The sequence below is a fragment of the Daejeonella sp. genome, from assembly GCF_030695525.1.
Classification (GTDB): Bacteria; Bacteroidota; Bacteroidia; order Sphingobacteriales; family Sphingobacteriaceae; genus Daejeonella.
Genome location: NZ_JAUYSS010000008.1, coordinates 1 through 57,671, shown reverse-complemented (window position 1 = coordinate 57,671; position 57,671 = coordinate 1). Strand labels below are relative to the sequence as shown.

Here is a 57,671-nt window from a genome sequence, read left to right as displayed (position 1 = left end):
CCAGATTGTATCTTATCCTATACTGGATCTGGACAATTTTTTTACTGATATCCACCTTTATCTGCGGACTCTTGAGGAAGCTGTGATAATGACACTAGCGGATTATGGAATACAAAGCGGCAGGTATGAAGGGTATACCGGAGTCTGGCTGGATGCTGATAATGAGCGTGCAAGAAAGATCTGCGCAATGGGCGTTAGGTGCAGTCGCTGGGTAACCATGCATGGACTTGCTTTTAATGTCAATACAGATCTGTCTTATTTTAGAAATATTGTTCCCTGTGGAATCGATGATAAGGATGTTACTTCATTGGAAAGGGAGCTGGGTTTTAAGCCGGATATTGAAGAAGTAAAGCAGAAATTGAAGCTGAATATTGGGAGCTTGTTTGAGATGGAAATCTTGGAGAATTGAGAATTGAGAATTGAAAGTGAAAAGTTCAGATCAGGATACTACATTCTCAATTAATTAATAATCCCTGAATCAGACAACTGATAACAGACAACTGGCAACAGATGATTCCTGTCTGTTCGAATCAATAAATACAAAAAAAGCTCCGAATTTTATCCGGAGCTTTTTTTGTGAAGGGAGAATGATATTACATCATTCCACCCATGCCGCCGCCACCCATTGGAGGCATACCAGCACCACCTTTTTCATCTTCAGGATCATCAGCAAGTACTACTTCAGTAGTTAATAACATCGCTGCAATTGAAGCTGCATTTTCCAATGCGATACGACCAACCTTAGTTGGATCAATAACACCGGCACCGATCAGATTTTCGTAAACATCAGTACGGGCATTGTATCCGAAATCAGCTTTACCTTCTTTCACCTTTTGAACTACGATAGAACCTTCAATACCTGCGTTTTGGCAGATCTGACGTAATGGCTCTTCGATAGCACGTCTGATGATTGCAATACCTGTGTTCTCATCTTCATTAGCTCCTTTAAGATCTTTTAAAGCCTCAACAGCACGGATGAAAGCAACACCACCACCGGCAACAATTCCTTCTTCAACAGCTGCACGGGTTGCATGTAAAGCATCATCAACTCTGTCTTTTTTCTCTTTCATTTCAACTTCCGTAGCTGCACCAACATAAAGTACGGCAACACCACCTGAAAGTTTAGCTAAACGTTCCTGCAATTTTTCTTTATCATAATCAGAGGTAGTTGTTTCAACCTGAGCTTTGATCTGGCTAACACGTGCTTTGATGTCAGCAGTTTTACCTGCTCCATTAATAACGATCGTATTATCTTTATCAACAACAACTTTTTCTGCCTGACCTAAGTAAGTTAGATCTGCATTCTCTAATTTATAACCTCTCTCTTCAGAAATAACTGTACCACCTGTAAGGATTGCGATATCTTCAAGCATTGCTTTACGACGATCACCGAATCCTGGTGCTTTAACAGCAGCCACTTTCAGTGAGCCTCGGATTTTGTTAACTACCAGGGTAGCTAATGCTTCACCGTCAAGATCTTCAGCAATAATTAATAATGGTTTTCCGGTTTGAACTTGTTTTTCAAGAACCGGAAGAAGTTCTTTCATTGAAGAAATCTTCTTGTCGTAGATCAGGATATAAGGATTATCCAGTTCAACTTCCATTTTATCAGCGTTGGTTACGAAGTATGGAGATAAGTATCCACGGTCGAACTGCATACCTTCGACTGTTTTCATTTCAGTTTCAGTACCTTTTGCTTCTTCAACAGTAATTACACCATCTTTTCCAACTTTCGCCATTGCATCAGCGATCAGGGTTCCAATTACTTCATCATTATTAGCTGAAATTGAGGCAACCTGCTTTATTTTTTTATTGTCTTCACCAACAGACTGTGACTGTTTTTTCAAATTAGCAACAACAGCAGTTACTGCTTTGTCAATACCACGTTTAAGATCCATTGGGTTTGCACCGGCAGCAACGTTTTTAATTCCGGCGGTTACTATTGCCTGAGCTAAAACTGTCGCAGTAGTAGTGCCATCTCCAGCCTGGTCAGCTGTTTTAGAGGCAACTTCTTTTACCATCTGTGCACCCATGTTCTCAAGGGCGTCTTTTAATTCAATTTCTTTGGCAACGGTAACACCATCTTTAGTGATTGCAGGTGAACCAAATTTCTTATCGATAATTACATTACGGCCCTTTGGTCCAAGAGTTACTTTTACTGCATTGGCAAGGATATCCACGCCTCTTTTCAGAGCATCGCGTGCTTCAACATTGTATTTAACTTGTTTTGACATTGTTTAAAGATTTTAGATGTTGGAGTTAATTCAAATTGATGTTTGTATCAAGCCTCCGGTTTTTAATTTAATTTGGATTCGAAGTATGAGGTCTGAGGTCCGATGTCTGAGGTCTGACTTCCGACTTCCGACTTCGTTATAATGTTGCAAAAATATCAGATTCACGCATGATCAGATATTCTTTTCCTTCATGTGTGATCTCTGTGCCAGCATACTTACCGTATAATACCACATCTCCTACTTTATAAGCCATAGGGATTAAATTGCCGGTTTGTTCTGCATATTTTCCAGGTCCAACAGCTACAACAGTACCTTTTTGAGGTTTTTCTTTTGCAGTATCAGGAATGTAAAGTCCGGAGGCCGTTTTTTCTTCAGCCGGTGCAGCTTCTATAACTACCCGGTCTGCGCTAGGTTTGATATTTAATGCCATATTGATATAATAAATTAAATTAATGGAATATTTGTACTGTTCTATTGACACGAATTATGCCAAATAGCTTAGGGGTACATTTCTTGTCAAATTTTCATTATTTGATTATCCTTCCCTCTTTATTGACAAAGAATCGGTGTCAAGCTGTCAGTAAAATGTCAGTTTATTTCAAAAAAAAAGCCACCCTTCAGGTGGCTCATTTTCGAATATGATCTTTTATTTTTTAGTGCTGTCGGTAGGTAAAGAAAGACCTGATGGTGCGGCAACCGGTGCAGCAGGTTTATTGATCTGGTTTTGAATATCATTCATTTCCTGATCTACTACTCCGCCACGGGGAACAACTACATTAACCATTAAGGCCAGAACCATTAGTGACACTGCAAGAACCCATGTGCCTTTCTCCAGAAAATCACCAGTTCGCTGTACGCCCATGATATTATTGGACCCTGAGAATCCGGAGGATAGACCACCTCCTTTAGGGTTTTGAATCAAAATGATCAGCACTAACAAAACACAAACAATGATAGCCAGGATAATAATTGTATATAACATATCTATTAATTTACTTTCTTTTCTAATTCACGAATTCGGTCGGCAAAGTACGTGCTTTTTTCCGGAACTTTCAAACTTAATTTTTTGTAGGTAGTAATTGCTTTTTCATATAACATCTGGTCAGCATAGATATGTGCCAGTGTTTCTGAAACCAGGTCATTTGGGTCTTCCGCGCTTTTCCTTGCCTTGTTCTCGGTATCCAGTTTTTGAGAGTCGGGAGGTTTGATCTGAGGTTCTTCCTTGATAAATTTCTCAAGGATAGAATCTTCCTTGCGTTTTACCTGAAAAGGAACAGTTCTCGGGGCATTTTTAACCTGCTCTAAAGGTGATTGCAAATGGAAAATATTCTCAATGATCTGACTGCTTAACTGATCGACAGAACCTATTTTAATATTCTGATTTGGATCTAACCTGAAATCGGAATATGGTTGATACGTGTCTGCATACTCCATCCGGGTTTTTTGCAACCACCATAAGAATGAATAGGGCATTTTATCGTCATTGTACCTTGATACTTCCTGATCAGGTTCTGCTACTGCTCTTTCAGTGCTGCCTGTTCCCCCAAGTGAGGGTTCTGCAGCAGGTGTAACAGCTTCTGCAGGAGCAGCTTTGACATCTTCAGCAGGCTTTATTTCAGATTCCCTTTCAGAACTAAAAACCGGCTCAGCCTTAGTTTCTTCCTTTACAGGATCTTCTAATGGTATAGCACTTTCATTAATTGTATTGAAGATATCACCCAATAAAGAGGTTTCTTCTACCGGATTATTATTCTCATTAGCATTTGCCTGCTCAGTTTCAGCTATTGTATCATCCGGTTCTCTTTCAATATGAGTTTTCTCTTCATCTATTGAATCATCTGCTTTTTCAGCAGGGATTTCAATACCAATCTCTTGGTTTGTAGTCTCTGAGACAGTTACTTCATCATTTTCTGGAGCACTGGCTATTTTAGCTCCCCATGAATCTTCATCAGCAGTTTGTTTTTCTGTCTCAGTTTCTGTTGGGACTTCAGTTTCGGGACCTGTTTCTATTTTCGCTGTCCAAAAGTCTTCCTCAAGCGATGATTTTTCTTTTTCAGGTTCTGCTGTTATATCTTTATCTAGCTCATTTTCTACCGTGGCAGACAAAGAATCTTCTTCTATTATCTTATTAACAGGCTCTTCTGAGATATTTTCTAAATCAAATTCCCCATCATCTGCCTTTAATTTTTCCTTAGTAAAGTCCCTTGTATTTTCAATACCATGTATCCCTTCGTCCTCCGAATCCTGTTCTGCAAATAATACAGATTCAATATATTTTAATTTTTCAGGCTCTTTTAGTTTTTCAGGTTCATTCAGGATTGTATAGAGGATTTTTCTTTCAGGAATTGATAATGCCGTATAAATCAATTGTTTCTGCAGGTTTTCGGAGCCTGAAAGTGATAATGAGCGGCTATAAAAAAGATTTAATACCTGACAATAGGGAAACTTTTCCAGGGCTTTCTCTAAAATTATTGAATCTCCGGCATCAATCACAGAAGGATCTGTAATACACTTTGCAAACAATTTAATGTAGGATTCCTGCTGGTTTGTCTGTTTCACTTTATGCTCAGTTTTTTGAAAGCTAAATATTTATTACCAATTGGCAAAAGCCTTGTTAAAAATATCCTCGGTGAGCTGTCGGATAATCAGGGCTAATAATTTTTGCTCCTGAGTTTGTATTGGACCCTGGTTCAGGCTAAATTCCTGAAATGCCTGAAATGATTGTTCAAAATTTAATTCAGGCTGCAGAGCATTAGTATATTTTACACTGACAGTTACTGTTACCCTGTTAAGGCCTGCCCGGTCATTTCCCTGGATAGCAACCGGCCGGATAGTATAATCAGTAATCCGCCCTTCAAAATTAGCATCCGCCTCCGACCTGACAATACTTAACCTGGATTGATTTCTTATCCTGTCTTTTAAACCCTCGGTAAACTGCTGACTCAGATAAGGTACTACCAATGGAGAGGTATTCTCAAAGAACTGAACTGAAAGTGTTTTCATCTCCTCTGGAATTGAAGCCCCTGATAAGGAATAGGTGCCGCAGGACTGGGAGAGCGTGAGCAGGCCGACAATTAAGGTGTTTCTGAATATTGAAAATATCTTCTGCATATTTTATAGTTCTAACTCCTTAATTTTACGATACAAGGTACGTTCTGAGATCCCAAGTTCATGGGCCGCTAATTTTCGTTTTCCTTTATGTTTCTTGAGTGCTTTCTTGATCAGGTCTGATTCTTTGTCAATCAATGACAAGGATTCTTCTACTTCTTCAGCATCATCCATCATATCATATGATTTATCATTATCGTGTTGATGTATCACAAGAGGATGCTGATCAGGGCTGGTTTTAGTACTACCGGGTATTTCGATATCCCTGTAAAGCTGATTGATTACCTTCTGGTTTGACTGAATGTTTGATGTATTACCCCCGTTTTGTATAATCTCTGCCACCAGTTTTTTTAGTTCCACCATATCTTTCTTCATATCGAAAAGCACTTTATAAAGAATATCCCGCTCAGAATAATCATCCTTGTTCTGGTTTGGAATACGCATAGGTAGGGTGCTTCCGGCCTCAGTAGGAATGTAATTCTGCAGGTTTTCTGCCGAAAGATTTCTGTCTTTTTCAAGAACAGCAATTTGCTCGGCGATATTTTTAAGCTGACGGACATTACCCGGCCAGCTATAATTCATTAAAACCTGCTGTGCACTTTGTTCAAGATGTACCGAAGGGCTTCTGTATTTATCTGTAAAGTCGGCAATAAACTTCCTGAACAGTAAATTTATGTCTTCTTTCCGCTCTCTTAATGCAGGGATTTTCAATGGTACGGTGTTCAAACGGTAATAAAGATCTTCCCTAAACTTTCCGGCACTTACTGCATCAAAAACATCCTTATTCGTAGCAGCGATCACACGCACATTTGTTTTCTGAACTTTAGAAGAACCAACACGGATATATTCGCCTGTTTCCAGTACCCGTAACAAGCGAGCCTGAGTCCCGATTGGTAGTTCTGCAACCTCATCCAGAAATATTGTTCCGCCGTCAACTACCTCAAAATATCCTTTACGGGCATCATGTGCCCCAGTGAATGATCCTTTTTCATGTCCAAACAGTTCTGAGTCGATGGTTCCTTCTGGTATCGCACCACAGTTAACTGCGATAAATGGCCCATGTTTACGGGCGCTCAATGCATGAATAATATGTGAAAAAACCTCTTTACCGCTTCCGCTTTCACCCGTAATCAACACAGAAATATCGGTTGGTGCTACCTGCCTGGCTATATCAATTGCCCGGTTAAGTAGAGGTGAATTACCAATGATACCAAATCTGTTTTTTATGTCCTGAACATCCATTATTGTAATTTGATGATTTGATGATTTGGAAATTTGATGATGCTATTTCATTTCCAAATCAATCTTTATTTTTTTAATTTGTTTTAACCGGCTGATTTTTAATCAATAGTATTGACATTTTCAAATCTCCAAATTTTCAAATCTCCACATCAGCCTTAATTCTCCCTATTAAAGTGGCCGGGGTACATCGTTCTATTCTGACATCTACATAGTCGCCAGCTTTATAAGCTTGATTTACCGGAAAAACTACTGTGATATTATGTTCGCTTTTGCCCGAAAAATCCTGATCTGATTTCTTGGAGAATCCGTCAATCAATACTTTATGAGTTTTGCCAATATGCTGCTGCAGTCGGTTCAAAGAGCATTCCTGCTGCTTTTTCAGGATCTCATTGAACCTTCGGGTTTTCACAGCTTCCGGAATGTCATCTTCAAAACGCTTGGCGGCAAGTGTGCCCGGGCGCTCTGAATAGGTGTACATATAGGCAAAATCAAATTGGGCATAGTCCATAAGGCTTAGCGTATCCTGATGCTCTTCTTCAGTTTCTGTACAAAATCCAATAATGATATCTGATGAAACTGCGCAATCAGGAATGAGATTTTTAATGGTATTAATCCGCTCAATATACCATTCTCTGGTATAGGTACGATTCATCAGTTCCAGCACCCGGGAGTTACCTGATTGTACCGGAAGATGAATATGATTACAGATATTTTCATACTTATTCATCGTTTGCAATACCTCATCGGTTATATCTTTTGGATGGGAAGTGGAGAATCGTACTCTTAAGAGCGGGTCGATTTGGGCAACACGTTCTAATAGTCCTGCAAAGTTTAGGGCCTCACCCCCAACCCCTCTCCGGAGGAGAGGGGAGAGGGAAATATCCGGCTCCTTTTCCTTTGGAGAGGGCTGGGGTGAGGCTTCCCATTTGTAAGAATCAACATTCTGACCCAGTAAGATCACTTCACGGTATCCAATTTTAAATAATTCACGGGCTTCCTGAACTATTGAATGAGGATCCCTGCTGCGTTCCCTACCCCGGGTAAAGGGAACCACACAAAATGAGCACATATTATCGCAACCGCGCATGATGGATACAAAGGCTGAGATGCCATTGCTGTTCAATCTTACCGGACTGATATCAGCATAAGTTTCCTCCCTGCTTAAAATAACATTTACGCCCCGTATTCCGTCATCTGATTTGGCGATCAGATTTGGCAAATCACGATAAGAGTCAGGTCCGATTACAAGGTCAACAAGTTTCTCTTCCTCCAGAAATTTCGATTTTAAACGCTCAGCCATACAGCCAAGTACACCAATGGTCATTCCCGGCCGTTTACTTTTCGCCGCTCCAAATTCACGCAGCCTGTTTCTTACCCGCTGTTCAGCATTGTCACGAATAGAGCAGGTATTTATAAAAATGACATCAGCTTCTTTATATTGAGATGTTGTTTCGAAGCCCATACCCTGCATGATTGATGCAACTATCTCACTGTCAGAAAAATTCATGGCACACCCGTAACTTTCTATGTAAAGTTTTCGTCCTGTATATTGTCCGGTGTTTTCCAGAATTAAGGCTTCACCCTGACGTGATTCATCATGCAATGTTGTTTCTGATGAATCTTTTAAGTTTATTGGCCGCTCAAACATTCTTTATTAAATTAGCTGCAAAAGTATGGTTTTTTCTGCAAAATGACAATTTGGCAGAGATTCTTTTTAATAGCAAACAATCTTTTTAAATTGTACTTACCAATCAGTTAATCTGTAAAAACGTTAATGATTAAGGTTAACTTAGCTTCTAACAGAGAATAGTTTATGGTTCTAAAAAGCAGTAAAGTTTTATTTCGAAGATGGATCATGTTGGTTTTAATGGTACCAATATTTCTGATAAGCGTTGCGGCGGTATATTTGAACTACTATTGGAAACCTATTTTAACACAAAGGATCAAAGAAGCAATTGACAGATCAACAGATGGTTTATACAGAATTGAATTTCAAAATATCCGGGTGAATTTTGTAACAGGAAGGTTGGATGTATCGAATATCCGCTTCATCCCCGATACCCTGGTGTACGAAAAGATGAAAGTTGACAGCATTGCGCCTAGGCATTTATATGAAGTGGAAATAGGCGAACTGATCTTAAAGAGAATACAGCCCTGGAAAATATATTCATCAGGCAAACTGGAAATAAGTGCAATAGAGATTGACAGGCCCACTTTGAAAGTTGTATTTTCTAAAACAAGAAATACAAAATCATCTACTGAGGAAGATTTGAGAACAGCTTACCAGCACCTTTCCCCATATCTCAATTCGGTAAAAATCGGAAATATCATTTTCAGAAATGCAGATTTCAAGTATGTCGATCATAGTGCAGAGGGCGGAAGTAGAATTACCGAACTAAAAGATCTGTACCTCAGAATCAGCGATCTTCTGATTGATTCGGCATCACAATTCGACCGTTCCCGTTTGTATTATACCAAAGATATTTATGCTGAACTGCTTGGTTACAAAACGATTACTGCTGATGGTAATTATAATCTTCAGTTCAGCGAGTTCAAAGCCTCTACAGCAGGTAGATATGCCTATATTAAAGGATTTCGCCTTCTGCCAAAATTCTCAGAGATGGAATTTTCAAGAAGATTTAAATTTCAGAAGAATCGGTATTCTGCACACTTTGAGGATATTTCATTAAATAATGTTGACTACAAGTTATTGAATCGCGACAGAAGGTTAATTGCTAGTTCTTTAACATTAAATAAAGGTAAGATGTCAGTTTTTTTGAACAGGGGAAGACCCGACTCACTTAGGGATAGAGGTGTTAATTTTCCTCAACTGGCATTAAGAAGATTTCAGCTCGATACTACCATAGATACTGTATTGTTGAAGGATTCACATGTCAATTATTCGGAGTACAATCCGGATTCAAGACGTAAGGGAACTCTTTCATTTGGAGGAATCAATGGAAGTATTGTGAATCTGACAAATGATTCCCTCAATCTGATTAAGAATAAATTCAGTGATGTAAAGCTGACCTCACTCTTAATGGATCGTGGCCGACTGGATATAGCAATGAAATTCAATCTGCCAGATCCTGCAGGAGCATTTCAGTTTTCCGGAAAACTAGGTAAACTTGATGCAGAGATGTTCAATTCTGCAATCAGACCTTTGTCGCTGATTGAAGTTAAATCGGGTTTTATAAATGAGATGAATTTTAACGGTCGGGGAAGTATTAAAGGTGTAAGAGGAAGTCTGACCTGTTATTACAATGATTTGAAAATTACTCTTTTGGAAACAAGGGAAAATTCCAGTCGCTTAAAGCGAAAGGGTATCGCTTCTATTTTTGCCAATATTCTGATCATAAAGGACGATAATCCGATGAAAGGTCAGCCAGTGAGGAGGGCAGCATTTTATTATGCCCGGCCTGAACATTCTTCTTTCTTCAATATGATCTGGAAGGGATTTGCAGAAGCGCTTTTAAATACAATAGGCTTTGATGCTGCCACTCAGGCTGAGATCGCCGCAAGGCTTAGAAAGATGGAAATTGAACGGAACAACAGGGAAGAGAGACGTGATGACCGGTTGAAGAAACGCGATGAACGAAGGATGAACAGGAATTAGGCCCGGGTCAAGCACGGGCTGACAGCGGGTCAAGCCTGGCCTAACACATTTGTAAGTCCGGGCTTGACCCCAATGTCATTATTTAAGCGTTCAAGATTTCTGTTTGGTACCGTTTTGCCCATTTGGCCTGTAGAGGCCACATGTCATAATAGATTAGCCGACCCCGAAGAATCGAAAGAGCAATTAATAGGGTTGAACTCAACCTTAACTTAATGACATTTGGCTTGACCCGGACCGGACCGCAAAATTCCACCCATGTTCATCAACTGAACGACCATATCTTAAGTCATTCAAAGTGTCGAGTACACGGTTAGAGAATACCCGTTTTGCCGGGTCAGGAAGGGTATAGAGTTCGCCTTCATGGCCGATTTCAGCTATATGCGCAATTGTCGCGGCTGTTCCAACACCAAATGCATCAGTAATCCGACCTTCTTTAATTCCTTTAATAATCTCCTCAACCGAGATTCTGCGTTCTTCAATTCCGATGTTCCAACTTTTTGCCAAAGTTAAAACGGTATCACGGGTTACGCCTTTCAAAATGGTATCCCTGGTAGAGGGAGTTATTAATTTTCCATCCATCATGAACATAATATTAGCAGCTCCCAATTCTTCAACATATGCGTGTTCTTTCGAATCTGTCCATATTAACTGGTCAAAACCTTCCTGAGTAGCTTTCATTGCCGGAAGCATAGACCCACCATAATTTCCTGCAGCTTTAGCAAAGCCGAATCCGCCATCACTTGCTCTTGAATAATAGGTTTCTACTTTTACCTTCAGGTTCTTTGAAAAATACGGACCAACCGGACCGGTTAAAACGATGTATTTGTAAGTAGATGAAGGTGTTACACCTAAATAAGGATCAGTGGCAAACATAAATGGCCTGATATAGAGACTATGATTTGCTTTAGAGGGAACCCAGTCCCTGTCCAGATCAACCAATGTTTCAAGACTCTTTAAAAAGATATCAACCGGAAGTTCAGGCATACATAAACGTTGTGCAGAAAGGTTAAAACGTTCTGCATTTTTATCAGGACGGAAAATGCTGACTTTTCCGTCAGCATGTTTATAGGCTTTTATACCTTCAAAAAATGCTTGTCCGTAATGAAGGGAAGATATTGCCGGACTGAAACAGATCTCTCCATAAGGCACAATCCTGAAGTCCTTCCATTCCCCATCGCTGTAATCCGCAATGAACATATGGTCGGAAAAAGTCTTTCCAAAGGGTAAATTATCGAAATCAACATCAGCCAAACGTGATTGGGCTGTTTTTGTAATGGAAATATTTAATTTATCAGACACAGTATTAAAATTTAATCAGGTTGGCAATTTAATGATTTTTGTCGAAAAACCGTATTTAAGCTGCTTTCGGCTTTGAGCTTTTTGCTTTCAGCTTAATAAAGTATTCTGAACTTAATTGTATGATCAATCTGCTTCAGAGCCTTCAAAACTTTTTTATCATACTCATCACTCACATCAGTAATGACATATCCTATGCTTGGGTTGGTCATCAGGTATTGCCCTACAATATTGATCTGATGATCCGCAAAAACCTTATTGATCTGAGCCATAATACCTGGCATATTTTTGTGGATATGAATCAAACGATGAGCTCCCGAAATCCGCGGAAGCTGAAGATTAGGAAAGTTAGCACTTACATAAGTATGGCCATGGTTGATAAAATTAATCATCCTTTTGGCAATAAATTCGGGATTCCTGGGGTTGTTCTTCGGATCGTCAAAAATAACAATGCCCATATCAGTACATAAGCCATGAGAGAGCTTCGGTTCACTGTTTCCAAGATATCCGATGGTCTTCAGTTTTGCTGCACGTTCCAGTTTTTGTCTTTCAAGCAATTCACCATTAGCCAGAAGCATCATCCCAACATCAGGTACATATTTTTCTTCAAAAGTTTTTTTATGGCGAATAGAAAACCCATCCTTTTTTAAAGTTTGAATAGCCAGATCAGGTACATCTCCTATCACCAGACAAAGAATCCTGTTTTTAGGATAAGAAATGGCTCTGGGTAAATTATTGACATACAGGAATTCATCAAAACTAGGAGTAACATGATCGGCTTTTTCAGCAACAGTCTTACGTTCGATATTCTCGGTAAAAGCATAGAATTTTTTGATCATCCCAAATTCCTTCAGCTGAAAATCGGAATGTCCGTCGCCGATTCCGTAGATATCACCCTTTAGATCAAGTTCTTTCAATAGTTTAACCTTTCCTCCTTCATTTGAAAGCGGGTTATTTTCATCATAACCAATAATCTTTCCAGCCTCATCAAAAACAAAGGTATTGGCATAAATATTTTCCTTTCGGATATGATAGGGAAGCACAACAGGTGTTATAAATTCTTTAAATCCACCCGAAACAATAAGAACTGAATCTGTATGTTTTTTGAAGAATGTTTTATTGCGGGAGAAAGAGGAAGAAACTTTCTTTTTCAGCAGGCTAACCAATTGCTTTAAATGGCTGCGATCTGCTTCCAGCAACTGTACTCGTCCGGTCAGGCTTTCACGAAACGACATTTTACCTTCCATCGCGGCATTGGTCAGATCTTCAATTTTTTTATAAATATTCTCCCTGTCGGGATGGTTCATTAATGAGATACGTGCCAGTTCATCCAATGCCTCTACCTGGGTAAATGTACTGTCGAAATCGATGATATAAAACTGCTTCAATGCTGTATGAATTAGGGTATTAACTATTTTTAAGGTGCAGGCAAATTTCGCTGATAGATTCATCAACGGGTTTAAAATTAAAATTTATAGCCTTTTTTATTTTTTCATTAGAATAGGTCTGCTTTTTGAATGCACTGCGAACGGTTTCTGCATTTAGACCAAATCTTCTACCCGTTAATAATGTAATTACCCGACTTACCAGCCAGGCCATATACATCATCCATGGTTTTAATGCTATGGCAGGCGGTTCTTTTCCAAGTTTCATAGCAATGCTTGAAAAAAATTCTTTATAAGTCAGGTTTTCTGAATTGATTATGAAACGTTGGTCAGAAATATTGCTTTCCATTAAAAGGATCATAGCTTCGGCAACATCTGCTACGTCAACATAGCCGCAACTTCCACCCGGAAAATAATTCAGACCGGTTCTGATTGATTCAAAGAGCTGACCACTGCCTTCTTTACCTGCATTTTTGCCGATAATGATTGAGGGGTTTACGATGACGGCATTTAAGCCTTCTGCTACCGCTCTGAAAACCTCCATTTCACTCTTATATTTTGAAATTGAATAAGCACTTTGACCCGGTCCAAACTCCCAATGATCTTTTTCTGTGATCAGATTGCCTTTTTTGCTCTCACCGATAGCCGAAATTGAACTCACATGTAATAAGCGTCTGATATGCTTTTCCATGCAGATGTTGAGGAGGTTGGCAGTGCCTTCAACATTCACTTTTAACATCTCTTTTTTGTCTTTAGGATGGAAAGAGATAAGCGCAGCACAATGATATACGCTACTGATTCCTTCCAAAGCCTCGCTTAGTGCAAAATAATCAAGAATATTAGCGTTGAACCACTCGATATCTGTTTTATCTGCTAAAATTTGGGGTATCTGCGAAGTATCCCGCTTGATTGCCCTGATCTTTTCCCCTCTGAGCAGCAATTGGCTGATTAATTCTGAACCTAAAAAACCGGTAGCGCCGGTAACTAAAATCATCCGGATGAATTTTTTTTAATGCTTTCAAAAGTAACTGAATAAACTGATATTTGCTTTGAGTCTGTTCTCAATTATCTGATTCTTCTTCAATTTTGTATAAAGCAAAATTAATCGGGGGCTATTCAATTATAAAATTGTCAATTAAATTACAGGAACAATTATTATGTCATTATCCGATTTTCTTAGTCCGCTTGATTTAGATTCCATTAGCCCAGAAAATGGTTTTTATACAAGTCATTTAGGATCTAAGATCGTTGCCTTCCATGATGATTTTCCAGATCTCGACAGTGGGCTTTTTGATATTGCACTGATTGGTGTGCTGGAGGACAGGAATTCGATCAATAATATTGGTACAGCCCTCGCTCCTGATGCGTTCAGAAAAAAATTTTATGAGCTTAATGAGGGTAATTATAACACCCGTATCGTTGACCTTGGTAATATCCGTGCCGGGCATAAGGTTTCAGATACTTATGTTGCTCTAAAACTTTTAGTTGCTGAACTGATCAAAAGGAACATCTTACCTGTAATAATTGGCGGTGGTCAGGATCTGACATATCCTCAGTTCATGGCTTATGAGGAACTGGAACAGAAAGTTGATCTCCTGGTCGTTGATTCGCACTTTGATCTTGATGATAACATAGATGGAACTGTTGAAACTACCTCAATTTCCTATCTCAACAAGATTTTTTTACACGAACCTAATTTTCTTTTTAATTTCAGCAATATCGGATACCAGACCTTCTATGTTAATCAGGAAAGCCTGAAGCTGATGGATAAGCTCTATTTTGATGTACATCGCCTGGGTGATTTTGCAGGTAATATCAATCTTGCTGAGCCTGTGATCCGCAATGCGAATATGATCAGTATTGATATTTCTGCAATTCGTTCTTCGGATGCTGCCGGAAATGCTAACGCTACTCCAAATGGATTTTATGGAGAGAATGCATGCCAGATCGCCAGGTATGCCGGTATGAATGACAAGCTTTCTTCGATAGGATTTTATGAGTATAATCCGGCTTATGATTTGAACGGACAGACAGCAATGTTACTGGCTCAGATGGTTTGGTATTTTGTGGAGGGATTTTATAACAGGAAAAAGGAATTTCCTTTATTACCTAAATCTCAGTATATCACCTATAGAGCCGGACTTAAGGATGGTTCTCATGAGCTGGTCTTTGTAAAAAGCAAAAAATCAAATCGCTGGTGGATGCAGGTTCCCTATCCTGCCGGCAAGTCAAAGAATGAAAGGCATCACCTGGTACCCTGCCGTTATGAAGATTATCAGACGGCCAATTCAGGTGAGATGCCTGATTTATGGTGGAGGACGTATCAAAAGCTTATTTGAGTTTTAAGTTTTAAGTTGTAGGTTTTAAGTTTTATTTTATTGTTCCAGTCAAATCAATTGCTCATAATGGAACCTTCCTGAATATTAATTGGATTAATGAACAAGGATCAAAGAGTAAAGAAATTAACGATAAATTTGAAATGATTCGATCTTACCAACCAGTTACTAACCACTAACAACCAGCATGCTACTACTCGGTATCGACCTCGGCACTTCATCAATTAAAGTATCTGTTATTGATTCTCAAACTCAGGGATGCCTGTGTACGGTTCAATATCCTGAATTTGAAACTGCGATCATAGCTGAACATCCCGGATGGGCGGAACAATCGCCTGAAATATGGTGGGAAAATGTTCAGCAGGCAATTATTAAGGCAAATTCCACCGGATTGTACGATCCGAAAGCTGTAGGGGCAATTGGAATTGCCTATCAAATGCATGGACTGGTATTGGTTGATAAAGAGAAAAAGGTACTCCGGAATTCGATCATCTGGTGCGACAGCCGGGCAGTGGAGATCGGTAGTAATGCATTTCAGACGATTGGTGAAGAAAAATGCCTGAACGATCTGCTTAATTCTCCTGGAAATTTTACAGCTTCAAAGCTGGCCTGGGTGAAGCAAAATGAGCCTGAAATTTTCGAAAAGGTCTATAAAGTGATGCTTCCCGGAGATTTTATCGGGATGAAGCTTAGCGGGGAGATCAATATCAGCGTTTCATCTCTTTCGGAAGGTGTATTCTGGGATTTTACCAGGAATGAACTTTCAAAGGATGTTTTAAATCATTATGGCTTCCCTGAAGATATTTTCCCTGAGATTCAGCCTGTATTTTCTGATCATGGTAGCCTGAGTGCTGAAATTGCTGCCAGGCTTTCATTAAAACAGGGTATTCCTGTAAGCTATAAGGCAGGAGATCAGCCCAATAATGCTCTTTCCCTGAACGTTTTAAAACCGGGTGAAGTTGCGGCCAATGGTGGGACCTCCGGGGTGATTTATGGGGTTTCAGATCAATTAACGTGTGATCAGCAATCACGGATTAACAGCTTTGCTCATGTTAATTTTTCGAATGAACAAAAGCGAATCGGGGTATTGCTTTGCATCAATGGAACCGGCATTCTGAATCGCTGGACGAGAGATGTAATTGCTCCGGAGATTGCTTATGATACGATGAATGCTGAAGCCACAGCCATCAGCCTGGGTAGTAATGGACTGAGGATATTGCCTTTTGGAAATGGAGCAGAGCGCATGCTTAAAAATAAGAATATCGGTGCTCATTTCCATCATATCGACCTGAACCTGCATAGCCGGGCACATATTTTTAGGGCTGTCCAGGAAGGTATAGCCTTTGCTTTTCGTTACGGACTAGACATTATGCGTGAGAACGGCATGAAACCCGGACTCATTCGTGCCGGTAAAGCCAATATGTTTTCAAGTGAACTTTTTATTGAAGCATTTGTTAATTCCTGCGGGGTTCCGGTAGAATTGTATTCCAATGAAGGAAGTATCGGAGCAGCGATCGGAGCAGGGATTGGTGTTGGAGAATTCAGTACTGAAAATGCATTTTCAAATTTGAAACCGCTTCGCAAAATTGAACCTCAAAAATCAGAAGATTATGAAGTGGTATACCAGGAGTGGAAAGAATTGCTGCGGGGACATTTGTAGGCTTGCTTCGTAGTATTCCGTCATCCCGACACGCGTTGAAAATCGTAATTATGTATAGATATCATGCCGCGTGGAGGGATCTGTTGCCAATGAGCATGTACTTAAAATTAATTCAGTGCTTTAGGTTAGAGATCCTTCACTGCGTTTAGGATGACGGCAGGCCGGGATGAAAGTTTGTGCCGAAACATAAGAGCTCAGCCCAAGGCTGATGACAAGCCTACCTCCCCTTCCCAAAATGATAATCAGCAAACCTTATAAACTGCGTCCAGTCGTACACAGTCATATCATGTTTTCCTTCCCGGTTATGATAGGCCAGAGGAGATTCAATAACAGGGGTATTCAAGCCCGGAGGAACCTCCGGTAATTTTGATTTTAAACCATACAAACTATAAACACCTTCCGCGTTTTTCAGGGACAGAAAAGTGCCTGTAGGATCAGCCCAGAGATCTTCGGAAGCATTCGTTGCATAAACAGGGCGGGGAGCGATTAGAGAGATGAGCATATGCTGATCAACAGGCAAAAGCTCTTCATGATCATTGTATTTTTTATAATTGGTGTTGAACCAATGAGGGAATGAAGTATTGATCCTTCTTACCCTTTCTCCAAATTGTCTGCGGGCAAGTGCCGCTCCTGTACTTCCAGAGCAGTTTGTAATACACATTGCAAAACGCTGATCCTGTGCTGCTGCCCATAAAGAGGCCTTCCCGCCTCGTGAATGTCCGGTAAGTGCAACCCTCTTTTTATCGATTTGTGAATCCGTTTCAAAATAATCCATCACCCGGCTGGCTCCCCATCCCCAGGCGCCGATGGCACGCATGCCATTATCAGCCTTTAATTGTTCGGGGTATAATTGCATTACCCCATTTATAAATTCATCCTTATTATCCGGTGCAAGATCACTCACATGAAAAGCTGCAATGGCATAACCTGCATCAATCACTACTTCTGCAGGCCAGAATTCGCTTATTATCTTTCGGCTGGGGTCGGTATTCTCCTTGCCCCGATTGTTGATCAGTAAAAATGCAGGAGCCGGCTTTGAAGCATTATTGGGAGTAAAAAGCACAAGATTGATTTTTACACTTTTATTTTTGTTAAACACCTCAATCAGAACTTCTTTGCGGTGCGCTTTGCCATTCATACTGCTTTTATCCTCGCTAAGGACAGAAAACCGGATATCTTCAAAAGACTTAGGGACCTGTCCGTAAATATTATCTTCGAATAAAGTCAGCACTTCAGGTCTTCTTATCTTTTCCCAAGTCCTCTTATTTTTTATAGTATTATTATCACTTGCTTTAAGAACATCCGGTAGGGTATATGCTGGTACTTTGGACTCGTCATAGTTTGATTCTTCATGATTTTGAGCATGAAGCTGAAGGCAAATGATCAGGCTAAGGCAGGTTAATAGATATGCTTTCATGAGATGTGTTTATTGAGGCTGTCCGGAATGATAAATATGATTCTAAATATAGGTTTTTATCATCGAACGGGAACTTAATGTATTACCGTCAATCCAGACAAGCGATTACAATAGTTTTCTATTCAAAAATTTTGCCGCGAGGAGGGATCTGTTAAAAAGAACTGTAAATACTAACTATGCTCATAGGTTCGAGATTCCTCTCTGCGTTCGGAATGACGGATACATTGTCATGCCGAAGATTTGTTCTTTTGTTTTTCTCCAATTCTTATTTAATTCTATAAATTCGAAAACGTAAAAATTTCAGAATGGCAAATATCATAACAGGAGATAAAGAATTTTTCAATGGCATAGGCCAGATAAAATATGAAGGGCCAGAATCCAATAATCCATTGGCATTTCGCTGGTATGATGAAAACAGGATTATTGCCGGGAAAACAATGAAGGAAACCCTGCGTTTTGCCTGTGCCTACTGGCATTCATTTGTTGGAAATGGATCAGATCCTTTCGGAGAGCCAACCCATATTTTTCAATGGGATACCAAAAGTGATGCGCTTGAACGTGCAAAAGATAAAATGGATGCGGCCTTTGAGTTTATTACCAAGATGAATCTGCCATATTACTGTTTTCATGATGTGGATGTGGTAGATTATGGCAAGGATGTTTTAGAAAATGAGCGCCGACTGCAGGCAATTACTGCTTATGCAAAAGAAAAACAAAAGGCCAGCGGAGTGAAATTGCTCTGGGGCACTGCCAACCTTTTCTCTCATCGCCGTTATATGAACGGAGCCTCGACTAATCCTGATTTTCATGTCCTCACCCATGCCGGGGCACAGGTAAAGGCAGCGCTGGATGCCACTATTGCCCTCAATGGTGAGAATTACGTGTTCTGGGGTGGGCGTGAGGGATATATGAGTCTGCTGAATACCGATATGAAACGTGAGCAGGAGCATCTCGCTAAATTTCTGCACATGGCAAGGGATTATGCGCGTAAAAATGGATTTAAAGGTACTTTCTTCATTGAACCAAAACCCTGTGAGCCAAGTAAACATCAGTATGATTACGATGCCGCTACTGTAATCAGTTTCCTCCGTCAGTATGATCTGATGGATGATTTTAAACTGAATATTGAGGTTAACCATGCAACATTGGCAGGACATACTTTTCAGCATGAACTGCAGGTGAGTGCCGATGCGGGCTTGCTTGGATCGATCGATGCGAACCGGGGTGATTATCAAAATGGATGGGATACCGACCAGTTCCCAAATAATATTAATGAACTGACAGAAGCGATGCTGGTAATCATTGAAGCCGGAGGTTTTGGTGGCGGAGGTATTAATTTTGATGCCAAGATCCGCAGAAATTCAACTGATCCTGCCGATTTATTTTATGCTCACATCGGCGGTATGGACACTTTTGCCCGTGCCCTGATTGCTGCTGATAATATTTTAAAGCACTCGGATTATAAAAAGATCCGCCAGGATCGTTATGCCTCTTTTGATTCGGGGAAAGGCAAAGATTTTGAAGCAGGAAAGCTGACACTTGAAGATCTGAGAAACCTTGCTCTTGAGATGGGTGAACCGGAAGTTAGGAGTGGAAAGCAGGAGTATCTGGAGAACCTGGTGAACAGGTATATTTAAGAAGGGGCAGATTACCAAAATGAGCCAGATCCCTTTCCAAACAATCAACTGGTCAGCTATTGAAAAAACCGAGCACCAGGGTGAAAGCGGGACCGCTTATTGGCAGACCATTCAGTTTCCCGGACTTCGGATTCGCTTAGTTGAGTATTCAAAAGGTTATCTGGCAGACCATTGGTGTCAGAAAGGGCATATAGTTCATTGCCTGGAAGGAGTGTTTGTCTCTGAGCTAAATACCGGTGAACTCGTTAAACTCGAAAAAGGGGGCACTTATGTAGTTTCGGATGAATTGAGTTCGCATCGTTCTGTTACTGAGAATGGTGTTAAACTGCTTATCGTGGATGGTGATTTTTTGAAAACTGATTAATTTCGGCAGATGGCATGCACTCTCATGATTATAATTCTTACCGATAACTAATTAGTACCATCCTTTAAACACTTATTTTTCGTCTTTTTCTTTTTTAATAGAAGCTTTATTAAGGAAATAGTTTGTTTCCTTAATAAGAAACTTTTATCTTTGAATAATAATTTACAGAAGCCAAAGTTTCGTGTTGAATTTTTGGAAGAGGCGGCTGAATTTCTCGAACTTCTGGATGAGAAAATCAGGGTCAAAATCATTTACAATATCACAAAAGCTCGATATTCATATGATAGGGAGCTCTTTAAAAAGCTAAACGATGAGGTCTGGGAGTTTAGAACTCTTTACAAGAATATACAATACCGGCTTTTTGCATTTTGGGACAAGCGTATGAGTGCAGAAACTCTCATTATTTGTACCCATGGAATTATTAAAAAATCACAAAAAACGCCTCAGGCTGATCTGATTAAAGCAGAAAGTTTGAGAAAACTATATTTTTCACTCAATACACCCAAAAATGAGTAATCAAGGCTTGAAAACTTTTTCTCTCGAGGAAATCACTGATAAACATATCGGTCAAGCGGGAACACCCAGGCGCGAAGCTTTTGAAAATGAATTGCGTCTCGACCTTTTAGGAGAAGCGATAAAACAGGCACGATTAGATCGTAAATTAACACAAGAAGAGTTGGGCAAGCTGGTCGGGGTACAAAAAGCTCAAATCTCCAAACTTGAAAACAGTCTGACTGATGCCCGGGTAGAGACAATCTTGAAAGTTTTCAAAGCACTAAATGCGAAGATTTGCTTTAGTGTGGAAATGAAAAATTAGTGAGTCTGGAAACCCTTGAGCACCCTAAACCTCATCCACAACACCCCATTAATCTTCCTCGACAAGATCAGCGCTGCTTTGCCCGGAAAGATCTATGCCAAGGCAGAGCATTTACAGCCGGGAGGAAGTGTAAAAGACCGGGCAGCTTATCAGATTATTCTGGATGCCTATGAGAATGGGAGTTTGAAAAGAGGGCAAACTGTTGTGGAAATGACCAGCGGGAATATGGGTGCCGGTCTGGCTTTGGTTTGCAGGCAGTTTGGAAATCCATTTATTGCTGTGATGTCGGAAGGGAACAGTCCCGAACGCAGAAAGATCCTGAGTGCTTTTGGAGCAGAGATCGTTCTGACCAAACAGGTTGATGGTAGTCCCGGAATGGTAACCGGTGCTGATATTGCCCTGGCTGTCGATGTTGCAAAAGATATTGCTCATAACAGGAATGCATTCTATGCAGATCAGTTCAATAATCCATCCTGTATTAGAGCACATTTTAATCATACCGGACCTGAAATTCTGCGGGATTTACCTGATGCTGATGTTTTTATCGCATCTGTTGGTAGTGGTGGGACATTCGTCGGGACTTCGAAATACCTGAAATCAGTCAATCCAGACATCAAATGCATTGCTGTTGAACCAGAGAAGGCAGCGATCCTGAAGACAGGAAAAGTTGATGATCCAAAGCATATTATTCAGGGTACTGCCTACGGACTGATACCGCCGCATTGGGATGAGGCATTGGCAGATGATTTTATTACAGTAAGTGATGAGGAGGTAAGGGATATGAAAAAGAGATTATCCTCAGATCAGGGTTTATATGTGGGTTATTCAGCAGCAGCGAATGCAATTGCGGCTCAGAAGTATTTGTTGGCAAAGGAACTAGCGCTGAATGTTGTCACCGTGCTTTGTGATTCGGGTTATAAATACAGTGATTAGATTGGTTTAATTAACTCTATATTTAATAAGATTAATATCCTTGCCTTAATCTCAATAAACAATGTTTCAGTATTTTTACGAAGCTACGTCCCAATTCTGCAGCTTTACTCCAGATGAGAAGCAAATAATAGAAAGTCATTTTACTTATCGCCAGGTTCCCAGAAAGTTTAAACTTAGTGAAGAGGGGAAAATTGCCAGGGAGCTTTATTTTATTAATAAAGGCCTACTCCGCTTGTTTTATACAAAAGACGGATCAGATATAACTGCCTACATTTTTAAAGAAAAACTGTTTGCAAGTTGTTATGACAGCTTTTTAAAGCAAAGTCCAGGTATACAGACACTTGAAACACTCGAAGATTCTGACCTTTTGGTAATTAATTATCAGGATTTGAATAAATTATACGAGCGAATTCTAAAGATGAATATCCTGGCAAGAAAGGTTGCGGAACAGCGATTCATAAATGCACAACAAATCCTCTCTTCTTATATCTTGGATAGTCCTGAAGAGAGGTACAGGAAATTTGAAAAACAACATGGCGATCTCCTCCTTAGAGTGCCTCATTATATTATTGCCTCATTTTTAGGTATTACACCAGTTTCCCTGAGTCGGATTCGGAAAAGGTTGTTGAGAGAGTAGTTTTTCTTTACAAATGTTAATGAGATTGTCCCGGAGCCCCAATTACCTTTGTTTCATTAAATTAAATCTAAAATGAACAAAAGCATCAGAACAGAAATTATCATTAATGCGACCTCTGAAACGGTATGGAGCATATTAACTGATTTTGGATCTTATCAGGATTGGAATCCATTTATCGTAGGTATAAGTGGAAAATTGGAAAAAGGCAGCAGACTAAAAAATACCTTAAAGAATGGGGATAAGATATTCGTTTTCAAGCCGGTAATTGTTGAACTGGATTCCGGGAAGTCCTTTGCCTGGTTGGGAAGTCTGTTTTTCAAAGGGTTATTTGATGGCCGGCACTATTTCCAGATTGAAGAGTTAGCGCAAGGGCAGGTAAAACTCATTCATGCTGAGGATTTTTCAGGAATATTAAGTTCAGCAATTCTAAAGAAGATCGGGGAGGATACAAGGGCTAATTTTATTGCAATGAACCAGGCGCTTAAGCAGAAAGCGGAAGAAATAACAAAATAATATGATATGGAAGCAGTACAATTAAGGGTTGCCAGACCAACAAATAACCTGGAAGCAGTAATCAGGTTTTATACTGAGGGATTGGGGTTTGAAGTAATAGGAAGTTTTACGGGACACGAGGGCTATGATGGTGCAATGCTGGGTATGCCGGGCAGTAGTTATCATTTGGAATTCACGCAGCATATCAATAAGGCTTCTTTGCCCAATCCATCAAATGAAAACCTTCTGGTTTTTTATTATGATGATCATAATAAGTATATAAGGGCGGTAGAAAGATTTGTCAATCTTAATGTTCTGCCTGTACCGCCAGAAAATCCGTATTGGATTGGTAAGAGTCAAACATTTGAAGATCCGGATAACTGGCGGATAGTTTTATTTGACGGTATTTACATTTCTGATTAAATATTCTTAAAATCAACTTTGATTACCCGGATAGGAATGAAACCTAAAAAATACCCTGAACCACAGATCAGAGATATGTCTGAAAGAAAACTAATTGGTGTCCATAGGATGATGTCTTTAACAAATAACCTTACCGGAATGTTGTGGGCTACTTTCATGCCTCGCAGAAAAGAGATTTTCAGTATTAAGACTCCTGATTTATACTCTATGCAGGTCTACCCCACAGATTATTTCCTGAACTTTAATCCAGCAACAACATTTGAAAAATGGGCTGCTGTAGAAGTCCGGGATTTTGAAAATGTTCCTGTTGGGATGGAAACATTCAATTTGAATGCCGGTTTGTATGCCGTTTTTAATTATAATGGTCCAGGTACTGACCCGGGTATTTTTCAATACATCTTCTCAGAATGGATACCGCAATCTGAATATCAGTTGGATACCAGACCTCATTTCGAATTATTGGGCGATAAGTACAAAAATGAAGATCCTGAATCTGAAGAAGAGATCTGGATTCCCGTGAAAATAATATAGCCCTTAGATCAGATCTGTTTTTGAAGTATTTTGATTAAATAGATTTTTCTATAATTCTGGATTGCAAATCCAGATTATCTGGGTATTCGACATGCCCTTCGGAACATGTCGAACAGCTAAACTGCACATTCATATTATCTGTAAGCACTGAATTTAATTATCAATTCTCCACTCTCCATTCTCAACTAATTCTCGTTCCCTCCTCAATCTCTACCTCATAAACCAGCATTTCAGTTCCTGTTTTGGATAAGTAAGCATCAGAAACTTTTTTGATCAGACCCCTAATTGCTTCTGACTTTACCAGATTGATCGTACAACCTCCGAAACCTCCACCCATCATCCGGGCTCCAATCACATCGGGATTGTCCTTGACCAGATCAACCAGCAGATCGAGTTCACTGCAGCTAACTTCATAAAGATCCTTTAAGCCGGCATGGGTTTGAAACATCCGTTTGCCAAAGCTGATCAGATCATCCTTTTCGAGATCTTCGCATCCGTTCAAAAGTCGTTTGATCTCTGAAACTACATAGGTACATCTGCGATAAACAGTTTCATCAACAGTTTTTACATAAGAATCAAGCATCACCTGATTAGCATCCCTCAGACTTTTAACTTCGGGGTGGTATTCTTGTACAAGGCTCACTCCTTTTTCGCATTGCTCCCGGCGTTGATTATACGCCGAATCTGCCAGAGAATGTTTTACTCTCGTATCAAACAGCAAAATTTTAATGTCTTTAGCATGGAATGGCACATAAACATATTCCAAACTCCGGCAATCCAGCCGGATCAGATGCTCTTTTTTGCCAAAAATACTCGCAAACTGATCCATGATGCCACATTTTACCCCCACAAATTCATTTTCTGCTGCTTGTCCGATTTTTACCAGATCGATTTTTTCATAATCAAGTCCGAAGAGTTCATTCAATGCATAGGCCATAGCACATTCCAGGGCTGCAGAGGATGATAATCCTGCACCGGCTGGTATATCTCCGCCAAACACCAGATTAAAGCCATGCTTTAAAGAATGTGATTTTTTAATTTGATCAACGACTCCCAGAATATAATCCGGCCATAATTTACCTGATGGAGTGATATCATGTATATTACTGCGGTAATTGTCATCATAATCAAGCGAGTACATGTTTATCATATTGTCATCCCGTTTCTGTATACCCAACCAGATTGCTTTATTGATTGCTGCAGGCAATACGAAACCCATATTATAATCGAGATGCTCTCCAATCAGGTTAATCCTGCCCGGCGAACGGATGATCAGGGCCTCCTGCTCAAATAGTTCTTTGAATTTATTTCGGATGCTTTTTGGATAATCTCTGATTGGGTCATTCATTTTTATCATTCTTAATTTCCCTGTCCCGGATTTAATCCGGGATGGGATTATTTTTTGAGCCTATTGAAAATACTGAAATTCATGTCACATCCAATAATAAAGGAAATTATCCTTTAATAAGTACTAATTTTGCAGGATTAACGTTTTTTAGCACATGAGAATTTTCAAATACATTATATATTTTACAATACTTCTTGTTTGTCCGCTGATCAGTTTTGCCCAGCAGGCTTCCTACTTCATAAATGGCACGGTCTCTAACCCGGAGATCAAAAGCCTCTATTTCACTGAAAGTTCCTTTTTCAGCAATGTGAAGCCGAAGGTTCAAAAAGTAGATGTTATTGACGGTAAATTCAGCATAAAAGGAGCTTTCAACGAGCCTGTTCCCGTTTTTCTTTCAATAGATCAGGATTATAAAAAGGACCCGGCTAAATCAAAGCAGTTCATTCTTGACAATGGTAGTATCTCTGTTCTGATCAAAGGAGGACTTAATGATGCGCTTGTAAGCGGTTCAAAAGCACAGGATGATATGGAACGATTAAGTTCTGGACAGGTGCCTTATTTTGAAAAGTTAAACCAAATTGGAAATGAGGCTGAACTGAAATCGCAGGCGGGAATTTCTCCTGATTCTATAGCCGCCCTGTATCGGATTCCATTCAGGAATGCTAACAGGGAATTAATAGAGTTTCAGCGTTCTTTTGTAAAAGAGAATCCCTCAGCTTTCGCATCGATCTTACTGATTCCGAGTATCGCCGGCAGCAAATTTAATTTCTTTGAAGCCGATAGCCTGCTGAGTAGTCTTAGTTCAGGAATACAAAGCAGTTCAACTGCCAAACTGGTAAAGGATTATATCGATTCTGAAAAGAAAACCTCAGTGGGCGCATTTGCTCCAGAATTCGCATTATCCGATACTTCCGGCAAAGCGATTCCGCTATCTTCATTAAAAGGCAAATATGTTTTGCTTGATTTCTGGGCGGCATGGTGCGCGCCTTGCCGTCAGGAAAACCCGAATGTTGTGAATGCACACAGGCAATTTAAGAATCAAGGATTTACCGTTTTCGGGGTTTCCCTCGACAGGGATAAAAAGAGCTGGCTTGCTGCGATCCGTGAAGATAATCTGAACTGGCAACATGTTTCTGACCTGAAATATTGGGGAAGTGAAGCGGCAACATTGTACCGAATTAGCAGTATTCCCAGAAATTTCCTTCTTGACCCCAATGGAAAAATCATTGGGCGGGATCTTCGCGGACCTGATCTTTTAGATAAATTAAATGAACTATTTCCTAATAAGAAATAAATTTTCTAATTAGTTAATTTTTACCAATAAAGAGTTAAAAATTAAAAAACTACAACAGGTCAGCGCCGATATCAGGACGATAATACCTGCCATCAAAATAGATCCTTCCTGCATCAGCAGTAGCGTTTTGAACTGCATCAAAAAGATTATCCTGTAATGAAGTGATGGCGATTACCCTGCCACCATTGGTCTTTACAACACCGTTTTCGAGTTCTGTTCCGGCATGGTATGCAACGGAGTTTCTCAGGTTTTCTATGCCTGAAAGAGTTTTTCCTTTTAGGTACTCTCCCGGATATCCCCCCGAAACAATCATTATCGTTGCGGCAAATTTTTGGGAAATTATTAATTCTTTTTCAGAAAGATTTTCTTCAGCCACACCCAGGAACAACTCAATAAGATCGCTTTCAATTCTCGGAATTACGCTCTCAGTTTCGGGATCACCCATACGAACATTGTACTCGATCACAAAAGGCTCTTTGCCATCAGAAGAACTTGCAGCCATCAAGCCAATAAATATGAATCCTTTGTAAGGGATATTATCTTTTTTTAATCCTTCAATCGTTGGGATGATGACCCGCTCTTCTACCTTGCGCATAAATGCAGCATCAGCAAAAGGAACGGGAGAAACCGAACCCATGCCGCCCGTATTTAATCCGGTATCGCCTTCACCAATCCGTTTATAATCCTTGGCTTCAGGCAGAATTTTATAAGATATACCATCCGTTAAAACAAAAACAGACAGCTCTATGCCTGTTAAAAATTCTTCAATGACCACTGTGCTGCTGGCTTCCCCGAATTTTGCATCAGCAAGCATAGCCTTTAATTCAGTTTTTGCATCTTCCAGAGTTTCACAGATCAGAACCCCTTTGCCGGCAGCTAAGCCATCAGCTTTTAAAACGATCGGAAGTTTCTGGGTTTCAAGATATTTTAAACCATCTTCAAGACTAGCTTTTGTGAATGATTTGAATTTAGCAGTTGGAATGCCATGTTTAATCATAAACTGCTTTGAAAAATCCTTGCTCCCTTCTAGCTGAGCACCCTCTTTCTGCGGACCGATAACCGGAATATGCGATAAATCGCTACGCTCGAGAAAAAAATCATGAATTCCTTTTACTAATGGCTCTTCAGGACCCACTACAAGCATCTCAACATTGTTTTTCAGAACAAAAGCAGCTATACCTTCGAAATCCGTTAATTTCAAATTTATATTCTTACCATAGGCCGATGTGCCCGCATTGCCAGGCGCGATATATAGCTGTGATAAATGCGGGCTTTCTGCCATTTTGGACGCAAAAGCACATTCACGACCACCCGAACCAAGTAAGAGAATATTCATGCTGTAAAGATAGGGCGAATTAGCAAATGAACAAATGTAATTGAACTGCACAAATCAAAAAATCATGTGGGATTCAGTAATATAAATACTAATTTAACTCAGGTAAAATTTCCGGGAAAGATTGATTGCCCTTAGAAAAAAAAGGATTAATTAGAAATGATTCGGAAATTAGATTTTTCTGAAAACTAAAATTATTGATAAATGAATAGAATCCTAAGATTTGAATACTCAGGCCTGATAGTTTTTCTTCTATTATTATATTCCTGTTCGAATGTAAAAAGTCCGGATGCAGGAAATCAGGATTCAATTACCGAATACTATACTCCGGAAGATTTTCAGTCTGTTCGCAAGATTGATGCACATATGCATATCCAAAATTATGCGGATACAGTTTTCATAAATCAGGCTAAAGAAGATAATTTTCGCTTCCTCAATTTGAATGTATTCAAATCAGGCGGTAAACCTATTGAAGAACAGCAGAAATTTTCAGCAAAGATGGTACAGGCATTTCCTGGTCGGAATGCCTGGGCAACTACTTTTTCACTCGACAACTTTAATAAGGATGGATGGCAGGATGAGGCGATAAGTTATATTAAAAAATCAGTTGAAAATGGTGCCGTTGGGGTAAAAGTATGGAAGAATATAGGTTTCTTTCTCAAGGATAAAAATGGTCAGCTGGTCATGATAGACCATCCCCGCTTTGATCCTGTACTAGACTACCTGGCAAAGAACCAAATCCCTTTGATCGGACATCTCGGAGAACATAGAAACTCCTGGTTGCCATTGGAAAAGATGACAGTTAATGGAAACCGGGATTACGCCCGCGCACATCCCGAAGAGCATATGTATTTACATCCTGAGCGACCTTCGTACGATGATTATATTAATGCAAGGGATAGGATGCTCGAAAAACATCCCGACCTGGTATTTATAGGAGCGCATTTGGGGAGTTTGGAGTGGAGTGTAGATGAACTGGCAAAGCGTCTGGATAAATATCCTAACATGAGTGTTGATATGGCAGAACGGGTTTCACATTTGCAGTATCAGACTTTAACCGAATGGCAAAAGGTGCATGATTTTTTTATTAAGTATCAGGACAGACTTGTTTATGGTACTGATTTAAGAAGTTCGGCAATGGATATAGTTAACAATGGTATAAAAGATCCTGCAGGAATAAAAAAACATGCTCAAGAGGTATGGATGCGCCATTGGAAGTTTTTTACGAGCGATCAAATAATGCGTGTCCCAAAGGTAGAAGGTGAATTCAAGGGGCTAAAATTGCCGCGGCAAGTCGTAGACAAAATATACCGGACAAATGCTGAAAAGTTGTTTCCGGTGTTTTTGAATAGCATTAGCTCTGATTGACTCATCTAAAATATTTACAAGATCTAAGAATCCAAAATGATATGAAAAGACTGATATTTTTTTGTTTACTATTTGCAATCGGGTGGACCTATGCTTTTTCTGCCAGCCTGTTTAATTCCAAAAATATTTATAGAACTATTGATTTAGTTGCCGACAGTCTGCCTGATGTGTTAACAAAAAACCATGCTGATTTTCTCGAAAGCAAGTTGAGGAATGAAGCTATTATTAAGTTTGGAACGCATCAGTTACCCGATAGTCCTCAGGATTGGGAAAAATACCGGGCCAATCTAAGGAAAACAATCATTCAAAAAACCGGTCTTATTGTGAATCATAAGCTCCCTTTAGATATAAAGGAAACCGGTTCAATTCAGATGAAGGGTTATAAGATTAAGAATATAGCATTTCAAACCCGCCCCGGAGTTTATGCGACAGCTAATCTGTATATTCCTGATGGCAAAGGCCCATTCCCGGCGGTGATCAGTATGCCCGGACATTGGAGGAAAGCTAAATTTGATCCGGAGGGGCCGCAGCAATTGGGTCATAGTCTGGCGCTTGATGGCTATGTATGCCTGAGTATTGATCCATGGGGTTCGGGGGAAAGGACATCGGTACATGGTGCATTTGACTATCATGGAGCCAGTCTTGGAGCTTCACTTTTAAATGTTGGGGAATCTCTTGCAGGATTACAGATTTCCGATAATATCAGGGGAGTCGATTTACTGAGCTCATTGCCTTTTGTCGACCCAGAGAATATCGGCGCAACGGGTGCAAGTGGTGGCGGGAATCAAACGATGTGGCTCGCTGCAATGGATGAACGCATTAAAGCGGCTGTGCCGGTAGTGAGTGTTGGAACTTTTGAATCGTATGTGATGCGGTCAAATTGTATCTGTGAATTACTGCCTGATGGATTAACTTTTACTGAAGAAGCTGGAATTATAGCCCTGGTGGCCCCACGGGCTATTATGATGTGTAATCACAAACAAGATTCTGCACCTGCTTTTTTACCATTTGAAATGCAGCGTACGGTTCGTAATGCCAGTCCGGTTTTTAAAATGTTAGGAGTGGAGAAGAATATTTCTTATCAGATATTCGATAAAACCCATGGTTATTGGCCTGAGAACCGGGAAGCAATGCTGGGATGGTTTGATCTTCACCTGAAGGGAATTGGAACGGGTATGCCTAAAAAAGAATCAGGTTTTGAGCTGTTACCGGAGGATAAATTACTCGTTTACCCAATTGGTAAACGTGATCCGGGAGTACAAACAACTGCAGATTTTTGTGAGAAACGTGGAAAGGAATTAAGAACTGCCTTTCTGAATAAAAGCAATTTGAATGTTCTTGAAAAGCAAAAAGAACTTCGTAATGTATTGAGGATTAATGACCAATCAGAACTAAAAAAAGTACACCAGTTTGAAAGGCTTGGGGGTTGGGACCGGTTTGCCTTAGAAAGCTCTGATAGTAAACTGATTCCAATCCTGCACCTGGCACCTGCAGACCCAAAACTTGGATATATGATCATCAGCAATACCTCAGGAAAAAAGGGAATTTCAAGCGAATTAATCAGTGAATTAAAGAGTAGGGGGCAGGGAATAGTAATTGTCGAATTATCCGGTACCGGTGAGACCACTTCCACCAAGGAGATTGCTAACAATAAAAGCATGGTTTTACACACCTTATCGCGATCTGAATTATGGCTTGGCAAAACTATTTTGGGCGAATGGGTAAAGGAACTGAATGTGGTATCTGACTTCCTTAAGTCAAACTATAAGTCTCAGAAGTTGAGTATTGATGGTAATAAGGAAGCCGGACTGGCAGCTTTATTCCTTGCTGCTACAGGTGGAAATGTTGATGATCTAATTTTAAGGGATGCACCACTAAGCTATCAGTTTGATAATAGCGGTTCTCTTGATTTTTTCAGTATGGCAATCCACCTTCCGGGATTTCTGAACTGGGGGGATGTGTCACTGGCTGCAGCACTTAGTGGTAAACGGATCACAATTTTGAATCCCGTTACCATGTCGGGGCAGAAGATTAATGGCAACAGTCTGAATGAATACAGGGCGGAGTTCGCAAAAATGCGCACGGGTCTCAAAAAGCAGGGAGAAACAGTATTTAACTAAAAAACAGTATTCTATTATGAAAAACAATCGCAGGGATTTTTTAAAGCTGACCGGCATGGCAGGGCTTACCGTAGCCGGAACAGGTGTATTGAATGGTATTGCTTCAGAACCTGAAAATAATCGGGCTGAACAGGAACATTCAGCTCGTATCCAGCATTTTAATATGTCGGGCTATGCCGCACCTAAGCTCGATGTGGTCAGAATTGGTTTTATTGGTTTAGGCAACAGAGGTCCGGCGCATCTTGGCCAGGTGAGTATTCTTGAAGGGGTTGATATAAAGGCACTGTGTGATTTGCGTCAGGACAGGTTGGATTCATCAATGAAAAGGATTGAAAAGACCAATTTCAAACCCGACATGTATACCGGCAAAGAGGATTGGAAAAAGGTCTGTGAACGTAAAGATATCGACCTGATTTTTATTGCTACCCCATGGCATTTGCATACTCCTATGGCGGTTTATGCGATGAATCAGGGAAAACATGTTTGTATAGAAGTGCCGGCCGCAAAAACAGTGGAAGAGTGCTGGCAATTGGTTGAAACCTCCGAAAGAACCAAAAAGCATTGCATGATGATGGAAAATGCCTGTTACGGTTTTTATGAACTTTTGATGTTAAACCTCGCTCGGGAAGGATTTTTTGGGGAGATTATTCATGGAGAGGGTGCCTATATTCATCATTTGCTCTATGGTCATTTTTCAAAAGATAAGTATTATGATCTATGGCGTTTAAAGGAGAATATCGGCCGAACCGGTAATCTGTATCCAACCCATGGTCTGGGACCGATTGCTCAGGTAATGAATATTAATCGGGGAGATAAATTCGAGTACCTGGTGTCAGTTTCAGGTAATGATTTTATGATGAATGACCTGGCGAAAAAGATGGCAGCTAAAGATGATTTTTATAAGCAATTTGTCGATAAGCCTTTCAGAGGCAGTATGAATACCACCACTATTCGCACAAATATGGGACGCACCATTATGCTGCAGCATGATGTTACATCACCCCGTCCTAAATCTGACGGATTGGTAATCAGCGGAACTAAAGCTACAGCTATCCAGTTTCCTGTAGAAAAAATTTCTGTCGCGAGGGAAGCAACACCTGAAACCTGGAGAGGATCTGATGCCCAAACCTGGATAACAGATGATGAATTTAAGGCCTTGCAAAAGAAGTATGAGCCTAATATTGTAAAGAAGCTGGGTGAAATTGCGAAGCAGGTCGGTGCTCATGGTGGCGGTGATTTTTTAATGGATTGGCGTACAATGGATTGTCTTCGGAATGGTCTTCCGCTTGATCAGGACGTATATGATGCGGCATTATGGAGTGCCATCGGGCCTTTGACCGAATGGTCGGTTGCAAACCAAATGACTGTTAAAATCCCTGATTTCACAGCCGGTTCCTGGAAAACGAACAAGCCAATGGATATTGCGATAGCGAATGGCGGAAATACCAAAGTGATCAGGTAATAATATAAATTACCTCCCCCTTTAATTCCCCCTCTCCGAAGGAGTCCTTTGGACAGGCGGGGGATACGGGACGCCTAGATACACTGCTATCAGAAAAAATTTTCCTCTTTATTCAAATTCCTTAGGCACCATGCTTTCCCCCTTTGGAGGGTAACTACATACGAGTTGGGATAAAAGCAATGGCCACTAAACACTGGTTATACCGAAATAAATAGCTAATAATCCTACAACAACGCCGATTATGACCTTAACAATATTTTCAGAAATTAATTTTAATATACCTACCATTATACTTTGTTTACTTTGTATACTAGCAGGCATAGTGATAGGCGAGTTTAAAGCATTTGTGGACAAATCAGAATGATTCATGGTTGAATTTGAGATATTATGCCCAATGTGAATACTTGTAATACTTGAATGATCCTGCCATTCACGCCAGCTTTTCCCTGATTCAACTATTTGCCAACCCTTTTTAGTTAGCCGCCAAGTAGTTCTTTTTTGATGTTCAATTATACCCTCAGACTTCAATCTATTTACATCAGCTACATCAAATACATCGCTTTTATTGAAAGGGTATATTCCACCATACTTTACAAATTCCTTAATGATATTGTCTACGCCATCCATACTTAAACATACCAACTATCAGCCAAATAAAAAAGCCACTTGTTACAGTGGTTTTTTCTTTGAGTTCAAAAAGAATGCTTTAACTAATTCGCCAAGTGTCCCGTGCTGGTGCGCGCGCAATTTCATTAAGTTAAACTATTTACATATAAAATCTGATTAGCATGTTAATTTCTTCTTTTAATGTTTTCAACTATCAATTTCAATCTCTGGGATATATTACCCGCTCATGGCCGCGGGGCCTAGTCCTTTTCCTGCAGCAGAAAAGGACCAAAATGCCGCCGCTGCGCCTGATGCTTTGAAGGGTTCTGCTTAGGCCTGGACAATCGTTGCCGCACCAGCCAATGCGGAAGAAAGCTTATTAATGGGGGCTGCTAGCGTGGCGTTTAAAAAAAATATTGAGATTAATTATCAGGATCCTAGGCGTATCGCCTTGCAATAACATTCATATACTTTTTTGCGGCATTGGACAGGGCGGTAAATTCAAAATTGCCGTAGCACTGACATCCATAGCCCTGTACGCAGCCGTTGATAGATGAACATTCATAAACCTTTAACGTTAATCTTAGTAATCTTCGAATCTCGATAATGAGTAATTAATCTAAAATGAACCAGGATTTCCCGTGCGTGGGGAGGACAAAACGGCGGGCCGGGTGTATGGCCTCTAGTAGTGGGAGCTTCGTTTTGTCTTGATTTTTTGGTTACTTTTTCATCAAGGAAAAAGTGATTAGCCTCCGCGGCTATGAGCGGTATAAAATTTGAAATCAAACGGAATTATAAAAATCCTGAATATATATTAAAAACTGTATATCAAATAATTAAGACACTAACTTAATGACATTGCGCGTGCGCCAGCAGGGCATTTCTTTATTTAATTTCTGGAAGTGTAGCAGCAGTGCCGGGCTGTCTGACCCGATGAAAAACAGCCCCGGGTAAAATAAACCTTGCCGGAGGAAGTATCTTCCGGCTAATGGTAATTTCCCTGTGGTTGGTGTTATCACTGTGTTATCACCGAACAATGATATAATCGTGCCTGGTACGGTGAGAACACCGACCAGAGGAGAAATAGAACGTGATTTCTTGCCGGAAATACTCCGCAGGAAAGGGCTGAACTAGCCTATAACACACAGGTATTGGTTTCAAAATCAATTATTGTGGCTCCAAAGCCTAATCCAGCAATTTTAACCGTATTTTTTTACCCTTCCTTATTTTGAATATTAGGATAAGCCCTGTCTATTTTTAGTAAAACCAAATCTGTCTTTTGGATTTTCTTCTGTTTTGTGTATCCTCAGGCTTCTTAATCTGGCAGAATCAACAATCCACTTTTCTCATTAATAATCGTAATTTTGCCCCCTGAATTATGCCAAACTGACCATAAAAAGGTAGTGGCGTAATTCTTGTATAAATTGAATTTCAATATTTCACATACACATGTTAGCAATTTTAAGTAAACTTTTCGGTAGCAAATCCAATCGTGATATAAAACTGATTCAACCTTTAGTCGATAAAACTAAAGAAGAATATGCCAAACTACATTCCTTGAGCAATGATGAACTAAGGCAAAGAACCCTTGATTTCAAAGCCCGTATACAGGAATTTCTTGAAGAAATAGACAAAGAGATTGCGGTCGTGAAGACCAAAGCCGAATCTGAGGATCTGCCCATTAATGAAAAGACGGCACTTTATGATGAGTTGGATAAGCTTCAGAAAGATCGTGATAAGGAACTGGAGAAAGTCCTGATTGAAATTTTACCTGAGGCCTTTGCAGTTATGAAAGATACTGCAAGACGATTCACAGAAAACACAACAATAGAAGTTACCGCAACACAGGCCGACAGAGAGCTGGCTGCCCGCAAGAAGAATGTCATAATTCAGGGTGATAAGGCTATTCACCACAATACCTGGCTTGCTGCCGGTACTGAAGTGACCTGGAATATGATCCATTATGATGTTCAGCTGATTGGGGGTGTTGTACTTCACCAGGGCAAAATTGCAGAGATGGCAACAGGTGAGGGTAAAACCCTTGTTGGAACTTTACCTGCCTACCTGAATGCATTATCCGGACAGGGTGTTCATATCGTTACAGTGAATGATTACCTGGCAAGACGTGACTCGGAATGGAATGGGCCACTATTTGAATTTCACGGATTAACAGTTGATTGTATCGATAAACATCAGCCAAATTCTGAAGAACGCCGTAAAGCCTACCTGGCTGATATTACTTTTGGTACCAATAACGAATTTGGTTTCGATTACCTGCGTGACAATATGACACTGAATCCGGAAAGCCTGGTTCAGCGTAAACTGCATTTTGCAATGGTGGATGAGGTTGACTCGGTATTGATTGATGATGCCAGAACTCCTTTGATAATCTCAGGTCCGATTCCAAGAGGTGATGAACATGAATTCTATGAATTGAAACCCCGTATTGAACGTCTGGTAACTGCGCAGAAAAATTACGTGAATGGTGTTCTCAATGAAGCCAAAAAACTTATTAATGAAGGGCATGCCGGTCCGACAGAGGGTGGATTAGCCCTTTTGAGAGCATACCGGGGTTTGCCAAAAAATAAGGCCCTGATCAAATTTCTGAGTGAACCCGGTATGAAGCAGGTTCTTACAAAGGCAGAAAATTATCACATGGAGAATCAGAACAAGGAAATGCCGAAGGCAGATGCTGAGCTTTTCTTTGTGATTGATGAAAAAAATAATCAGGTTGAATTGGCTGAAAAGGGGATTGAACTGATCACTGCCTCAGGTGAAGATCAAAGCTTCTTTGTGATGCCGGATGTGGGTACAGAGATCGCAGATCTTGAAAAATCTGCACTATCTACCGAAGAAAAAATTGAGAAGAAAGATGCTTTAATGCGTGATTTCTCGATAAAGTCTGAACGTATACACTCTGTAAATCAATTGCTTAAAGCTTATACCCTCTTTGAGATTGATGTGGAATATATTGTTGATGAGGGAAAAATCAAATTGGTTGATGAGCAGACAGGCCGGATCATGGATGGCCGTCGTTATTCTGACGGATTACATCAGGCGATTGAGGCTAAAGAAAACGTGAAGGTTGAGGATGCAACTCAAACCTATGCAACCATTACCCTGCAGAACTTCTTCAGGATGTACCATAAATTATGTGGTATGACCGGAACGGCTGTAACCGAGGCCGGAGAGCTTTGGCAGATCTACAAACTGGATGTTGTTGAGATTCCAACCAATGTGACTGCTCAGCGTAAGGATCATGAAGATATGGTTTACCGTACCGTTCGTGAGAAATACAATGCTGTTGCAGATGAAATTACAAGATTAACAGAAGCCGGCAGGCCTGTATTGGTTGGTACAACTTCCGTGGAGATTTCTGAATTGCTGAGCAGGATGCTTAAGTTAAGAGGTATCAAGCATAACGTTTTGAACGCAAAACTTCACCAGAAGGAAGCAGACATCGTTGCGGAAGCCGGACAGGCAGGAACCGTTACAATTGCTACGAATATGGCTGGACGTGGTACGGATATCAAACTCGGCCCGGGTGTAAAGGATGCCGGGGGTTTAGCGATTGTAGGTACCGAACGGCACGAATCACGTCGTGTCGACAGGCAGTTACGTGGTCGTGCAGGCCGTCAGGGTGATCCGGGTTCCAGTCAGTTTTTTGTATCTCTTGAAGATAACCTGATGCGTTTATTCGGTTCTGAGCGGATATCCAATATTATGCTCAGAATGGGGATTGAAGAAGGCGAAGTAATTCAGCATTCAATGATCACCAAATCCATTGAGCGCGCGCAGCGTAAAGTTGAGGAAAACAACTTCGGCGTTCGTAAGAGATTATTGGAATATGATGATGTAATGAACTCACAGCGTACTGTAGTTTATGCAAAACGTAAGAATGCATTATTTGGCGAGCGCCTGGATGTTGATCTGAACAATACTATTTTTGACGTGGTTGAAGATGTTGTATCAGAGTACAAGGATCAGGGCAATTTTGAAGGCTTTCAAATGGAGATCATCCGTATTTTCTCTGTAGATCCTGAACTTACTGAAAAACAATTTGCATCAAGTAATGCCCATAGCCTTACTGACGAAGTTTTTGAAAAAATCAACGATTTCTATCACCGTAAACTTGAGGCAATTGCAAATCAAACGCTTCCGGTTTTAAGAGATGTTTTTAAAGAACGTGGTGATCAGATTGAGAATATTGTAGTTCCATTCTCGGATGGAATTCGGTCAGTACAGGTTGCAACTAACCTTAAAAAAGCTGTTGATAGCAATGGTTATGAGGTATTTAAGGCCTTCGAAAAGAGTGTGGTGTTGGCACTTATTGACGATGCCTGGAAAGAGCATCTGCGTGAAATGGATGAATTGAAGCAGTCAGTTCAGAATGCAGTTTATGAGCAGAAAGATCCTTTGATTGTGTACAAAATGGAAGCATTTAGTATGTTCAAACAAATGCTTGCAACCGTTAATAAAGATATCGTCAGTTTCCTTTTCAAGGGAAATATTCCTTCTCAGGATCCGGGTCAGGTACGTGAGGCTCGTCCTCAACCACGTCAGGATCTGAGCAAGCTAAAGGTTTCAAAGCCTGAACTTAATCAGGCTTCAGGAGGAATGCCGGTTGATGATACCAGAGAACTACAAAAGACTCAGCCGATCAGGGTGGAACAGAAAATAGGCAGAAATGATCCATGCCCTTGCGGAAGTGGGAAGAAATACAAGAACTGCCATGGAATAGGAGCCGATTAAAAGAATGCGTTGGAAATTTCTCTTCGGATTTATTCTAATTATGTGTTTTCAGGAGCTTTCAGCTCAGGAGAAGGGTACTGTTTTGGTTATTAAAGACCCGCAAATTGATAGTCTGATTGCACGTCGACTTGAATTGAACAGGGCAGGTGTTTCCGGTAATAATGTGACTTTATCAGGGTTCAGGGTGCAGATCTTTTCGGGTTTAGATCGCCAGATGGCCTACTCTGAACAGGCAAAGTTTAAAGACAGATATCCGGGTATCAAAACGTATATAAGTTATACTCAGCCAAATTACAAGTTGAGGGTGGGGGATTTTCGTACCCGCCTTGAAGCTGAAAAGTTTATGAATGAACTTAGGAACTATTATAATTCTTTGTTCATTTTTTCCGAAATGATAATTCTTAAGTAATGTTAAAAGATAAGATTAGCCTTCTCGCAAAAGAGATACACGGCAATGTAGTTGAGAACCGCCGGCATTTACATGCCAATCCTGAGTTATCCTTCTATGAATACCAGACTTCAGCTTATGTAGCACAGAAGCTGGATGAACTCGGAATTAAGTATAAGAAGATGGCGAATACAGGCTTGGTTGCGATCATAAAAGGAGAAAAACCTTCTGATGCGGTTGTTGCCCTCCGTGCTGACATGGATGCTCTACCTATTGTTGAAGCGAATGAGGTGCCTTATAAATCAAAAAATCCGGGTGTGATGCACGCTTGCGGGCATGATGCACATACCTCCTCCCTTCTTGGAACAGCAAAGATCCTAACTGAACTAAAAAATGAATTTGGAGGAACTGTGAAACTGATTTTTCAACCTGCAGAAGAAAAATTGCCCGGCGGTGCAAGTATGATGATAAAAGAAGGCGTTCTCGAAAATCCGAAACCCGATGCTGTAATAGGCCAGCATGTGATGCCTTTGATCGAGGCAGGACAAGTGGGCTTCCGTTCAGGGAAATACATGGCTTCAACCGACGAGATATATGTGACTGTGCATGGAAAAGGTGGTCATGGAGCTCAACCACAGCAAAACATTGACCCAGTTCTGATTACTTCCCATATTATTGTTGCATTACAGCAAATCATCAGCCGGGTGGCTGATCCCAAGACACCATCTGTACTTTCCTTTGGTAAGGTTATTGCCAATGGTGCTACGAATGTGATTCCAAATGAGGTCTACCTCGAAGGCACATTCCGGACGATGGATGAAGACTGGAGAGGAAGAGCTCATGAGAAAATGAAGAAAATGGCTGAAGGCATTGCTGAAGCAATGGGTGGCAGCTGTGACTTTAATATTGTTCGCGGATATCCATTTCTCATCAATGAAGAAAAGCTAACAGCAGAGGTTCGTGCTTACGCCGAAGACTATTTAGGGAAAGAAAACGTTCTGGATCTGGATATCTGGATGGCCGCAGAGGATTTTGCGTATTATTCGCAGGTTTCTGATGCCTGTTTCTATAGACTGGGTACAGGCAATAAGGAGCGTGGAATAACGTCTTCGGTTCATACACCGACATTTGATGTGGATGAAGAATCTCTCAAATTAAGTACCGGTTTGATGGCCTATATTGCCCTGAAACAGTTGGGTAACTAGTATCATTTACTTCTTTAGGGAAGTACATGTTTTTGAAATTATTATGAAGAAAATATATTTATTACTGAGCCTGTTGGGCGTTTGCAGTGTAGGTTTGGCTCAGAAAATACCGCGTTTTAATCCTGATACAGTACTTACAGTCACTATTGATTCGGCTATCACCATTACTTCAACACGCCTCACCGCTGAGACCTTTATTAATGAGATCATTAATGATACCAGCTTTTATGCGGCTTTTCGTAATATGAAGAACTACAGCTTTAATGCTGAGAATCGCATTTTTACTTACAACAAAGCGAATGCGGTTGAAGGTAAAATCTATCGCAGAATCTATCATAATAATACCGGGCCTTACAAAATGGAGATCCTTGAAAAGAGGGATGACGGTAATGTCTACAAACGAAATGGAAAATATTCCCTTTACACTGTCGAGATGTTCGATTATATCTTCATGAACGCCTACAATTCTGATTTTGTTCCTTCTGCACCGATATCAGGAGCAAAAGGTGAAAGTAATGAATCGTACAAAGATAAGCTGAAAACCCTGATTTTCAGTCCGGGGAGGCCTATTAAGGGTGTACCCTTCATTGGAAATAAAACTCAGATTTTTACTCCAAACATGAGGCAGTATTATGATTATACGTTTTACAGAGGAACCTATCTTGATTCTATCCCGGTCTACCGTTTTAAGGTAGCACTTAAGCCGGATTTGTCGGGCTGGACTGAAGGAGGCATGATGATTAAGGAACTGGTTACGATTTTTGATATGCGTAATTTTCAGATTCTGGGACGTTATGTGGACATGAAATATGGAAATATGGCTTTTGATTTTGATGTTCAGATGAATATCGAACTGGGATATTTTGGTGAAGACAAAACCTTGTTACCAACCAAGATCAGCTATCAGGGGAACTGGGATATACCTTTTAAACGAGAAGAACGGGCTAGTTTCCTGATTCTGCATAAAGGGTATAAATAGTGTGTTGATACCCAAATCTCTATTGTTCTTTTAGTAGAATGTTTCAATAATATTTAGGGCACTCAAAGCCATTGGCTCACAAGCATATTACCCCATTATTTCTTCCTCAAATTAAGCTATTGTTTATTTTCCAAAATTTGTATCTTGCGCCCTCTTTTAAAATTATATTAGAAAAAAAATACGGATATGGGAATAATGAGTTTTTTGCGGAACCGTGCAGGGATAATCATCGTTGGGGCTATTGGTTTTGCAATTGTTGCATTTTTAGTAAGCGACGCAGTGCAGATGGGCGGATCGTTTATGCAGGGAAATCAGACTGAAGTTGGGGAAGTTGATGGTAATGCCATTTCTATTCTGGAATTTAATGAGAAGGTAGAGCAGAATACGAACAATTTCAAACAGCAGATGGGTCAGAATAGTCTAGATCCCCAAATGACCTCTTATATCATTGAAAATACCTGGAATCAATCGGTTTCACAGATTTTAATGAGCAAGGAAATGAGCCGTCTGGGTCTTCAGGTCAGTAAAAATGAGCTCAACGATCTTGTGTCAGGAAAAAATCCTGATCCACAGATCCTTCAGAACTTTGGAGATCCTCAAACAGGGCAGCTAAACAGAATGCAGCTAAATGCATTTCTTGAAAATGTGAAGTCTCAGCCGGCTTCAAGTCCGGTTAGTCAGCAATGGACTGCCTTTTTGCTCAATATCCGTGAAAATAAATTATCGCAAAAATATACCAATCTGATCAGAAACAGTCTATATGTTACCTCCCTTGAGGCGAGGGAAGATTACGATCAACGTAATAAGCTTGCCAATTTTAGTTTTGTGAATCTGGAATACAGTTCAATTCCGGATAATCAGGTAAAACTGACCGATCAGGATTATTCGGATTATTATAAGGAAAACAAATACAGGTTTAAGAATCCTTTAGAGAAGCGTTCATTTGAGTACATTGTTTTTGATGCGAACCCTTCTAAAGCTGATTCTGCAGATATAAAGGCTATGGTTGATAAAACCGCAGCTGAATTCAGAGCGGCTGCGAACGACTCATTATTTGTAAGTATCAACGCTGAAACTAAAATGCCTATCACTTATGTACGCAGAGGTCAACTGGAGCCTGCACTTGATTCAGCAGTATTCAGCGCTTCAAATGGAGCGTTTATAGGTCCTTTGTTTTCAGGAGGTGTTTACAAGATGGTAAAAGTTCTGGACCTTAAGGTTGGACCTGATTCTGTAAAAGCAAGTCATATTTTACTAAATCCTGCTACTGAAGGCGGAATTGACAAAGCAAAAGCAAAAGCAGATTCAATCAGGGGTGTAATTGCAAGAGGAGGCAGTTTCGCAGAGCTTGCTGCTAAATTCGGAACGGATGCTTCAAAAGATTCGGGTGGTGAACTGGGTACTTTTGCCAGAGGTGCTATGGTACCTGCATTTGAGGACGCTGTTTTTAATGGGAAAACCGGTGATCTTAAGGTGATTACTACCCAGTTCGGTGTACACGTAATTAAGATTAATGCTCAAATTGGTTCTTCCAGAGTAGCAAAAGTTGCTATTGTAGATAAATCTTTTTCAGCGAGTAATAAAACCCAACAGGAAGCCTATTCTAAAGCAACAAGTTTTCTGACTGTTGCAAAAAATGCTGAAACATTTGATACAGAAGCTAAAAAAGCTGGTTATGTTAAACTACTTGCAGCTAATGTGATAGCTACTCAATCTTCTATTCCAGGATTGGATAGCCCGCGTGAAATGGTAAGATGGGTATTTGGTGCTGATAAAGGAGATGTTTCAAATCAGGTATTTGAAATGGGAAATAAGTTTGCAGTAGCCAGAGTAGTCGATATATTTAAAGAAGGAACACTTCCTCTCGAGCAGGTAAAGAAGGATATTGAGCCAATGGTAATGAGGCGGGTAAAAGCGCGAATGCTTATAGAAAAAATGGATAAGGCTCTTGCTGGATCCACATCGATCGATCAGGTTGCGCAAAAAGCAGGCAGAGCGGTAACACCGGTTCAGAATATCGTGTTCGCAAACCCGGTAATTCCAGGACTTTCACAGGAAAATGTATTGGTAGGAACTCTTTTTGGGTCACAGCCCGGTAAATTATCACGCCCGATTGAAGGGGAGCAAGGAGTATTTGTTTTCGTTGTGAACGGATTTAGTAAGCCGGCACCCCTTACCAATGCCTTTAAACAAAAGGTTCAGGTATCTCAGGGACTGGCGCAGCGTGCTTCAGGTGAGGCGTTCAAAGTTTTACGTGATAATTCTAAGATCAAGGATAACCGCGTCAAGTTCTTTTAGTAGCTAATTTCATTAACTTTGTATCCGGAAGTGTTCTGTCACTTCCGGATTTTTTTTTGCAGCCAATCGGTTTATTCCGGATTTTGCTGTTCAATAATCAGGTTAGAAGATGGAAATTCAGGAAAAAATTATAAATAAAGTGGCAGAGAGCGGGCTCATAAGCTTTGATCTTGCCGAACTCTACCCGGCTGGCGAACGTATATTTTATGATATTAAGGATAACCTTTTTCATGGCTTGATGCTCAGGGAAAAGGATTTCCGGGAATTCATAAAGGAGCACAACTGGGAATCCTATGCCGGTAAGCATATTGCCATCGGTTGTTCAGCAGATGCTATAGTTCCAACCTGGGCCTATATGCTGCTGGCAAATAAGATGGCACCTTATGCAGAAACAGTGATATTTGGAAATCTTGAGGTACTTGAGGCAATACTTTTTGATCGTAAATTGAATCAGATAGATTTGGAAAAGTATCGCGATCAGCGGGTAGTGATTAAAGGCTGTGGGGAGATTCACATCCCCAACTCGGCCTATATTGAGCTTACGGTGAAACTGACCAAAGTAGCTAAAAGTATTATGTATGGTGAACCATGTTCCACTGTGCCTATTTTTAAGCGGAAATCCTGATCCCGGGTCAGGTCCTGGGTTGTTATCAAACTTGACCCGGTTGTCATCAAACTTGATCCGCTTGTCATCCCGGACTTGATCCGGGACGGGATGGTTCACTTTTTGCAGTAAAGACCAAATGGTTAAAAAAAGTATATTATTTCTTCTGCTGATATCCTGTTCTACAGCATTTTCACAGGGATTGCAAAACGTTAAGGAGCCTGTATTTAAAGCTGGAGAGTATTTAAGTTACAGACTTCGTTATGGGTTTATTACTGCTGCAGAAGCTTCAATTAAAGTATTGGATACTGATGTTAAATTTGATAATCGTCCTGTTTTTCATTTGCTTGCAGAAGGCCGTACCGCCGGATCTTTTAATGTTTTTTATAAAGTGAGGAATCGTTACGATTCCTATGTTGACAGGGAAAGTTTAAGTCCGTATTTGTATACAGAGAATATTCGGGAGGCAAATTACCGTCGAAGTGATAAGGCGCGGTTTTATCAGGATGAGAAGAAAGTTGTATCAAATAAAGGTACTTTCAAAGGCAATGGACAGACATTTGATGTTGTTTCTGCTTATTTCTTTGCAAGAAGTTTAGATATTTCAAAATTAAAGCAGGGCGATAAGTTCAGTATGGATTATTTCCTGGGGGATGGAATAAGTAAGCTGGAGGTGCAGTTTGTTGGCAGAGAACGTATAAAAACAGCATTGGGTACATTTAATTGTATCAAATTTAGTCCATCAATTCAACCCGGCAGAATTTTCAGAAAGGATAGTAAATTATACCTTTGGATAACAGATGATGCGAATCGTATTCCTGTAAAAGCGCATGTTGAGATCCTGGTAGGTTCAGTGACCCTTGAACTGATGACCGCAGAGGGATTAAAGTATCCCCTGGGTTTTGTTAAATAATATATATGATCGAAGTACAGAACACATTGGTTCATGAGGATGTAGTCAATGAAAATTTTGTTTGTAATCTTAATAAATGCAAGGGCATCTGTTGTATCGAGGGAGATTCAGGAGCCCCCCTGGAGCGGGATGAGTTGGCCGTTCTGGATGAGATTTACCCTCTGGTTAAACCGTATATGACAGAAAAAGGGGTTGCTGTTATTGAAGAATTCGGCACCTATGTTAAAGATTTTGAGGGGGATTATACTACCCCTTGCGTAGATACCAATAAGGAATGTGCCTACGTAATCATGGAGAACGGGATCAGCAAATGTGCTATTGAAAAGGCATGGGAAGATGGGAAAATTGCCTGGAAAAAGCCGATTTCATGCCATTTATATCCTATTCGAATCACAAACTACCCTGAGTTTGATGTACTTCATTACGATCGCTGGAGCATCTGCAGTGCTGCCTGTGCCTTTGGAAAAGAACTGAAAGTTTCTGTTCATGAATTTTTAAAAGAGCCGCTTATCCGTAAGTATGGTGCAGAATGGTATGCTGAGCTTGAAGCTAAGGTAAGAAAAGGTTAAAAGTGTCAAATACGTTTTCCGATTCATCGCCGGACTACTATCTTTTTCTAATTTCCTATCACGATTTCCAAGAGTATGGGTAGGGAAGATATAATTAATCTTTAAATTTATCTTTCTGTTCGGGTAATAAATACTTTCACTATTTTTAAATTCCAGTAATAAAAAATTGATTCCAAAGGATACCGTCGACAAGATTATTGAAACATCCCGTATTGAGGAAGTTGTAGGAGATTTTGTATCATTAAAACGACGGGGTACCAGTATGATCGGCCTTTGTCCTTTTCACAATGAAAAAACCCCTTCATTTCATGTCTCTGTCGGAAAGGGAATTTTCAAATGCTTTGGTTGTGGTAAGGGAGGAGACTCTGTCAGGTTCATTATGGAACATGAGAAAGCAACTTACCCTGAAGCTCTCCGTTATCTGGCGAATAAATACAGCATTGAAATTGCAGAGGTTGAAAATACTCCTGAAGAACAAGCGGTAAATGACCGTCGTGAAAGTTTGTACATCGTTTCTGCCTGGGCAGCGAAATTTTTTCAGCAGCAGATGCTTGAGACTGAGGAAGGCAAAAGTATCGGACTCAGTTATTTTAAGGAGCGTGGTTTCAGGGATGATATTATTAAAAAATTTGAATTGGGATATTCTCCCGATGTCTGGGATGCATTGACTCAAAATGCCCTTACTGAAGGTTATAATCTTCAATTTCTCGAAGAAACCGGCCTCACTATCCGCAAGGAGAATGAAAAATTCTATGACCGCTTCCGTGGGAGAGTGATGTTTCCGATACATAGTTTTACCGGCAGGGTCATTGGTTTTGGTGGAAGAACTTTAAAGACAGATAAGGCCGTCCCTAAATATGTTAACTCTCCCGAAAGCGATATCTATCATAAATCGAATGTACTCTACGGATTATTTTTTGCGAAGAAATCCATGCGTGATGAAGATAATTGTTACCTGGTTGAGGGGTATGCAGATGTTCTTTCGGTACATCAGGCCGGGATTGAGAATGTAGTGGCCTCTTCGGGTACTTCACTAACAATTGAGCAGATTAGAATGATTGGCCGGTTTACCAAGAACATCACCATACTTTACGATGGTGATGAGGCGGGAATCAAGGCATCATTAAGGGGTTTGGATATGATCCTGGAAGAGGGACTGAATGTTAAGATCGTTCTTTTTCCCGATGGGGATGACCCAGATTCTTATGTGCAGAAGTTTGGAAGTTCTGCCTTTAAATCTCATATTGAAGGAAACAAGAAGGATTTTATACTTTTTAAAACAAGTATTCTTTTAAAGGATGCCGGTAATGATCCGATCAAGAGAGCAGGAATAATAAGAGAAGTTGTGGAGAGCATTGCCAAAATTCCAGATGGGATTAAGGCCTCTATTTTCGTGCGTGAATGCAGTTCGCTGCTTCAAATAGAGGAACGGGTACTTATATCAGAGCTGAATAAGATTCGTCTTGGAAAAATAAAAAAGGATACTAATTTCAATCCTCAGCAAGCACAGGCAGAAAATATTCCGGAACCAGAAATGCTGGAGCAAACAGGAATTTCTGATACAGATGAAGCGCAGGAAAAAGAGATTATTCGCCTGCTACTGAATTATGGGCATGAGTTAGTGCATTGGGATGATATTACAGACACCTATATTGCTCCCTACATCATATCCAATCTGGCCGATGTTACATTTGAGCATCCGCTTTGCATTCAAATCATTGAGGAATATAAGAAACAGCTTGAGAATGGAGAACTCCCCTCAGAGCAGGATTTTATTAAGAACTCCGACCACCAGATAGCTGATCTTGCAATAGCAATGGTTTCATCACCCTATATCTTGAGTGAAAACTGGTATGCAAAAAGAAAAATTTACGTCAGGAATGAAAGTGAAAATCTGAGGTTAACTATTCTGGGGGGTATATTTCATTTAAAGAAGCGCAAGGTCGATAGAATCCTCAGAAGAATCCGTGATGAAATTCAGGCTGAACAGGATGCTGATAACCAGGCGATTCTGATGCGCAGATACATGCAGGTAAAAGAAGTGGAGAAAGGCATTTCAATGTTTTTGGGTTCTGTTATCCTGAAGTGATGGCCCGGCATAATGTCTTTGGGAATCAGGGTGAATTGCTTGCAAGGAAGTATCTTGAGGAACAAGGTTATGAAATACTGGATGAAAATTGGAGATTCAGGAAAGCAGAGATTGATCTGATTGCATACAGAAACCCAATTATTGTTTTTGTTGAAGTCAAAGCAAGGGAGAACAATAGATTTGCTGAGCCCGAAGATTTTGTGAGTAAGGCCAAACAGAAACTTCTGGCTATGGCTGCCGGAGAATATATTCATCTGATGAATCATCAGAATGAAGTTCGTTTTGATATAATTTCGATCCTGTTTAATAAATTTGGGGATCCGGTAATCAGGCATACGGAAGATGCATTCTGGCCCTGAGATTAGGATGCTCTTTAATAAAATAGAACCATGCGATTTAAATTAATTTGTCTCTCAATCTTCAGTCTTTTCTTTTTCACACATTGCTCGAATGAGGAGAAAAAAAGTGCTGATTCTTCTGCCTGGGTAATGCCTGAGGCCGGGACTTCTGTCAATCTTGGGGATTCGGTAAACCTGGAGCTTAAATTAAATGAGAAGGCCGATTCAGTTGTCTACTTTGCTGATGGAGTTAAGTTAAAAATGGCCGCAGATGAAAAATCTATTGCTGTACCTACAGCTGATCTGCAATTGGGAATAAAAGCCATAACCGCAAAGATTTACCGTGGGCAATCAGAGCCTGAAGAGATCAGTACAAATATCGTTGTTAAGTCGACTTTGGTTCCACAGAAATTTGGCTATGTAGTGCAACATGTGTTTAAGCATGACACCAGTTCATACACCCAGGGACTAGAATTTCATAATGGATATTTATATGAGAGTGATGGACTTGCTGGTGAATCCAGTATACGAAAAACAGATCCTTCTACAGGCAAAGTATTGCAAATGACAAAGGTTCGGGACGAGCTTTTTGCCGAAGGAATTACTATTGTGGGGGATAAAATTCTGATGCTTACTTATCAGAATAATGTCAGTCTGGAATACGATCTCAATTCCCTGAAACTGCTTCGTGAATTTTCAAATCAATATCAGCGGGAGGGTTGGGGTTTATGCAATGACGGAAAAGTTATCTATAGCAGCGATGGCAGCAATACCATTTACATCCTGAATAAGGATACCTATATGCAGGAAAATTCTATTGAGGTTTATGACCAGAATGGTCCTGTACATTCACTGAACGAACTGGAGTTTATTGATGGCCGTATATTCGCAAATATTTACAACTCTAACCGTATTGTGATTATCGATCCTGCTAATGGCCAGGTAACTGCTGAGGTCGACCTTAGCGATTTGTATCCTGATGCAGTAAGGCCGATGAAAGATTTCGATGGTTTTGTTCTGAATGGCATTGCCTGGGATAGTAAAGGGAAACGTTTGTTTGTTACCGGCAAGAAATGGGATAAGTTGTTTCAGATAAAACTGGGGGAGTTGCAGTAGATTTTTTACCGTCATTCCGAAGGAGGCACGACTGAGGAATCTGTTTATTAGAGCATGATTTATCAAGTTCAAACCATTTTCCATCTCAACAGATTTCTCCACGCGTCAAAATTCTTGAAAATTGAAGAATAGTACTCACGTGTTCGAAATGACGGTTCACGTGTTCGCAATGACGGTGGGTGAGAAGCTTTTCCCTTTTAGTTTCCCCTTTGAGCTTTCCCCTTTCAGCTTAATTCCTCCAAACCTTATACTGATTAATCAAGCCATTGGTTGAAGCATCATGACCGTCTACAGGCTGATCATCTTCCAGTTCCGGAAGAATACGTCCTGCCAGTTGCTTCCCAAGCTCAACACCCCACTGATCATAACTAAAAATATTCCAGATTATGCCCTGAACAAATATTTTATGTTCGTATATCGCGATTAGCGAACCTAAGGTGAAGGGAGTAATTTTTTTAATCAGGATTGAATTGGTTGGCCTATTTCCTTCAAAAACTTTGAATGGAGCCAATTTTTCAATTTCCTGTGCACTCTTGCCGGCGGATTTTAACTCTTCTTCAACTTCTACTCTGCTCTTACCATTCATCAATGCCTCTGTTTGAGCAAAGAAATTGGAAAGTAATAACTGATGATGATTAGCAATTGGATTATGGCTTTGCGCCGGGGCTATAAAGTCACAGGGTATCAGTTTTGTACCCTGATGGATGAGTTGATAGAATGCATGCTGACCATTGGTGCCAGGCTCCCCCCAGATTACTGGTCCGGTTTGATAATTTACAGGATTACCATTTCGGTCGTTGGATTTGCCATTGCTCTCCATATCCCCTTGTTGGAAATAGGCAGCAAAACGGTGCATATACTGGTCGTAAGGAAGAATCGCCTGACTTTCGGCACCAAAAAAATTGGTGTACCAGATCCCCAGCAATGCAAGAGTAACCGGTATGTTTTCCCTGAAATCACTATTACGAAAATGATTATCGGCTTCATGTGCTCCGGCAAGTAATTCTTTAAAATTTTTAAATCCTATTCCGCAGGCAATACTGAGTCCGATAGCACTCCAAAGCGAATATCGCCCTCCAACCCAATCCCAGAATTCAAACATATTGGCCGTATCAATCCCGAATTTCGCTACCCCTGCTTCATTTGTAGAAATTGCTACAAAATGTTTCGCAACGGCTGTCTCATTTCCTCCGTTCCTTAAAAACCAGTCGCGTGCCGAATAAGCATTGGCCATCGTTTCCTGGGTAGTGAAGGTTTTTGAAGCGATCATGAAAAGTGTGGTTTCGGGATCAAGATTTTTGAGCGCTTCGGCGATGTGCGAACCATCTACATTGGAAACAAAATGGAGCTTAAGATGATTGCTGTAGGCTTTTAAAGCTTCAGTAACCATCACCGGACCCAAATCAGACCCCCCTATACCTATATTAACAATATCCGTAATAGATTTAGCTGTATATCCCATCCATTCTCCTGAAATAACCTGATTAGAAAACTGTTCCATTTTATCCAATACGTTGTGGATATCAGGTAAAATATCTTTTCCGTCAAGCATGAAGCCTGTCCTGCCGGGATTGCGCAATGCCGTATGAAGAACAGCCCTACCTTCAGTTTCATTAATTCGATCTCCCTTAAACTGCTGGTTTATCGCCTCTTTTAGCCCACATTCTTCAGCCAATTGCAGTAATAAATCATGAGTTTGGGAATTAATGCGGTTTTTAGAATAGTCGAGCAAAATATCACCAAAGCTGATTGAAAACTGTTCAAAGCGTTTTGGGTTTTTAAAAAGATCCCGGAGCGGCTCTTTTTTCATCTGTTCAAAATGGTTTAAAAGTGCATTATACGCATTTGTAGAGCAGAAATTTATTCTTGGAAGCATATGATCAGATAAGTGGATAAAGAAAAAATGGTCTATTATAGTAAAATTAGATTTTATATCTATTAATTTGAACTAATTTCCAACCTGACCAATATAAATTAATGAAAAGATTACTAAGTATTCTGCTTCTGGGCTGCTGGATTCCCCTGTCTGCACAAACTAAGGCCGATGATGTAAAGACATTTACCTTAAATAACGGCATGAAATTTCTGGTTCTTGAGGATAGTTCTATTCCCAATGCCAATATGTACCTTTTTTATAAGGTAGGTTCAAGGAATGAATATCCCGGTATTACCGGATTATCCCATTTCTTTGAGCATATGATGTTTAATGGTTCAAAAAAATTCGGACCCAAGATGTTCGATCAGACCATGGAGTTTAATGGAGGCGCAAATAATGCCTATACCACACAAAATGTCACTGTTTATACTAATTGGTTTCCTGTAGGTGCAATGGAAACCATTTTTGACCTCGAATCCGACCGTATTTCCAGCCTTAGCATCGATCCGAAAATGATTGAAAGTGAGCGTGGAGTGGTGTTGTCAGAGCGGAGTACAGCTCTTGAAAACTCACCATGGAATATGTTGAATGATGCAGTTTATGCGACAGCTTTTCAGGAACATTCCTACCATTGGACAGTTATAGGGTATGAAACTGACATCAAAAACTGGACTAAAGATGATCTGGAGAAATATTTCAAAACCTATTATGCACCTAACAATTGTGTGGTGGTAGTTTCCGGGAATGTAAAAGTGGCTGAGGTTAAGCTTCTGGCTGAAAAGTATATGGCTCAAATTCCTGCCAGTGATCTTCCAAAACCTGTACATCTGGTTGAACCTCCTCAAACAGGTGAGCGAAGGATCTATACTCAAAAGGAGGTTCCAAGCCCTCATTTAATGATTGGATACCACACACCGGAAGCAACAAGTAAGGATTTTTATCCACTGAGTATCCTGAGTTCAGTGCTATCAAGCGGTAATTCATCACGATTACATACAGAGCTGGTCGATAAAAAGCAACTGGCTACTATGGTCGGTACTGATTTCAGCGAAAGCTTTGATCCTAACCTCTTTATGATCTATGCTTTGGCTGCAAAGGATGTTGAGGAATCGGATATTGAAAACGCAATTTACACTGAGATCGAGAAAATCAAAAAGGATGGAATCACTGACCTGGAACTACAAAAGATTAAGAACCAGAAGCTGATGGAATTCTACGGACAGCTTGAGACCATTAATGGCAAATCAAATAATATCGGCACTTATGAGCTTTTCTTTGGCGACTACCGTAAGATGTTTGATGCACCGGCAGAGTTTTCGAAGGTTAGCCTTGAGGATGTAAAGCGTGTGGCGAATGAGTATTTCAAAAAGTCAAACCGAACGGTAGGGATATTAAAAGCAAATGTGGAGGAATAAAGAGATGAAGAACTTAAAAAATTATACCAGCATTGTTCTTACTGCTTTGATGATATGCAGTACAGCAATCGCCCAGAATACACCGGCAGCTTTTAAAGTACCGGCTTATGAGAAATTTATTCTGCCCAATGGTTTGACCATTTATTTAATGGAGCAGCATGAAGTTCCTGTAATCAGCTTATCGGCTATAATTCCCGCAGGATCGATATACGATGGATCCAAATCAGGATTGGCCAGTTTAACGGCTGCAGGTTTACAATATGGAACAAAGAGTTACAGCAAGACTAAAATAGAAGAGGAACTTGACTTTATAGGCGCAAGTCTGAATACTTATGCAAACAAAGAATCTGCAGGAATTTCTTCAAAGTTTGCTGCAAAAGATTTAGAGAAAGTACTTCCAATTTTAAAAGAAGTTTTGGTCGACCCTGTCTTTGATCAGGAAGAATTCGAAAAGGAACGGAAACGTGTCCTTTCAAGTCTGGATCAGGCAAAACTTAGTCCGAGAAATGTGATTAATGCCTACTGGGATAAATTTATTTTCGGGGATCACGTCTATGCCAATCCGGTAAGCGGAAGTCCGGCTAGTGTTGGAAAATTTATCATCGAAGATTTGAGGGATTTTTATAAATCAAATTATGGTCCGCAGGGATCTGCAATTGCCATTGTGGGTGATTTCAATTCGAAGGAAATGAAAACCCGTCTAAGAAATTTGTTTGGAAACTGGAAAAAGTCTGTTCTTGTACAGAAGAATCTTGCTGCTCAGCCGGTTAAATCAATCCAAACATCCAGGGTACTGCTGGTCAATAAGGAAGATGCACGTGAGACCACCCTTTATATTGGTGGACTGGGTATTCGTCGTGACAATCCTGATTTTGTGGCGATTGATGTGGTGAATACTGTTTTTGGGGGCCGCTTCACTTCCTGGTTAAATGATGAGCTTCGTGTAAATTCGGGACTCACTTATGGAGCGAGAAGTGGTTTTATTCCTTTGAAGACTTCAGGAACATTCTCGATATCAACTTTTACGGCAACAAAAACGACTCAGGCTACGCTGGATAAGGCATTAGAAGTACTTGATAGTCTGCATAAAAATGGATTTGATGAGAATACCCTGACTTCAGCCAAGAATTATGTCAAAGGGCAGTTTCCGCCGAAATATGAAACCGCAAGCCAGCTGGCCGGTTTGTTAACTCAAATGTTCTGGTATGGATTTAACGAATCTTTCATAAATAATTTCCAGACTAATGTCGACGGACTAACAGTCGCAAAATCGAAGGAGATTATCAATAAGTATTTTCCAAGAGAGAATTTACAATTTGTACTGATTGGAAAATCGGAAGATATCAAAAGCATTGCCGCGAAATACGGACCTGTAACTGAAAAGCAAATAAAGGCAGACGGTTTTTAAGGGCAAAGGCTGACAGGGTTCAAAACCCTGTCAGCCTTATCAAAACCCTGTCAGCCTTACCCCCGGATCAAGGACGGTCATCAAAAATCTCACCCTTCCTGATCGCACATCCTTTCAAAATTTTCCCGTTCAGTCTGATTTCTGCCGAGTAATTATACTTACGATCAGACATTCCATCACTGCATTTTTCTTTTCTGATCAGAACTTCAAGTTTTTCATTTTTCGGATTTGTAGCAGTGTAGTGATAAAGTCCTCCGCTGATATTGGCTGGAGAATAGAAAAATTCCATCACTTTTTCCTCAGCAACATCCTTTAAAACTATGCGCTTTTCGAAGGGAATGATGTCCAGCGACCAGAACGGTTCATTGCCTAAAGCAATGAACTCATAATTATAACAGTCGGTTCGGAAGTTTTTTGGTTCAATCTTAATTATTTCTGTAATGACCAATACATTCTCATATTCTGAGGCATAGCCTAAAGATGATTTTCCGGATAAATAACCTTTAACTTCAGCATACACACTTTCATAGGGATAGGATAAGAATTTGTCTGACTCTTCATAGGGTTTACGCATATCCACCAGGCTATCATTTACCCAGAAAATCTTTTGATTAGCACATTCCTGAAAGGTATTTACTTCATTACCAAAGACATATAAACCTTTGAAATCGATCGGAGTTTTATTTAGCAGTGGAGCACTGGCCTTACTTGTTACCGTATCGGCGGCCGGTACTTTTTTTTCATTGGAGTTACAGGCCTGTAATAACAGGGCAAGCATAAACATCAGGATGTAATTTCTCAAGATTAATTATTTAGGGCGATACCAAAGATGCAAATTTTTCTATTTTTGCATTATGACCAAAGAAAATATTACGGATTTAAGAGACAGAATAACGTCTCTGAGGAGGCATCTTTGACATCGACAAGAAATTAGATGATCTCAAGAACGAACAGGATATAGCCCTAAGGCCCGATTTCTGGGATGATCCCAAGGAGGCCGAAAAATCATTGCATTCTATCAATTCCAAGAAAAAATGGACGGATGAATTTCAGGCTGCAGAAGCTTCTGTGGAAGATGCTGCCGTAATGCTTGATTTCTTTCAATCGGGTGATGCAACAGAAGCTGAAGTCAAAGAGCAGTATGAAATCACCTTAAAGAAGGTTGAAGAGCTTGAGTTCAAAAATATGCTCAGCTCAGAAGAAGATCAGTTAAATGCGGTAATGCAGATTACTGCCGGAGCAGGTGGTACTGAAAGCTGCGACTGGGCATCCATGCTGTTGAGAATGTATGTGATGTGGGGAGAGAAGCATGGTTTTAAGGTTTCAGAACAGGATATTCAGGAGGGTGATGTAGCAGGAATCAAAACAGTTACTATTCAGTTTGAAGGTAATTTTGCATACGGTTACCTGAAAGGGGAGAACGGTGTTCACCGGTTGGTAAGGATCTCTCCATTTGATTCAAATGCAAAACGTCATACATCTTTTGCTTCAGTTTATGTTTATCCCCTTGTAGATGATACGATCGAGATCTATGTCAATCCAGCCGATATTGAATTTGAAACTTTCCGTTCAGGCGGTGCTGGCGGACAGAATGTGAACAAGGTTGAAACTGCCGTTCGTTTATATCACAAACCATCGGGCATTATCATCAAAAATCAGGAATCCAGATCACAGTTACAAAACAAAGAGAATGCAATTCGCTTACTAAAGTCTCAGCTTTATGAGGCTGAAATGCGTAAACGTCAGGAAGCTTCTGCTACGATTGAAGGGAATAAGAAAAAGATAGAATGGGGATCACAGATCAGAAATTACGTTCTTCACCCATATAAACTCGTGAAGGATCTTCGGACAAATTACGAAACTTCAAATGCTCAGGCTGTGCTCGACGGAGATTTGGATGAATTTTTGAAGGCTTATTTGATGGAATTTTAAGGAGAACCAAGTATCAAGAGCCAAGAACCAAGACGGATATTGAATAAGTAGTTTAAAACGTATCCAGGATTTTAGTTCTGATACTCATCATTTTAATTTACCTGTAAACTGTCTTGAATCCTGGCTCTTGGTTCTTGGGTCTTTTTGACTTTTGGTTCCTACCTCGGTTCCGGGAAAATCGCAAGCAATTCTTCCAACTCCGCTACCTTTTCAACAGCCGAAAGTTTTTCATAAGCACTGATCAGGTTTCTGAGTACCCTCTGGATGATTTCAGTATTGCTGCAGGGCTCATAGAAATGGTTAAGCGGTTTCAGATTCAATTGTTTTAAGAATGCATCCACATCTTTTCGGCCAAAAATAAAGCCCTTGTTAAAGGCATTGATATAAAACAGGATACTGTTCTCAAATACATTTTGGGATACATGGAAGTCTTCTGTAGGATGTTCATCCACATAGGCCAGAATGAAATGTTGTGGCAGGTTTACTCCATAGACAGGGATGTCCAGCTTTTGGGCTATGATTGAATAAATCACTGCAAGCAGAATCTGGTTTCCTTTTTTACTTTCAAGAACCTGGCTCAGGTAAGAATTTTGTGGATCCTGATGGTTAGTAGTATTGCCCGAAAACCCATAAGCACCATAGAATATGTGATTGATTAATTTCACCTTTTCAACCGCACTCATTTCATAGATCATCTGCATCCAGATATCCCGCTTAATATCCTCAATCTGATTGATGACTTTTTGTTCATCAAGATCAGGATACTGGTATTTATTGATGATCAGCATACCCTGCAGGAGGTCAAAAGATCCACCCATATGCCATAATTCAAGCTCACGCTTAACATTCTGGAACTGAATTTTGTGGACAAGGTTTTCTATCCTTTCCTGCAGAATGGTATCCAGCGACTGTGACCAGGCATTTTCCAGATATTCAATAACCTCATTGCCGTAGGATAATAATTTATCTTCCACATGACGGGATATCTCTGTGTCCGGGTCGTCGAGTAATTTAATTAGTGATTCTACTTCCTTCTCATTCATTGCTAATTACAAATTTACGCAAAAATGTATTTGTTCTTATTAGCTATTGCCTGCCAGCATCTCATATCTAATGTCTCACAACTCATATCTCAAATCTCAAATCTGCAAACTATCTTTAAGCCCATGTTTAATCTGTCAATGGCAATGAATTTCCTGAAGCATTGGTCTAAGGCCAAAAACCGTCATGGAATTCATTCCCCCTTTGTTTATCGGCTTCTTGATGAAGTTATTTACGATTTTCATGCCAAAAAAGTTTATCAGGAAATAGAACAATTAAGAAATAATTTAAGGCAGGATGAATGTTGGATAATCAATGCTGAGACTGTTGCATTATACCATGTGGCAAAGAATGTCTCAACACCTGCCAAACTTGCTCAACTTCTTTACCGGCTTGTAGCAGATCTAAATCCCAGAACTATTATCGAATTGGGTACATCTCCCGGAATTACTACTGCATATCTTGCAAAAGCAGCACCCGGAGCAAGACATGTCAGCATAATGGAAAATTCTGGAGCCTTAACAATCGCAAAGGAGAATCTCCAAAAGCTAAACATCTACAATACTGAACTACTCTCTGGGAATGTGGATGAATTATTGCCAATACTCTTTGAAGGAATTTCTGAACTTGATTTCATTCTCATTGATGGAAAACATTCCAGTGAATCTATCCTGAACTATTTTAAAAGCTGTCTGCCCAAGATGAGCAACCATTCAATGATGGTCTTTGAGGATATTTACCGGAACCGGGAAATGAGATCTGCCTGGCAAGAAATTAAATCCAATCCTGAAGTGAGTGTTACAATTGATTTGTTTTGGATAGGATTGGTTTTTGTTAGAAGAGCGCAGAGTAAAGAGGATTTTAAGATCAGATTTTAATTTTGGAATAAAATTGAATGCACTTGATCATTAGTTTCCAGAAAAATTTGAATTGTAGTACTGAAGATCATATTCTTAACTCATAATTATTCTCTTTTCCTGCAGCAGAAAAGAAACATGCCGAGGAGGAACGACGAGACCATGAGTACCTTAAAAACAATAGACAAAAACGAATAAATGCCGCCGCTGTCCCGAAGTTTCGGGACTGCTT

The 57,671-nt window shown here is 40.2% G+C and carries 49 protein-coding genes (1 of these 49 running past the window's edge); 32 read left to right on the top strand and 17 right to left on the bottom strand.

The annotated features are described in order from the left end of the window. Window positions 1-409, top strand: the 3' portion of a protein-coding gene (gene lipB / locus Q8S11_RS00780; RefSeq protein ID WP_305660167.1) for a lipoyl(octanoyl) transferase LipB. The gene continues 296 nt to the left of window position 1, outside the view; only the last 409 of its 705 coding nucleotides appear in the window; its start codon lies beyond the left edge, outside the window; its stop codon occupies window positions 407-409. A 184-nt stretch (window positions 410-593) separates the two neighbouring features. On the opposite strand, the gene groL is transcribed toward lipB, so the two are convergent. The 7 genes from groL to Q8S11_RS00745 all read right to left on the bottom strand — a co-directional run bounded on the left by groL (window position 594) and on the right by Q8S11_RS00745 (window position 8,232). Continuing rightward, window positions 594-2,234: a chaperonin GroEL gene (groL, locus tag Q8S11_RS00775; protein ID WP_305660166.1), complete on the bottom strand. Its 1,641-nt coding sequence runs from the start codon at window positions 2,232-2,234 to the stop codon at window positions 594-596. A gap of 136 nt (window positions 2,235-2,370) precedes the next feature. Then, entirely contained in the window at window positions 2,371-2,664 is a 294-nt protein-coding gene (gene groES, locus Q8S11_RS00770; protein WP_305660165.1) for a co-chaperone GroES, read from the bottom strand. 216 nt (window positions 2,665-2,880) lie between these two features. Next, complete coding sequence (gene secG, locus Q8S11_RS00765; RefSeq protein ID WP_305660164.1) at window positions 2,881-3,216, bottom strand: preprotein translocase subunit SecG; 336 nt, start codon at window positions 3,214-3,216, stop codon at window positions 2,881-2,883. Window positions 3,217-3,221: 5 nt separating this feature from the next. After that, the gene (locus Q8S11_RS00760) at window positions 3,222-4,793 is read right to left on the bottom strand and encodes a hypothetical protein (protein WP_305660163.1); all 1,572 of its coding nucleotides are present in this window, start codon (window positions 4,791-4,793) and stop codon (window positions 3,222-3,224) included. Window positions 4,794-4,826: 33 nt separating this feature from the next. Then, window positions 4,827-5,345, bottom strand: a complete 519-nt coding sequence (locus Q8S11_RS00755) for an LptE family protein (protein ID WP_305660162.1) — start codon at window positions 5,343-5,345, stop codon at window positions 4,827-4,829. 3 nt (window positions 5,346-5,348) lie between these two features. Beyond that, window positions 5,349-6,584: a sigma 54-interacting transcriptional regulator gene (locus Q8S11_RS00750; protein WP_305660161.1), complete on the bottom strand. Its 1,236-nt coding sequence runs from the start codon at window positions 6,582-6,584 to the stop codon at window positions 5,349-5,351. Window positions 6,585-6,720: 136 nt separating this feature from the next. Next, window positions 6,721-8,232: a MiaB/RimO family radical SAM methylthiotransferase gene (locus tag Q8S11_RS00745; protein WP_305660160.1), complete on the bottom strand. Its 1,512-nt coding sequence runs from the start codon at window positions 8,230-8,232 to the stop codon at window positions 6,721-6,723. 219 nt (window positions 8,233-8,451) lie between these two features. Between Q8S11_RS00745 and Q8S11_RS00740 the strand changes: the two genes are divergently transcribed. Then, the gene (locus Q8S11_RS00740; protein ID WP_305660159.1) at window positions 8,452-10,200 is read left to right on the top strand and encodes a hypothetical protein; all 1,749 of its coding nucleotides are present in this window, start codon (window positions 8,452-8,454) and stop codon (window positions 10,198-10,200) included. A 204-nt stretch (window positions 10,201-10,404) separates the two neighbouring features. On the opposite strand, the gene Q8S11_RS00735 is transcribed toward Q8S11_RS00740, so the two are convergent. The 3 genes from Q8S11_RS00735 to Q8S11_RS00725 all read right to left on the bottom strand — a co-directional run bounded on the left by Q8S11_RS00735 (window position 10,405) and on the right by Q8S11_RS00725 (window position 13,875). After that, window positions 10,405-11,499 (bottom strand): branched-chain amino acid aminotransferase, encoded by a 1,095-nt coding sequence (locus tag Q8S11_RS00735; RefSeq protein WP_305660158.1) that lies wholly within the window; start codon window positions 11,497-11,499, stop codon window positions 10,405-10,407. Between the two features lie 92 nt (window positions 11,500-11,591). Continuing rightward, on the bottom strand, window positions 11,592-12,884 hold the full coding sequence (locus Q8S11_RS00730; RefSeq protein ID WP_305660242.1) for an HAD-IB family phosphatase: 1,293 nt from the start codon (window positions 12,882-12,884) through the stop codon (window positions 11,592-11,594). 19 nt (window positions 12,885-12,903) lie between these two features. Then, window positions 12,904-13,875 carry an NAD-dependent epimerase/dehydratase family protein gene (locus Q8S11_RS00725; RefSeq protein WP_305660157.1) on the bottom strand — a complete coding sequence of 324 codons (972 nt, stop codon included), beginning with the start codon at window positions 13,873-13,875 and terminating at the stop codon, window positions 12,904-12,906. A gap of 163 nt (window positions 13,876-14,038) precedes the next feature. On the opposite strand from Q8S11_RS00725, the gene Q8S11_RS00720 reads away from it, so the two are divergent. Together Q8S11_RS00720 and Q8S11_RS00715 are read left to right on the top strand one after the other, a co-directional pair. Further along, window positions 14,039-15,220 (top strand): formimidoylglutamase, encoded by a 1,182-nt coding sequence (locus tag Q8S11_RS00720; protein ID WP_305660156.1) that lies wholly within the window; start codon window positions 14,039-14,041, stop codon window positions 15,218-15,220. Window positions 15,221-15,404: 184 nt separating this feature from the next. Further along, window positions 15,405-16,877: a xylulokinase gene (locus tag Q8S11_RS00715; protein ID WP_305660155.1), complete on the top strand. Its 1,473-nt coding sequence runs from the start codon at window positions 15,405-15,407 to the stop codon at window positions 16,875-16,877. Between the two features lie 217 nt (window positions 16,878-17,094). On the opposite strand, the gene Q8S11_RS00710 is transcribed toward Q8S11_RS00715, so the two are convergent. After that, on the bottom strand, window positions 17,095-18,294 hold the full coding sequence (locus tag Q8S11_RS00710) for a prolyl oligopeptidase family serine peptidase (RefSeq protein WP_305660154.1): 1,200 nt from the start codon (window positions 18,292-18,294) through the stop codon (window positions 17,095-17,097). Window positions 18,295-18,599: 305 nt separating this feature from the next. On the opposite strand from Q8S11_RS00710, the gene xylA reads away from it, so the two are divergent. From xylA to Q8S11_RS00665, 9 genes are all read left to right on the top strand, one after another. After that, window positions 18,600-19,931: a xylose isomerase gene (gene xylA, locus Q8S11_RS00705; RefSeq protein WP_305660153.1), complete on the top strand. Its 1,332-nt coding sequence runs from the start codon at window positions 18,600-18,602 to the stop codon at window positions 19,929-19,931. 19 nt (window positions 19,932-19,950) lie between these two features. Further along, window positions 19,951-20,295 carry a DHCW motif cupin fold protein gene (locus Q8S11_RS00700; protein WP_305660152.1) on the top strand — a complete coding sequence of 115 codons (345 nt, stop codon included), beginning with the start codon at window positions 19,951-19,953 and terminating at the stop codon, window positions 20,293-20,295. A gap of 150 nt (window positions 20,296-20,445) precedes the next feature. Then, window positions 20,446-20,811, top strand: coding sequence for a type II toxin-antitoxin system RelE/ParE family toxin (locus tag Q8S11_RS00695; RefSeq protein WP_305660151.1), 366 nt, complete (start codon window positions 20,446-20,448; stop codon window positions 20,809-20,811). Continuing rightward, window positions 20,804-21,112: a helix-turn-helix transcriptional regulator gene (locus Q8S11_RS00690; protein ID WP_305660150.1), complete on the top strand. Its 309-nt coding sequence runs from the start codon at window positions 20,804-20,806 to the stop codon at window positions 21,110-21,112. The genes Q8S11_RS00695 and Q8S11_RS00690 overlap by 8 nt, the downstream gene beginning before the upstream one ends. A gap of 15 nt (window positions 21,113-21,127) precedes the next feature. Further along, window positions 21,128-22,045 carry a PLP-dependent cysteine synthase family protein gene (locus tag Q8S11_RS00685; RefSeq protein ID WP_305660149.1) on the top strand — a complete coding sequence of 306 codons (918 nt, stop codon included), beginning with the start codon at window positions 21,128-21,130 and terminating at the stop codon, window positions 22,043-22,045. Between the two features lie 61 nt (window positions 22,046-22,106). Continuing rightward, window positions 22,107-22,682, top strand: coding sequence for a Crp/Fnr family transcriptional regulator (locus Q8S11_RS00680; protein ID WP_305660148.1), 576 nt, complete (start codon window positions 22,107-22,109; stop codon window positions 22,680-22,682). 72 nt (window positions 22,683-22,754) lie between these two features. Beyond that, entirely contained in the window at window positions 22,755-23,195 is a 441-nt protein-coding gene (locus Q8S11_RS00675) for an SRPBCC domain-containing protein (protein ID WP_305660147.1), read from the top strand. A 6-nt stretch (window positions 23,196-23,201) separates the two neighbouring features. Beyond that, complete coding sequence (locus Q8S11_RS00670; protein WP_305660146.1) at window positions 23,202-23,597, top strand: VOC family protein; 396 nt, start codon at window positions 23,202-23,204, stop codon at window positions 23,595-23,597. A gap of 36 nt (window positions 23,598-23,633) precedes the next feature. Beyond that, window positions 23,634-24,128, top strand: coding sequence for a GyrI-like domain-containing protein (locus tag Q8S11_RS00665; RefSeq protein WP_305660145.1), 495 nt, complete (start codon window positions 23,634-23,636; stop codon window positions 24,126-24,128). Between the two features lie 181 nt (window positions 24,129-24,309). Here the strand turns inward: Q8S11_RS00665 and Q8S11_RS00660 are convergent, their stop codons facing one another. Next, a complete protein-coding gene (locus Q8S11_RS00660; RefSeq protein ID WP_305660144.1) occupies window positions 24,310-25,476 on the bottom strand; it encodes a galactokinase in 1,167 nt (388 codons plus the stop codon). Window positions 25,477-25,630: 154 nt separating this feature from the next. Between Q8S11_RS00660 and Q8S11_RS00655 the strand changes: the two genes are divergently transcribed. Beyond that, on the top strand, window positions 25,631-26,770 hold the full coding sequence (locus Q8S11_RS00655; RefSeq protein WP_305660143.1) for a TlpA disulfide reductase family protein: 1,140 nt from the start codon (window positions 25,631-25,633) through the stop codon (window positions 26,768-26,770). Between the two features lie 49 nt (window positions 26,771-26,819). Here the strand turns inward: Q8S11_RS00655 and purD are convergent, their stop codons facing one another. Further along, the gene (gene purD / locus Q8S11_RS00650) at window positions 26,820-28,106 is read right to left on the bottom strand and encodes a phosphoribosylamine--glycine ligase (RefSeq protein ID WP_305660142.1); all 1,287 of its coding nucleotides are present in this window, start codon (window positions 28,104-28,106) and stop codon (window positions 26,820-26,822) included. Window positions 28,107-28,307: 201 nt separating this feature from the next. On the opposite strand from purD, the gene Q8S11_RS00645 reads away from it, so the two are divergent. From Q8S11_RS00645 to Q8S11_RS00635, 3 genes are read left to right on the top strand one after another with little or no spacing between them, the layout of a single operon-like run. Continuing rightward, window positions 28,308-29,471 (top strand): amidohydrolase family protein, encoded by a 1,164-nt coding sequence (locus tag Q8S11_RS00645; protein WP_305660141.1) that lies wholly within the window; start codon window positions 28,308-28,310, stop codon window positions 29,469-29,471. Window positions 29,472-29,512: 41 nt separating this feature from the next. Then, window positions 29,513-31,591, top strand: coding sequence for a S9 family peptidase (locus Q8S11_RS00640; protein ID WP_305660140.1), 2,079 nt, complete (start codon window positions 29,513-29,515; stop codon window positions 31,589-31,591). Window positions 31,592-31,607: 16 nt separating this feature from the next. Then, window positions 31,608-33,053 carry a Gfo/Idh/MocA family oxidoreductase gene (locus Q8S11_RS00635; RefSeq protein WP_305660139.1) on the top strand — a complete coding sequence of 482 codons (1,446 nt, stop codon included), beginning with the start codon at window positions 31,608-31,610 and terminating at the stop codon, window positions 33,051-33,053. Between the two features lie 186 nt (window positions 33,054-33,239). Here Q8S11_RS00635 and Q8S11_RS00630 read toward each other — a convergent pair whose 3' ends face one another. After that, window positions 33,240-33,680: a hypothetical protein gene (locus Q8S11_RS00630; protein ID WP_305660138.1), complete on the bottom strand. Its 441-nt coding sequence runs from the start codon at window positions 33,678-33,680 to the stop codon at window positions 33,240-33,242. A gap of 1,428 nt (window positions 33,681-35,108) precedes the next feature. On the opposite strand from Q8S11_RS00630, the gene secA reads away from it, so the two are divergent. The 11 genes from secA to Q8S11_RS00575 all read left to right on the top strand — a co-directional run bounded on the left by secA (window position 35,109) and on the right by Q8S11_RS00575 (window position 48,910). Further along, complete coding sequence (gene secA, locus Q8S11_RS00625; RefSeq protein WP_305660137.1) at window positions 35,109-38,411, top strand: preprotein translocase subunit SecA; 3,303 nt, start codon at window positions 35,109-35,111, stop codon at window positions 38,409-38,411. 4 nt (window positions 38,412-38,415) lie between these two features. Then, window positions 38,416-38,820: an SPOR domain-containing protein gene (locus Q8S11_RS00620; RefSeq protein WP_305660136.1), complete on the top strand. Its 405-nt coding sequence runs from the start codon at window positions 38,416-38,418 to the stop codon at window positions 38,818-38,820. Further along, window positions 38,820-40,004 (top strand): M20 family metallopeptidase, encoded by a 1,185-nt coding sequence (locus tag Q8S11_RS00615; RefSeq protein ID WP_305660135.1) that lies wholly within the window; start codon window positions 38,820-38,822, stop codon window positions 40,002-40,004. The genes Q8S11_RS00620 and Q8S11_RS00615 overlap by 1 nt, the downstream gene beginning before the upstream one ends. A 43-nt stretch (window positions 40,005-40,047) precedes the next feature. Beyond that, window positions 40,048-40,983, top strand: coding sequence for a hypothetical protein (locus Q8S11_RS00610; RefSeq protein WP_305660134.1), 936 nt, complete (start codon window positions 40,048-40,050; stop codon window positions 40,981-40,983). A 186-nt stretch (window positions 40,984-41,169) separates the two neighbouring features. Continuing rightward, a complete protein-coding gene (locus tag Q8S11_RS00605) occupies window positions 41,170-43,281 on the top strand; it encodes a peptidylprolyl isomerase (protein ID WP_305660133.1) in 2,112 nt (703 codons plus the stop codon). A 109-nt stretch (window positions 43,282-43,390) separates the two neighbouring features. Then, window positions 43,391-43,906, top strand: a complete 516-nt coding sequence (locus Q8S11_RS00600) for a DUF2480 family protein (RefSeq protein WP_305660132.1) — start codon at window positions 43,391-43,393, stop codon at window positions 43,904-43,906. A gap of 118 nt (window positions 43,907-44,024) precedes the next feature. Continuing rightward, window positions 44,025-44,798 (top strand): DUF3108 domain-containing protein, encoded by a 774-nt coding sequence (locus Q8S11_RS00595; protein WP_305660131.1) that lies wholly within the window; start codon window positions 44,025-44,027, stop codon window positions 44,796-44,798. A 5-nt stretch (window positions 44,799-44,803) separates the two neighbouring features. After that, window positions 44,804-45,367, top strand: a complete 564-nt coding sequence (locus Q8S11_RS00590) for a DUF3109 family protein (protein ID WP_305660130.1) — start codon at window positions 44,804-44,806, stop codon at window positions 45,365-45,367. A 166-nt stretch (window positions 45,368-45,533) separates the two neighbouring features. After that, complete coding sequence (gene dnaG / locus Q8S11_RS00585; RefSeq protein WP_305660129.1) at window positions 45,534-47,456, top strand: DNA primase; 1,923 nt, start codon at window positions 45,534-45,536, stop codon at window positions 47,454-47,456. Then, window positions 47,456-47,815, top strand: a complete 360-nt coding sequence (locus Q8S11_RS00580; protein WP_305660128.1) for a YraN family protein — start codon at window positions 47,456-47,458, stop codon at window positions 47,813-47,815. The genes dnaG and Q8S11_RS00580 overlap by 1 nt, the downstream gene beginning before the upstream one ends. Window positions 47,816-47,845: 30 nt before the next feature. Beyond that, a complete protein-coding gene (locus Q8S11_RS00575) occupies window positions 47,846-48,910 on the top strand; it encodes a glutaminyl-peptide cyclotransferase (RefSeq protein WP_305660127.1) in 1,065 nt (354 codons plus the stop codon). Window positions 48,911-49,139: 229 nt separating this feature from the next. Here the strand turns inward: Q8S11_RS00575 and pgi are convergent, their stop codons facing one another. Continuing rightward, window positions 49,140-50,786, bottom strand: coding sequence for a glucose-6-phosphate isomerase (gene pgi, locus Q8S11_RS00570; RefSeq protein ID WP_305660126.1), 1,647 nt, complete (start codon window positions 50,784-50,786; stop codon window positions 49,140-49,142). Window positions 50,787-50,887: 101 nt separating this feature from the next. Here pgi and Q8S11_RS00565 point away from each other — a divergent pair, with 101 nt between their 5' ends. Both Q8S11_RS00565 and Q8S11_RS00560 read left to right on the top strand, forming a co-directional pair. Next, window positions 50,888-52,201, top strand: coding sequence for a pitrilysin family protein (locus Q8S11_RS00565; RefSeq protein WP_305660125.1), 1,314 nt, complete (start codon window positions 50,888-50,890; stop codon window positions 52,199-52,201). A gap of 4 nt (window positions 52,202-52,205) precedes the next feature. Beyond that, window positions 52,206-53,609, top strand: a complete 1,404-nt coding sequence (locus tag Q8S11_RS00560) for a pitrilysin family protein (RefSeq protein WP_305660124.1) — start codon at window positions 52,206-52,208, stop codon at window positions 53,607-53,609. 67 nt (window positions 53,610-53,676) lie between these two features. On the opposite strand, the gene Q8S11_RS00555 is transcribed toward Q8S11_RS00560, so the two are convergent. Continuing rightward, on the bottom strand, window positions 53,677-54,411 hold the full coding sequence (locus tag Q8S11_RS00555) for a hypothetical protein (RefSeq protein ID WP_305660123.1): 735 nt from the start codon (window positions 54,409-54,411) through the stop codon (window positions 53,677-53,679). Between the two features lie 52 nt (window positions 54,412-54,463). Here Q8S11_RS00555 and prfB point away from each other — a divergent pair. After that, window positions 54,464-55,541, top strand: a protein-coding gene (prfB, locus tag Q8S11_RS00550) for a peptide chain release factor 2 (RefSeq protein ID WP_305660122.1) whose coding sequence is annotated in 2 segments (ribosomal slippage) — window positions 54,464-54,523 and window positions 54,525-55,541 — 1,077 coding nt in all. Because the reading frame shifts where the segments join, the coding sequence is not laid out codon by codon here. 158 nt (window positions 55,542-55,699) lie between these two features. On the opposite strand, the gene Q8S11_RS00545 is transcribed toward prfB, so the two are convergent. Beyond that, window positions 55,700-56,584, bottom strand: a complete 885-nt coding sequence (locus Q8S11_RS00545) for a transglutaminase-like domain-containing protein (protein ID WP_305660121.1) — start codon at window positions 56,582-56,584, stop codon at window positions 55,700-55,702. Between the two features lie 24 nt (window positions 56,585-56,608). Between Q8S11_RS00545 and Q8S11_RS00540 the strand changes: the two genes are divergently transcribed. Continuing rightward, a complete protein-coding gene (locus Q8S11_RS00540; RefSeq protein WP_305660120.1) occupies window positions 56,609-57,460 on the top strand; it encodes an O-methyltransferase in 852 nt (283 codons plus the stop codon). Window positions 57,461-57,671 lie beyond the last annotated feature (211 nt).

Bases quoted from the DNA above. Each gene is read 5' to 3' on its own strand.
- Q8S11_RS00620 (WP_305660136.1), top strand. From the start codon at position 38,416: ATGCGTTGGAAATTTCTCTTCGGATTTATTCTAATTATGTGTTTTCAG.
- Q8S11_RS00660 (WP_305660144.1), bottom strand. From the start codon at position 25,476: ATGAATGACCCAATCAGAGATTATCCAAAAAGCATCCGAAATAAATTC.
- Q8S11_RS00580 (WP_305660128.1), top strand. From the start codon at position 47,456: ATGGCCCGGCATAATGTCTTTGGGAATCAGGGTGAATTGCTTGCAAGG.
- secG (WP_305660164.1), bottom strand. From the start codon at position 3,216: ATGTTATATACAATTATTATCCTGGCTATCATTGTTTGTGTTTTGTTA.
- secA (WP_305660137.1), top strand. From the start codon at position 35,109: ATGTTAGCAATTTTAAGTAAACTTTTCGGTAGCAAATCCAATCGTGAT.
- Q8S11_RS00645 (WP_305660141.1), top strand. From the start codon at position 28,308: ATGAATAGAATCCTAAGATTTGAATACTCAGGCCTGATAGTTTTTCTT.
- Q8S11_RS00715 (WP_305660155.1), top strand. From the start codon at position 15,405: ATGCTACTACTCGGTATCGACCTCGGCACTTCATCAATTAAAGTATCT.
- Q8S11_RS00690 (WP_305660150.1), top strand. From the start codon at position 20,804: ATGAGTAATCAAGGCTTGAAAACTTTTTCTCTCGAGGAAATCACTGAT.
- Q8S11_RS00600 (WP_305660132.1), top strand. From the start codon at position 43,391: ATGGAAATTCAGGAAAAAATTATAAATAAAGTGGCAGAGAGCGGGCTC.
- Q8S11_RS00680 (WP_305660148.1), top strand. From the start codon at position 22,107: ATGTTTCAGTATTTTTACGAAGCTACGTCCCAATTCTGCAGCTTTACT.
- Q8S11_RS00740 (WP_305660159.1), top strand. From the start codon at position 8,452: ATGGTACCAATATTTCTGATAAGCGTTGCGGCGGTATATTTGAACTAC.
- Q8S11_RS00640 (WP_305660140.1), top strand. From the start codon at position 29,513: ATGAAAAGACTGATATTTTTTTGTTTACTATTTGCAATCGGGTGGACC.
- Q8S11_RS00725 (WP_305660157.1), bottom strand. From the start codon at position 13,875: ATGATTTTAGTTACCGGCGCTACCGGTTTTTTAGGTTCAGAATTAATC.
- groL (WP_305660166.1), bottom strand. From the start codon at position 2,234: ATGTCAAAACAAGTTAAATACAATGTTGAAGCACGCGATGCTCTGAAA.
- Q8S11_RS00675 (WP_305660147.1), top strand. From the start codon at position 22,755: ATGAACAAAAGCATCAGAACAGAAATTATCATTAATGCGACCTCTGAA.
- Q8S11_RS00670 (WP_305660146.1), top strand. From the start codon at position 23,202: ATGGAAGCAGTACAATTAAGGGTTGCCAGACCAACAAATAACCTGGAA.
- Q8S11_RS00540 (WP_305660120.1), top strand. From the start codon at position 56,609: ATGTATTTGTTCTTATTAGCTATTGCCTGCCAGCATCTCATATCTAAT.
- Q8S11_RS00665 (WP_305660145.1), top strand. From the start codon at position 23,634: ATGAAACCTAAAAAATACCCTGAACCACAGATCAGAGATATGTCTGAA.
- Q8S11_RS00630 (WP_305660138.1), bottom strand. From the start codon at position 33,680: ATGGATGGCGTAGACAATATCATTAAGGAATTTGTAAAGTATGGTGGA.
- Q8S11_RS00590 (WP_305660130.1), top strand. From the start codon at position 44,804: ATGATCGAAGTACAGAACACATTGGTTCATGAGGATGTAGTCAATGAA.
- pgi (WP_305660126.1), bottom strand. From the start codon at position 50,786: ATGCTTCCAAGAATAAATTTCTGCTCTACAAATGCGTATAATGCACTT.
- Q8S11_RS00610 (WP_305660134.1), top strand. From the start codon at position 40,048: ATGAAGAAAATATATTTATTACTGAGCCTGTTGGGCGTTTGCAGTGTA.
- Q8S11_RS00700 (WP_305660152.1), top strand. From the start codon at position 19,951: ATGAGCCAGATCCCTTTCCAAACAATCAACTGGTCAGCTATTGAAAAA.
- Q8S11_RS00745 (WP_305660160.1), bottom strand. From the start codon at position 8,232: ATGTTTGAGCGGCCAATAAACTTAAAAGATTCATCAGAAACAACATTG.
- Q8S11_RS00720 (WP_305660156.1), top strand. From the start codon at position 14,039: ATGTCATTATCCGATTTTCTTAGTCCGCTTGATTTAGATTCCATTAGC.
- Q8S11_RS00605 (WP_305660133.1), top strand. From the start codon at position 41,170: ATGGGAATAATGAGTTTTTTGCGGAACCGTGCAGGGATAATCATCGTT.
- Q8S11_RS00710 (WP_305660154.1), bottom strand. From the start codon at position 18,294: ATGAAAGCATATCTATTAACCTGCCTTAGCCTGATCATTTGCCTTCAG.
- Q8S11_RS00595 (WP_305660131.1), top strand. From the start codon at position 44,025: ATGGTTAAAAAAAGTATATTATTTCTTCTGCTGATATCCTGTTCTACA.
- Q8S11_RS00635 (WP_305660139.1), top strand. From the start codon at position 31,608: ATGAAAAACAATCGCAGGGATTTTTTAAAGCTGACCGGCATGGCAGGG.
- groES (WP_305660165.1), bottom strand. From the start codon at position 2,664: ATGGCATTAAATATCAAACCTAGCGCAGACCGGGTAGTTATAGAAGCT.
- Q8S11_RS00615 (WP_305660135.1), top strand. From the start codon at position 38,820: ATGTTAAAAGATAAGATTAGCCTTCTCGCAAAAGAGATACACGGCAAT.
- Q8S11_RS00560 (WP_305660124.1), top strand. From the start codon at position 52,206: ATGAAGAACTTAAAAAATTATACCAGCATTGTTCTTACTGCTTTGATG.
- Q8S11_RS00545 (WP_305660121.1), bottom strand. From the start codon at position 56,584: ATGAATGAGAAGGAAGTAGAATCACTAATTAAATTACTCGACGACCCG.
- xylA (WP_305660153.1), top strand. From the start codon at position 18,600: ATGGCAAATATCATAACAGGAGATAAAGAATTTTTCAATGGCATAGGC.
- Q8S11_RS00655 (WP_305660143.1), top strand. From the start codon at position 25,631: ATGAGAATTTTCAAATACATTATATATTTTACAATACTTCTTGTTTGT.
- Q8S11_RS00750 (WP_305660161.1), bottom strand. From the start codon at position 6,584: ATGGATGTTCAGGACATAAAAAACAGATTTGGTATCATTGGTAATTCA.
- Q8S11_RS00565 (WP_305660125.1), top strand. From the start codon at position 50,888: ATGAAAAGATTACTAAGTATTCTGCTTCTGGGCTGCTGGATTCCCCTG.
- purD (WP_305660142.1), bottom strand. From the start codon at position 28,106: ATGAATATTCTCTTACTTGGTTCGGGTGGTCGTGAATGTGCTTTTGCG.
- Q8S11_RS00575 (WP_305660127.1), top strand. From the start codon at position 47,846: ATGCGATTTAAATTAATTTGTCTCTCAATCTTCAGTCTTTTCTTTTTC.
- Q8S11_RS00755 (WP_305660162.1), bottom strand. From the start codon at position 5,345: ATGCAGAAGATATTTTCAATATTCAGAAACACCTTAATTGTCGGCCTG.